This is a genomic window from Parageobacillus caldoxylosilyticus NBRC 107762 (assembly GCF_000632715.1).
Lineage (GTDB): Bacteria > Bacillota > Bacilli > Bacillales > Anoxybacillaceae > Saccharococcus > Saccharococcus caldoxylosilyticus.
In genome coordinates, this window is record NZ_BAWO01000045.1 from 1 (window position 1) to 53,238 (window position 53,238).

The 53,238-nt window shown below is 44.5% G+C and carries 50 protein-coding genes, 2 pseudogenes and 1 riboswitch; of the genes and pseudogenes, 13 read left to right on the plus strand and 39 right to left on the minus strand.

Annotated features, from left to right (window positions below; all coding sequences use genetic code 11):
* Nucleotides 1-398 precede the first annotated feature (398 nt).
* Complete coding sequence (locus GCA01S_RS11940) at nt 399-680, minus strand: hypothetical protein (protein ID WP_042410235.1); 282 nt, start codon at nt 678-680, stop codon at nt 399-401.
* 248 nt (nt 681-928) lie between these two features.
* Here GCA01S_RS11940 and GCA01S_RS11945 point away from each other — a divergent pair, with 248 nt between their 5' ends.
* Nucleotides 929-1,519 (plus strand): Y-family DNA polymerase, encoded by a 591-nt coding sequence (locus tag GCA01S_RS11945; protein WP_245005331.1) that lies wholly within the window; start codon nt 929-931, stop codon nt 1,517-1,519.
* A 140-nt stretch (nt 1,520-1,659) separates the two neighbouring features.
* On the opposite strand, the gene GCA01S_RS11950 is transcribed toward GCA01S_RS11945, so the two are convergent.
* The 6 genes from GCA01S_RS11950 to GCA01S_RS11975 form a co-directional block, all read right to left on the minus strand.
* Nucleotides 1,660-1,893 (minus strand): hypothetical protein, encoded by a 234-nt coding sequence (locus tag GCA01S_RS11950; protein ID WP_017436163.1) that lies wholly within the window; start codon nt 1,891-1,893, stop codon nt 1,660-1,662.
* 94 nt (nt 1,894-1,987) lie between these two features.
* Nucleotides 1,988-2,221, minus strand: coding sequence for a hypothetical protein (locus GCA01S_RS11955; protein ID WP_042410238.1), 234 nt, complete (start codon nt 2,219-2,221; stop codon nt 1,988-1,990).
* 196 nt (nt 2,222-2,417) lie between these two features.
* The gene (gene hydA / locus GCA01S_RS11960) at nt 2,418-3,836 is read right to left on the minus strand and encodes a dihydropyrimidinase (protein WP_042410241.1); all 1,419 of its coding nucleotides are present in this window, start codon (nt 3,834-3,836) and stop codon (nt 2,418-2,420) included.
* 27 nt (nt 3,837-3,863) lie between these two features.
* Nucleotides 3,864-5,147 (minus strand): NAD-dependent dihydropyrimidine dehydrogenase subunit PreA, encoded by a 1,284-nt coding sequence (gene preA, locus GCA01S_RS11965; RefSeq protein ID WP_042410243.1) that lies wholly within the window; start codon nt 5,145-5,147, stop codon nt 3,864-3,866.
* A gap of 32 nt (nt 5,148-5,179) precedes the next feature.
* Nucleotides 5,180-6,535 carry an NAD(P)-dependent oxidoreductase gene (locus GCA01S_RS11970; RefSeq protein ID WP_042410245.1) on the minus strand — a complete coding sequence of 452 codons (1,356 nt, stop codon included), beginning with the start codon at nt 6,533-6,535 and terminating at the stop codon, nt 5,180-5,182.
* A gap of 66 nt (nt 6,536-6,601) precedes the next feature.
* Nucleotides 6,602-7,492, minus strand: a complete 891-nt coding sequence (locus GCA01S_RS11975) for a nitrilase-related carbon-nitrogen hydrolase (RefSeq protein ID WP_017436158.1) — start codon at nt 7,490-7,492, stop codon at nt 6,602-6,604.
* A 631-nt stretch (nt 7,493-8,123) separates the two neighbouring features.
* On the opposite strand from GCA01S_RS11975, the gene gabP reads away from it, so the two are divergent.
* Nucleotides 8,124-9,521, plus strand: a complete 1,398-nt coding sequence (gene gabP / locus GCA01S_RS11980; RefSeq protein ID WP_042410247.1) for a GABA permease — start codon at nt 8,124-8,126, stop codon at nt 9,519-9,521.
* Nucleotides 9,522-9,746: 225 nt separating this feature from the next.
* Nucleotides 9,747-9,881: pseudogene (locus GCA01S_RS11985) on the plus strand (IS3 family transposase); the annotation flags it as partial.
* Nucleotides 9,882-10,016: 135 nt separating this feature from the next.
* Here the strand turns inward: GCA01S_RS11985 and GCA01S_RS11990 are convergent.
* The 11 genes from GCA01S_RS11990 to GCA01S_RS12040 form a co-directional block, all read right to left on the minus strand.
* Entirely contained in the window at nt 10,017-11,933 is a 1,917-nt protein-coding gene (locus tag GCA01S_RS11990) for a DUF2075 domain-containing protein (RefSeq protein WP_042410255.1), read from the minus strand.
* Between the two features lie 18 nt (nt 11,934-11,951).
* On the minus strand, nt 11,952-12,281 hold the full coding sequence (locus tag GCA01S_RS11995; protein WP_042410258.1) for a nucleotide pyrophosphohydrolase: 330 nt from the start codon (nt 12,279-12,281) through the stop codon (nt 11,952-11,954).
* A 537-nt stretch (nt 12,282-12,818) separates the two neighbouring features.
* Entirely contained in the window at nt 12,819-14,012 is a 1,194-nt protein-coding gene (locus GCA01S_RS12000; protein WP_042410260.1) for a phosphopentomutase, read from the minus strand.
* Between the two features lie 4 nt (nt 14,013-14,016).
* On the minus strand, nt 14,017-15,180 hold the full coding sequence (locus GCA01S_RS12005) for a YhfX family PLP-dependent enzyme (protein ID WP_042410263.1): 1,164 nt from the start codon (nt 15,178-15,180) through the stop codon (nt 14,017-14,019).
* The gene (locus tag GCA01S_RS12010; RefSeq protein WP_042410265.1) at nt 15,171-16,301 is read right to left on the minus strand and encodes an aminotransferase class V-fold PLP-dependent enzyme; all 1,131 of its coding nucleotides are present in this window, start codon (nt 16,299-16,301) and stop codon (nt 15,171-15,173) included. The genes GCA01S_RS12005 and GCA01S_RS12010 overlap by 10 nt, the downstream gene beginning before the upstream one ends.
* Nucleotides 16,302-16,304: 3 nt before the next feature.
* On the minus strand, nt 16,305-17,225 hold the full coding sequence (locus GCA01S_RS12015) for a phosphotriesterase family protein (protein ID WP_042410267.1): 921 nt from the start codon (nt 17,223-17,225) through the stop codon (nt 16,305-16,307).
* Nucleotides 17,226-17,240: 15 nt separating this feature from the next.
* Nucleotides 17,241-18,539, minus strand: a complete 1,299-nt coding sequence (locus GCA01S_RS12020) for a YhfT family protein (protein ID WP_042410270.1) — start codon at nt 18,537-18,539, stop codon at nt 17,241-17,243.
* A 17-nt stretch (nt 18,540-18,556) separates the two neighbouring features.
* On the minus strand, nt 18,557-18,916 hold the full coding sequence (locus GCA01S_RS12025) for a DUF2620 domain-containing protein (protein WP_375781809.1): 360 nt from the start codon (nt 18,914-18,916) through the stop codon (nt 18,557-18,559).
* A gap of 24 nt (nt 18,917-18,940) precedes the next feature.
* Nucleotides 18,941-19,288: a PRD domain-containing protein gene (locus tag GCA01S_RS12030; protein WP_042410274.1), complete on the minus strand. Its 348-nt coding sequence runs from the start codon at nt 19,286-19,288 to the stop codon at nt 18,941-18,943.
* Nucleotides 19,289-19,341: 53 nt separating this feature from the next.
* Complete coding sequence (yhfZ, locus tag GCA01S_RS12035; RefSeq protein ID WP_042410277.1) at nt 19,342-20,262, minus strand: GntR family transcriptional regulator YhfZ; 921 nt, start codon at nt 20,260-20,262, stop codon at nt 19,342-19,344.
* Between the two features lie 488 nt (nt 20,263-20,750).
* Nucleotides 20,751-21,977, minus strand: a complete 1,227-nt coding sequence (locus tag GCA01S_RS12040) for a YeeE/YedE family protein (protein WP_042410280.1) — start codon at nt 21,975-21,977, stop codon at nt 20,751-20,753.
* A 179-nt stretch (nt 21,978-22,156) separates the two neighbouring features.
* Here GCA01S_RS12040 and mscL point away from each other — a divergent pair, with 179 nt between their 5' ends.
* Complete coding sequence (gene mscL / locus GCA01S_RS12045) at nt 22,157-22,552, plus strand: large conductance mechanosensitive channel protein MscL (protein WP_017436170.1); 396 nt, start codon at nt 22,157-22,159, stop codon at nt 22,550-22,552.
* Nucleotides 22,553-22,606: 54 nt separating this feature from the next.
* Here mscL and GCA01S_RS12050 read toward each other — a convergent pair whose 3' ends face one another.
* From GCA01S_RS12050 to GCA01S_RS12080, 6 genes are all read right to left on the minus strand, one after another.
* Nucleotides 22,607-23,935, minus strand: coding sequence for a YjiH family protein (locus tag GCA01S_RS12050; RefSeq protein WP_042410283.1), 1,329 nt, complete (start codon nt 23,933-23,935; stop codon nt 22,607-22,609).
* Between the two features lie 92 nt (nt 23,936-24,027).
* Entirely contained in the window at nt 24,028-25,302 is a 1,275-nt protein-coding gene (gene hutI / locus GCA01S_RS12055; RefSeq protein WP_042410285.1) for an imidazolonepropionase, read from the minus strand.
* Nucleotides 25,303-25,320: 18 nt separating this feature from the next.
* A complete protein-coding gene (gene hutU / locus GCA01S_RS12060) occupies nt 25,321-26,979 on the minus strand; it encodes a urocanate hydratase (protein ID WP_042410289.1) in 1,659 nt (552 codons plus the stop codon).
* 261 nt (nt 26,980-27,240) lie between these two features.
* Nucleotides 27,241-28,719 (minus strand): helix-turn-helix domain-containing protein, encoded by a 1,479-nt coding sequence (locus GCA01S_RS12065; protein ID WP_042410340.1) that lies wholly within the window; start codon nt 28,717-28,719, stop codon nt 27,241-27,243.
* Between the two features lie 5 nt (nt 28,720-28,724).
* Nucleotides 28,725-29,702 (minus strand): formimidoylglutamase, encoded by a 978-nt coding sequence (hutG, locus tag GCA01S_RS12070; protein ID WP_042410292.1) that lies wholly within the window; start codon nt 29,700-29,702, stop codon nt 28,725-28,727.
* Between the two features lie 475 nt (nt 29,703-30,177).
* Complete coding sequence (locus tag GCA01S_RS12080; RefSeq protein ID WP_042410294.1) at nt 30,178-30,642, minus strand: hypothetical protein; 465 nt, start codon at nt 30,640-30,642, stop codon at nt 30,178-30,180.
* A 235-nt stretch (nt 30,643-30,877) separates the two neighbouring features.
* Between GCA01S_RS12080 and GCA01S_RS12085 the strand changes: the two genes are divergently transcribed.
* Complete coding sequence (locus GCA01S_RS12085; RefSeq protein WP_042410297.1) at nt 30,878-31,294, plus strand: PaaI family thioesterase; 417 nt, start codon at nt 30,878-30,880, stop codon at nt 31,292-31,294.
* Nucleotides 31,295-31,338: 44 nt separating this feature from the next.
* On the opposite strand, the gene GCA01S_RS12090 is transcribed toward GCA01S_RS12085, so the two are convergent.
* Nucleotides 31,339-31,821, minus strand: a complete 483-nt coding sequence (locus tag GCA01S_RS12090) for a PaaI family thioesterase (protein WP_042410299.1) — start codon at nt 31,819-31,821, stop codon at nt 31,339-31,341.
* 114 nt (nt 31,822-31,935) lie between these two features.
* Between GCA01S_RS12090 and GCA01S_RS12095 the strand changes: the two genes are divergently transcribed.
* A complete protein-coding gene (locus GCA01S_RS12095; protein WP_042410301.1) occupies nt 31,936-32,979 on the plus strand; it encodes an AbrB family transcriptional regulator in 1,044 nt (347 codons plus the stop codon).
* Nucleotides 32,980-33,020: 41 nt separating this feature from the next.
* Here GCA01S_RS12095 and GCA01S_RS12100 read toward each other — a convergent pair whose 3' ends face one another.
* The 7 genes from GCA01S_RS12100 to GCA01S_RS12130 form a co-directional block, all read right to left on the minus strand.
* Complete coding sequence (locus GCA01S_RS12100) at nt 33,021-33,404, minus strand: VOC family protein (protein ID WP_042410303.1); 384 nt, start codon at nt 33,402-33,404, stop codon at nt 33,021-33,023.
* 28 nt (nt 33,405-33,432) lie between these two features.
* Nucleotides 33,433-33,765, minus strand: coding sequence for a hypothetical protein (locus GCA01S_RS12105; RefSeq protein ID WP_042410306.1), 333 nt, complete (start codon nt 33,763-33,765; stop codon nt 33,433-33,435).
* 77 nt (nt 33,766-33,842) lie between these two features.
* A riboswitch (SAM riboswitch) is annotated at nt 33,843-33,947 on the minus strand.
* Nucleotides 33,948-34,057: 110 nt separating this feature from the next.
* Nucleotides 34,058-35,845: an oligopeptide ABC transporter substrate-binding protein gene (gene opp4A, locus GCA01S_RS12110; protein WP_042410307.1), complete on the minus strand. Its 1,788-nt coding sequence runs from the start codon at nt 35,843-35,845 to the stop codon at nt 34,058-34,060.
* 13 nt (nt 35,846-35,858) lie between these two features.
* Complete coding sequence (locus tag GCA01S_RS12115) at nt 35,859-36,767, minus strand: ABC transporter permease (RefSeq protein WP_042410309.1); 909 nt, start codon at nt 36,765-36,767, stop codon at nt 35,859-35,861.
* 20 nt (nt 36,768-36,787) lie between these two features.
* A complete protein-coding gene (opp4B, locus tag GCA01S_RS12120; protein ID WP_042410312.1) occupies nt 36,788-37,756 on the minus strand; it encodes an oligopeptide ABC transporter permease in 969 nt (322 codons plus the stop codon).
* A gap of 18 nt (nt 37,757-37,774) precedes the next feature.
* Nucleotides 37,775-38,701: an ABC transporter ATP-binding protein gene (locus GCA01S_RS12125; RefSeq protein WP_042410315.1), complete on the minus strand. Its 927-nt coding sequence runs from the start codon at nt 38,699-38,701 to the stop codon at nt 37,775-37,777.
* Nucleotides 38,688-39,710: an ABC transporter ATP-binding protein gene (locus GCA01S_RS12130; RefSeq protein WP_042410318.1), complete on the minus strand. Its 1,023-nt coding sequence runs from the start codon at nt 39,708-39,710 to the stop codon at nt 38,688-38,690. The genes GCA01S_RS12125 and GCA01S_RS12130 overlap by 14 nt, the downstream gene beginning before the upstream one ends.
* 335 nt (nt 39,711-40,045) lie before the next feature.
* On the opposite strand from GCA01S_RS12130, the gene GCA01S_RS12135 reads away from it, so the two are divergent.
* The gene (locus GCA01S_RS12135) at nt 40,046-42,613 is read left to right on the plus strand and encodes an EAL domain-containing protein (protein ID WP_052510041.1); all 2,568 of its coding nucleotides are present in this window, start codon (nt 40,046-40,048) and stop codon (nt 42,611-42,613) included.
* Nucleotides 42,614-42,875: 262 nt separating this feature from the next.
* On the opposite strand, the gene glpK is transcribed toward GCA01S_RS12135, so the two are convergent.
* The 4 genes from glpK to GCA01S_RS12155 form a co-directional block, all read right to left on the minus strand.
* Nucleotides 42,876-44,366 (minus strand): glycerol kinase GlpK, encoded by a 1,491-nt coding sequence (gene glpK, locus GCA01S_RS12140; protein ID WP_042410320.1) that lies wholly within the window; start codon nt 44,364-44,366, stop codon nt 42,876-42,878.
* A 19-nt stretch (nt 44,367-44,385) separates the two neighbouring features.
* Entirely contained in the window at nt 44,386-45,213 is an 828-nt protein-coding gene (locus GCA01S_RS12145) for an MIP/aquaporin family protein (RefSeq protein WP_042410322.1), read from the minus strand.
* Nucleotides 45,214-45,446: 233 nt separating this feature from the next.
* The gene (locus GCA01S_RS12150; protein WP_042410324.1) at nt 45,447-45,857 is read right to left on the minus strand and encodes a sporulation protein; all 411 of its coding nucleotides are present in this window, start codon (nt 45,855-45,857) and stop codon (nt 45,447-45,449) included.
* 214 nt (nt 45,858-46,071) lie between these two features.
* A complete protein-coding gene (locus GCA01S_RS12155; protein ID WP_017436190.1) occupies nt 46,072-46,323 on the minus strand; it encodes a hypothetical protein in 252 nt (83 codons plus the stop codon).
* A 331-nt stretch (nt 46,324-46,654) separates the two neighbouring features.
* Here GCA01S_RS12155 and cspD point away from each other — a divergent pair, with 331 nt between their 5' ends.
* Both cspD and GCA01S_RS12165 read left to right on the plus strand, forming a co-directional pair.
* Nucleotides 46,655-46,855 carry a cold-shock protein CspD gene (cspD, locus tag GCA01S_RS12160; protein ID WP_003251474.1) on the plus strand — a complete coding sequence of 67 codons (201 nt, stop codon included), beginning with the start codon at nt 46,655-46,657 and terminating at the stop codon, nt 46,853-46,855.
* Between the two features lie 139 nt (nt 46,856-46,994).
* Nucleotides 46,995-47,261, plus strand: coding sequence for a DUF2564 family protein (locus GCA01S_RS12165; RefSeq protein ID WP_052510042.1), 267 nt, complete (start codon nt 46,995-46,997; stop codon nt 47,259-47,261).
* A gap of 53 nt (nt 47,262-47,314) precedes the next feature.
* On the opposite strand, the gene GCA01S_RS12170 is transcribed toward GCA01S_RS12165, so the two are convergent.
* Together GCA01S_RS12170 and GCA01S_RS12175 are read right to left on the minus strand one after the other, a co-directional pair.
* Complete coding sequence (locus GCA01S_RS12170) at nt 47,315-47,533, minus strand: zinc-finger domain-containing protein (RefSeq protein WP_017434991.1); 219 nt, start codon at nt 47,531-47,533, stop codon at nt 47,315-47,317.
* Between the two features lie 7 nt (nt 47,534-47,540).
* Entirely contained in the window at nt 47,541-48,206 is a 666-nt protein-coding gene (locus GCA01S_RS12175; RefSeq protein WP_042410326.1) for a ribonuclease H family protein, read from the minus strand.
* A gap of 272 nt (nt 48,207-48,478) precedes the next feature.
* Between GCA01S_RS12175 and GCA01S_RS12180 the strand changes: the two genes are divergently transcribed.
* On the plus strand, nt 48,479-49,408 hold the full coding sequence (locus tag GCA01S_RS12180; RefSeq protein ID WP_042410330.1) for a DMT family transporter: 930 nt from the start codon (nt 48,479-48,481) through the stop codon (nt 49,406-49,408).
* Nucleotides 49,409-49,507: 99 nt separating this feature from the next.
* A complete protein-coding gene (gene sspL / locus GCA01S_RS12185; RefSeq protein ID WP_017434994.1) occupies nt 49,508-49,645 on the plus strand; it encodes a small, acid-soluble spore protein L in 138 nt (45 codons plus the stop codon).
* Nucleotides 49,646-49,687: 42 nt separating this feature from the next.
* On the opposite strand, the gene acnA is transcribed toward sspL, so the two are convergent.
* Entirely contained in the window at nt 49,688-52,408 is a 2,721-nt protein-coding gene (gene acnA, locus GCA01S_RS12190; protein ID WP_042410332.1) for an aconitate hydratase AcnA, read from the minus strand.
* Nucleotides 52,409-52,627: 219 nt separating this feature from the next.
* Between acnA and sspO the strand changes: the two genes are divergently transcribed.
* Nucleotides 52,628-52,777: a small acid-soluble spore protein O gene (gene sspO / locus GCA01S_RS12195; protein WP_017434996.1), complete on the plus strand. Its 150-nt coding sequence runs from the start codon at nt 52,628-52,630 to the stop codon at nt 52,775-52,777.
* A 246-nt stretch (nt 52,778-53,023) separates the two neighbouring features.
* A pseudogene (locus tag GCA01S_RS12200) lies at nt 53,024-53,238 on the plus strand (IS200/IS605 family accessory protein TnpB-related protein); the annotation flags it as partial.

The following is a 53,238-nucleotide window of genomic DNA, read 5'->3' on the forward strand; positions in this document are numbered from 1 at the left end:
AAGTTTAAGAAACAGTTATAAAAATAATCCTATTTTTATGGAGGATTCAAATGGGTAGATATATTATTGGTTTTGTAATGATTATTTCTGGAATTTTACTCTTAATTATTACTAAGGATAAGGACTTTAAAGAAGTTGAAGATTCATTGGTAATTGCTTATTCATTTCTGATATTTGGATTTATATATATCGTTTATAAAGTAATTCGCAGGCGATAAATTCAATCTTCAACAAGAAATAAAGCAAAGGATTAATAAACTTTCCCTCTTTCTTTTGGTGAAATATCAACACTATTGTTTAACAGAGCCAATGAAATAAAAAAACCGATTTCCCAGTCAGGGAATCGGCTTCGAAAACTCTTATTTCAACTAACTCACCTAATAGTTTAAGAATATTTTTTATGGTTCACTAAGCCCCATTGCCAATAGCAAAAGAAAAGCAACGGCCAAAACTGCTCCATTTCCTATCAAGCTGATAATTAGCAGAAAGAAACGTTTAGTCATCAAACACGAGAACGCCGCGAATAAAATACCAATAATTGATAAGATACCATAAATTGTGATCACGAAATAAATATCAGCATTTGGACCTCTTTCGGTATAGAAAATAATGATACTTATGATTACAGGCAACAAAGACGCGACACCTAATATATTTCCTACTTTTTTCTTGTCTAACACTACAAAACACCCCCTCTGTTGATAATAACTTTTTGAATTATAGCCATCCGTTAATTCAACAAGAAATCACCTTCACTTTCCAACATTATACATTATGTAAAGACCGGTACAATCTGTTTTTTTGTTTAACCCCCTCTTCCTTCTGACTCTTCTTCGTTTCCTAGTTTCCTCTTGACTTCTTTCACAAAATATAAGAACATATATTCGTAAATCAAACATATGTTCTTATAAAGGAGGTCTTTGCGTCGATGTGCTTCGATATTTCCTGGCTGCCAAAACATAAAATGTTGTGCATCGATGTTCAAATTACAGAACTGTTTTCCACCTTTGTCCCTTTTGAAGCGATTCTCACGTACAGCGTTGATGAGAGCTGGATAACCCTAGACGGTACGGAAAAGCTGCATGGATCCCCCATGGAAGCGGTCCAAAAAATACGCAGCGCGATCTGGAATCAATTCGGTCTGCCATCTTGCATTGGCATCGGCCCGAATCGTTTCATCAGCAAAGTCGTACTGGATGTATACGCCAAAAAGCAAGGCATCGCGGAATGTACACCAAACAAGTTATGGCTGGTTCCGTTACGGGAAGTCTGGGGCATTGGCAGCCGAATGGAGAAACATCTGAACAATATGGGAATGTATACGCTTGGAGGCGTGGCAAACAGTTCCCTGGATCGTTTACGGAAGCGTTTTGGCGTAATAGGAGAACAGCTTTACTATCCCGCTTTGGGAATTGACTTAAGTTCTCCTTTTATCGACGCAAGGAACTTCCTTCAAAAAAGTTTATCAAGACCTAAAATTATAAAAAGTTATGAACCTCTTCCGCCTACACTCCGTTAAGAGGTGGGAGACTTCTCGGTAAATATGTTAAAAAAATAAAGGAGAACACATTTTAGTCATGTATTAATATGTGTCCTCCTTTATTTTTAGAGATTTTTTATGATTTAGATCTTGATAAGACGAACTCACTCCCTTTTTAATTATTCATTAACCGGAATATATACTTGAATTTCTTTTATCATTTGTTGAAATTGTTCCTCATCTTGGAAATAGTCACTGCGCCAATTATCCATAATCCATTTCACAAGCTCTTGTGGAGTATCAAAAAATTCCCCGCTCGTATCCGCTTTTCGGATCGTGTATCGGCCGTTGTCTTCATCGATGGTCACTTCACACGGAAAAGCACCATCTTTCGCTTTTAAATAAAATTCCACAGCAATTCTTCCTTCCTGTTTTTGCTGGTATTTTTTAATTATTCATAAATTTATGCTCATACCTTGGGGCAATTGCTCTTATTTATCGATAAAACTACTTTGCTTGTTTCATTTGACGGATTAATAGGGATGAAAAATACTTGCGGGCATCCGCATTTTGAATATGCAATATTTGTGTCGTGTCCTTTTTTTCTGAAGAGTCTGGCATTTTTAATTCGAATTCGACGAAAGCCCCGCTTAAATTTTCTCTCACATTTTTGATATAGTATCCTTGTTGAATCAAATAGTCAATTTTATCCCTTTCTGCCAAAAATTCTTGATAGGACATCTGATTACCACCCCCTAATAAAAATGAACCGTTTTCTTCCAAACATTTGCTTGCCTTTTTTCTCCTAAATATTGTGAATAAGATTCCAAACGATAGTGATTTTTGAAGATCTACTATCGCTTAGAACGGGATAAGGCTAAGCTAAAAAAATTGGAGTGATATATGCTACATTTTTGTAGCCGTTTTAGGAGGAAAGTTAAATGGTTAATTCCTCGCTCTGTTTGGAAATAGTCGAGGTTCCGTATTTTGCACGTTTTAAATATTGTCCGTACCCTGGTTTCCCGACAAATTGTTTATCACGAACGACAAATTCGCCTCTACATAAAACCGATACCGGTTCACCCGTTACTTTCATTCCTTCGAATGCATTGTAATCAACGGCCATATGGTGTGTTTCGGCCGAAATCACCCGTTCGATATTCGGGTCAAAAATGACTAAATCCGCGTCTGAGCCTACCGCAATGGTTCCTTTTTTCGGGAATAACCCGAACAATTTGGCAATTCTTGTCGACACAATGTCGACAAATTGATTTAACGTGATTCTTCCTTTCTTTACTCCTTCACTGAAGAGAATGCTAACCCGATCCTCAATGATCGGTCCGCCATTTGGAATTTTTGTGAAATCTCCTCTGCCAAGTTCTTTTTGGCCTTTAAAGTCAAACGAACATTGGTCAGATCCCAGCGTTTGCAGCTGGCCGTTTTTCAATGCGTTCCACAATACCTCTTGATGCCATTTTTCACGAAGCGGAGGAGACCAAACATATTTCGCGCCTTCAAAATTAGGCTTTTCTAAATAAGATTGGTCGAGAACAAGATATTGCGGACACGTTTCTCCCCATACATCCAATCCTTTATTGCGCGCCTCAGCAATTTTTTCAACCGCTTGCGCACATGTCACGTGAACGACGTAAAGCTGTGAACCGGCAAGCTCGGTTAATTGACATGCGCGCCCTGTCGCTTCTCCTTCCAATTCTGGAGGTCTTGTTAATGCATGGTAAATCGGATCCGTATTCCCATCTACAAGCGCTTTCTTCGTTAAATAATCAATCACATCACCATTTTCCGCATGCACCATCACGAGCGCTCCAAGTTCTTTGGCGGCCGCCAGCGTACGGTATAACGTTCCATCATCTGCCTGAAATACGTTTTTATACGCCATAAACACTTTAAATGATGTAATTCCTTCTTCTTCAATGACTTTCGGCAGCTCTTCCAATACTTCATCCGTAATTTCACTAATCATTAAATGAAAGCCGTAATCAATAACCGCTTTTCCCCTCGCTTTGTTATGCCAAGTTTCAATCGCTTTTTTCAGTGGTTCCCCCTTATTCGTTAAACAAAAGTCGATGATGGTCGTTGTCCCGCCAAATGCCGCCGCAATCGTCCCGGATTCGAAATCATCCTTTGTCACCGTGCCCCCAAACGGCATATCTAAATGCGTATGTGGATCAATGCCGCCTGGAAATACGTAACAGCCTTTTGCATCAATCACTTCGGCGCCTTTTTCCTCTAAATTTCGGCCAATCATCGCAATTTTCCCGTCTTTAATCAGCAAGTCCGCTTCATACGTATCCGTTGCGGTAACAATCGTTCCGTTTTTTATAATTTTTGTCATTTCTACGTCCTCCTTTGATTGAAAAGATTATTTTACGTCAACATTACAGCTGTTAAGTCCGCTAATGGCTGCTTGTCGCTCATTCCATGTCATCGGTGGATGTTCGCTTGGTATTTCGACCATGTCAATCGCGCCATCCACCGGACAGACGATCGAACATAAATTGCATCCTACGCAATCTTCTTCGCGCACTTTTAAATACTCTTTTCCATTTTCATCCGTTAAACGATCGATGCATTGATGAGAAGCATCTTCACACGAGATATAACATTTATTACAATTAATGCAAACATCGGTATTAATGCGGGCAACCACTTTATAATTAAGGTCGAGGCCCCCCCAATTGGAGTATTTATGAACCGACTTCCCAACAATATCCATAACGGAAGCAATTCCTTTTTCATCCAAGTAATGGTTCAGTCCTTCAATCATATCTTCAATAATACGGAAGCCGTGATGCATGACAGCCGTACATACTTGCACCCCGGTTGCCCCCATCAGCATAAATTCCACTGCGTCCTTCCAACTGGATATGCCGCCTATGCCGGAAATCGGCACATGAATACGCGGATGCCGGGCGCATTCTGCAACCATGTTCAAAGCGATTGGTTTCACCGCCGGGCCGCAATAGCCTCCATGCGCTCCCTTCCCCGATACATGCGGAATGGTATTCCACGTGTCCAGGTCAACTCCCATTAAGCTATTGATGGTATTGATCATGCTGATGGCATCGGCTCCGCCCTGAACAGCCGCTTCAGCTGTCGCCGTGATATCTGTAATATTAGGAGTCAGCTTAACGATGACAGGCGTCTGCGCCACCTCTTTCACCCAATATGTTTGCTTTTCCACGAGCTCAGGCACTTGCCCGGAAGCCGACCCCATTCCCCGTTCGGCCATTCCGTGCGGGCAGCCAAAATTCAGTTCAAGCCCGTCTACGCCCACATCTTCCACTCTTTTCACAATTTCATGCCATTTTTCCCTTTTTGGTTCGACCATAAGGGATGCCACCACGGCTCGATCTGGAAAACGCTTTTTGGTTTCATAGATTTCTTTTAAATTCACTTCAAGGGGACGGTCCGTAATCAACTCGATATTGTTAAAGCCCATCACACGCTGTCCATTAAAGCTTACAGCCGCAAACCGGGATGATACGTTTAAAATCGGTTCACCGAGCGTTTTCCAAACCGCTCCGCCCCAACCAGCCTCAAACGCTCTTTGCACTTGATAACCGGAGTTGGTTGGAGGCGCAGAAGCGAGCCAAAATGGATTGGGAGACTTTATTCCCGCTAAATTAATGCTTAAATCCGCCATTTTCTTGCCCTCCTCCGTTAAAAATGACAATATCAGGCAGTTTCACTTACTGCTTTTGTTAAATATTGATGTATCGCGTAGGCTGCCTCTTTTCCTTGCTGCGCAGCAGTGACAACCATCGCTTCGCCTTGTCCTTTCGCAAAAATGACATCACCACAGGCAAAAACTTTTTGATTGGATGTTTGATAGTTTTCCGGATTGACTTTTACCACACCATCATCATGCTCTAATCCAAATTCCTGAATGAGATCAAGGTGCCGCGTCTGGCCGATTGCTTTAATAACTACATCGACTCGCATCGTAAACTCGGATCCTTCAATGGGAACAGGACGACGGCGTCCATCTGCATCCGGTTCTCCTAACTTCATACGAACACATTCGATATGGGTCACTTTTCCGTTTTCATCACCAATAATCCGCTTCGGTGCAGTTAACCAGCGAAACTCGACGCCGTCTTGCTTCGCAAACTCGTATTCAAAATCGTACGCGGTCATTTCCTCTTTTGTACGGCGATATAAAATTTTTACATTTTCCGCTCCTAAACGCACCGAACAAGTTGCGCCGTCAATCGCAGTGTTTCCAGCACCGATAACAACCACTCTTTTCCCCACTAGCTTGTCAGTCAATGGGTTTGTTTTCGTTTCTTTAATAAATTCAATGGCATCATACACTCCGTCCAAGTCTTCTCCTTCAATCCCTAACATTGGAACTTTCCCCATACCGACAGCCAACACGACTGCATCGTAATCGTCTAAAAGCTCCTTAGCGGAAATATCTTTTCCTACCTTCGTATTGGTGCGAATTTGTACCCCTAAACCTTTGACTTGATTCACTTCCCAAAACGATATTTTTTGCGGAAGCCGGAAGGAAACGATGCCGTACGTATTCAGTCCCCCTGCTTCTTTTTCCGCTTCAAAAATGGTGACCGTATATCCCATTCGGGCCAATTCTCTAGCGGCAGATAATCCAGCAGGACCGCCGCCGACAACAGCCACTGTTTTTCCGTTTTTCTTTCCAGCCTCAAACAATACTTCTTCATTCCGAATGGCCCAGTCTGTCGCATATCGTTGCAGCTTTCCAATCATGATAGGCTTGGTGGAATGATTCAGAACACAGGCACCTTCGCACAATTCCTCCGTCGGGCATACCCTTGCACAGCTGGCACCGACAGGATTGGACAACATAATGGTTTTTGCCGATCCTTTTAAGTTTCCCGACGCAATTTTCTTGATAAAAGCCGGAATATCAATCCCTGTAGGACAAGCTTTTATACAGGGCGCATCATAACAATATAAACATCGGTTGGCTTCTTCTATCGCTTCTCGATCGGTTAACCCCGGTTCTACTTCTTGGAAGTTCTTTTCCAAATCAGAGAGAGATAGGTTCATCGCGAACAACCTCCTTTTTCATTTTAAAAAAGGGAATAGAGTAAAACCCTAATCCCTTTTTACGCTTTATGGCAGTAACGCTGTCATTTCGTTGTAAGTTTCCGGACGGCGGTCTCTATAAAACTGCCACGTATCGCGAACTTCACGAATCATCTTTTTGTCCATCACACCGATGACGACCTCATCTTTGTCACGGCTTCCCATCGCAACAAAGTTGCCTCTTGGATCGACTAAATAAGACTGACCATAAAATTCTCCCATGTTCCATGGGGCTTCATATCCGACCCGGTTGATGGCAGCGACATAATATCCGTTTGCCACTGCATGGGCAGGTTGCTCCAGCTTCCATAAGTATTCGGAAAGACCAGCTACCGTCGCCGAAGGGTTAAAAACAATTTCAGCACCTTTTAATCCTAAAATTCTTGCCCCTTCTGGGAAGTGGCGGTCATAACAAATGTAAACGCCTACTTTGGCAAATGCCGTATCAAATACCGGGTATCCTAAATTCCCTGGTTTGAAATAAAATTTTTCCCAAAATCCGCATCCTTCATTGCCTACGCCAACATGCGGAATATGCTGTTTTCGATATTTTCCTAAGTATGTGCCGTCTGCATCAATGACAGCGGCTGTATTATAATAAGTGGCGATTCCCTCTCTTTCATAAATCGGCAGAATAATGACCACACCTAATTGTTTTGCCAGCTCTTGAAATCTTTTTGTCGTTGGTCCATTCGGAATTTCTTCCGCAGCATCATACCATTTTGTATTTTGCTCCGCACAAAAATATGGACCGTAGAAAACTTCTTGCAAACAGATGATTTGCGCTCCCCGGTCTTTTGCCTCTTGCACCAATTTTATATGTTTTTCAATCGCCTTTTCTTTATGGACTTCCACCGGCTCATCCCCATGGACATCATGTGATGCTTGAATAAGACCGATTGTTACTTGATCAGCCACCTCTCCATCCCTCGCTTTTCTATATTTTCAAACCTACTAAAAGCAAGCATTTTCCATAGTATAAAACACCAAAAAGACAACACCTCCCTATCCTGATTGATATAAGACTAAAGAATCCGAACTTTAAGAATATTTTATCTATAGTAAATAAGCTTTTCATTATACACTTTGTTAAATAAGTAGATAGGTTTGTTTTTCATTATGTAAAAATGTACTATGAACATAATTGACATTACCGCATTCGTTTGCGATCAATATGTAGAGTCTTGAGAGAAGGAAATAAAAGACAAGGGAACACGTTATCCTATTTAAATAACTCTGTTGATTTTGAATAAATCTAACAGTTGTTTTGTAATATACTATTTCAAGGTAATAACAAAGCTATGCAAATTTTGATTTGTCGTGAAGTTGATGAAACTATCAAGATACACAGGCTCATACAAAGCACGGCTATTCCAGTTCTAGAACAAAAAGCATTGAGTATTTTACAAATCGTCAAATGGATAGCCTGTTTTTGTTTACACTTTGTCTAATGATATGTAACCACTTTCTAACATAAACTAAGTATAAAAACATTTATCTAATTATTCAGATAATTGTTAACAAATCATTTTCCAAGGAGGGGATTTTTTTGGCCAAACAAGACACAGGTCTACAAAAAGGGTTAAAGGAACGCCACATGACAATGATCGCAATAGCTGGGGTTATAGGGGCCGGACTTTTTGTGGGAAGCGGCGCAGTCATTCATTCCACAGGCCCTGGGGCCATTGTTTCCTATGCATTAGCCGGCTGCTTAGTAGTTCTTGTGATGAGAATGTTAGGAGAAATGGCTGCAGCTAATCCTACTAGCGGCTCTTTTTCGGCATATGCACACGATGCCATTGGGCCTTGGGCCGGATTTACCATCGGATGGTTATATTGGTTCTTCTGGGTAATCGTTATTGCTATCGAAGCAAATGCCGGTGCTGCTATCATTCAATATTGGTTTAATAGTATTCCAATATGGCTGTTAAGTTTAATTCTCACCATATTGTTAACGCTTACAAATATTTGGTCGGTTAAATCATATGGGGAATTTGAATACTGGTTTGCGTTAATTAAAGTAGCGAGCATCATTTTGTTTTTAATGATCGGGGGCGCTTTCATATTTGGACTTTATCCAAACAGCAGCCCAATTGTGTTGAAAAATCTAATCGGAAATGGCGGATTTATGCCGCATGGCATCAGTTCCATCCTTTTAGGAATTGTCGTTGTTATTTTTTCCTTTGTTGGAACAGAAATCGTTACGATTGCCGCCGGAGAATCCCCTGAACCGCAGAAAGCAGTAACTAGAGCGATTAAGTCCGTCCTATGGAGAATCCTAGTTTTTTATATTGGCTCGATCGCTGTAGTAGTAACTTTATTGCCTTGGAACTCAGCAAACGTTTTAAAAAGCCCCTTTGTTGCGGTGCTAGAGCACGTTGGTATACCAGCCGCCGCACAAATCATGAATTTTATTGTATTAACAGCCGTTTTATCTTGTCTAAATTCAGGGCTATATACCACCTCAAGAATGCTTTATTCCTTAGCGGAAAAAGGAGAAGCGCCAAGACGATTCCTCAAACTAAACAAAAACGGTGTACCCGCTCAAGCCGTTATTGCCAGCACATTCTTTGGGTACATAGCGGTGATCATGAATTACATTTCCCCAGATAAAGTGTTTTTATTTCTCGTTAACTCCTCAGGCGCTATTGCCCTGCTTGTATATTTAGTTATTGCGGTTTCACAATTGCGTATGCGAAAAAAACTTGAACAAAGCAATCCTGAAGCATTAAAGATAAAAATGTGGTTATTCCCGTATCTAACTTATTTGACTATCTTGGCTTTATTAGTAATCCTTATCTCCATGTTATTTATCAAAACGATGGTTTCCCAATTACTGTTGACACTCTTAATCACGGCCGTAGTGATGATTTCTTATTTCGCATTTGCCAAAAAACGCTTAAAAAGCGGCTATAACAAACAAATAGCACCGCTAGCGAAAGACTAATATAGCACTGACTAAGCCATTCACCTGATGAGAAGAGCATAGTAATATCGAAAAGAATCCGTAATCTATATTATTAGGACCGTTTATTTCCTTAAAAATCACTATTTCACCATTTTCCCAAGGCAATATATCCTCTACAAGCAGGCAGCGAAAAAAGAGGACATTTGATATGATGTCCTCAACAGTCTGCTTGGGAGGGGTTTTGTATGGCGAAGAAAGAACAAACTAGTGCGCCCAAAAACGATCGAACAGGCATATCAGGCGATGGAAGAGTATATTCGTTTTTATAATCACAGCCGTTTCCAAGAAAAGCGGAACGGCCTTTCCCCGGTTGAATATCGGGAAAAGGCCGCAGCTTAATATACTCTTTTTTCATTATCTACTTTGACAGGGTTATGTGTAATTCGGCTTCTATATAATGAAAGGATTGGACGTTAAGCCTATGTAGTATAAGAGTTTTGCTTTTTTCACAGCAAGCGAGCGCAAAGGAAAATCTCAATATTCCATTCTTTCTTCCGCCACTTGGCTGGCATCTGTAGTAGATTGATACTGAATTCTGCTTTTGAAAAATCTCTCCGTATCTTTATCCATAAAATACACGTAACATCCCTTCATTCCACGTGTAAGAAGAACGCGATACGTATTTTTTACTAAGTCAATAAACTTTTCCTTTGATCTTTTAACAACAGTGTCATAGGAGTTTTCTTTATGCGCTTCCCAGCGTTGCTCATCTAGGTTATAGGTTAAATCTTTTCCAAAAATCACACCGACATAATCAAATTCAAATCCTTGCGCCGTATAAACACAACCAATCTGATTCATCCCGTTAGGATCGTGTGCCCATAATGTAGCTTTTGGTATACCTGGCGCAAGTCTTGTCGCATCTGGTTTAGCATTCCATGGACGTTGAAAATCACCTATAACTACATCATTGTGCAAGGTTCCGTCTGCCTTCGGCTCAGACCACGGCCAGCAAAATCCCGCAGTCAGGCGCGCTGAATATCCTTGCTTCGCCTTTTCGCGAATAGCTCTTTCTAATTCAAATGGTGAATCAAAAATTTTAAATTCAAATGGGTCATTTATATCCCATAGAACATTCGCAGTTTGACGAATGCCTAGCGTATTATTGATCCAATTGATAAACCCTTCTGATCCATTGCAGCGAAATTGCGCATCTAGCTCTTCAATATACACTTGACATCCATTATCTAGCGCATATTTGGCAATATATGCGGTCGAACCGATTTCATCTGGGCGAACCACTTGGTTATCATCAATAAAAAATACAGACACTTTTGCCGCATTGATAATCTCAGCGATTTGCGGGATATTCGAACGATTTTCTTTTTTCGTAAACCGGCTGTTGCTCGTCTTGCGAATGCGGTGCGCTTCATCACAAATAAGCACATCAACTTCATTGTACTGGGCTTTTGTATAACTATTAAAATATTTAAATTGCACTGATCCTCGTCTTCCGATAATGGACCTTAACGTTTCCGTAAACGCCCGCGACCCAGTTGCATAATGCGTGTTGTAACCAGCCAATGATAAATCCGCAAGCAAATTCAACGCGATAACGGATTTGCCTGTGCCTGGCCCTCCTTTGACAATAACCACATGTTTCCGTTTATCATGGAAGCCTTCCCTTGCAAACGCAAACACTTTATCGTAAACAACCCGTTGATTGTCGAGCAGCACATATTCTTTCTTGCCTTTAATCGTATTTCCAACGTGTTCCATGAGTTTTTTGCTTGGACGATATTTGCTATTTTCTATTTTTCTTAAAATATCGATGCCATTGCCCTTGGATAATTTTGATTTTAAAAAATGAGTTAGCTTATCTACATCGTCTGCTGTAAAGATGGGAAAATCTCTTAACAATTGCTGAAACTTCGGTGCAAAAATCACGTCATTTTCATCGTAATGATAGTTATGTAAATATGCGCATGACGATAAGTGGACGCAATCATCTTCATAAAATGCTGTATGGGTATCTTGCAAATACATCTGATAAAAACCAACTTGCGCCGATGGATGGAGCACATCCCGTTTGGAACCTCCAACCCATGTTACAACCTCATTTTCACCATTCGATTCTTCGCATCGGTCCCATTGCTTTAATTCAATAATAACTGCATTTTCTTCCTCTTTTTCATTCTTACCTGTTACCATACAATCTAACCGTTTGGAAGTAGAAGGCAGTTGATACTCTAACAAAACCCCGTGGTCTTTTAATCCGGCATTCATAAAAACAAGCGACAATGCACGCAAAGAGTTTTTCCAAGAATTAATTTCCGATGGAGAAGGATAATAATGGAAATGGTGAAAAAAACTTTGACGCAATTTTTCAGCAATTTGATTTTGTATTGTATCTTGTACAAATTGCTCTGAAGTTCCAGAATATAACCGCATTTTTCTCCCTCTCTACCCTCACAGTTCAGTATATTTCTTTTTTGACCCAAACGATTTCTCAATTGGATACTTTTGTTCATTTTTCTTTATTTTATCAACAACAGCTTTTTCCATATCAATCCCTAATTCATGTGAAAGCAGAAGTGCATAAATGACTACATCGGCAATTTCGTCTTTTATATTTTCCAAGTTTGTTTTTACAGCTTCTTCGCTGCTTTTCCATTGGAAATTTTCCAGCAGCTCTCCTGCTTCTAGAGATAATGAAATCGCCAAGTCTTTTGGGGTATGAAACTGTTTCCAATTACGTGCATCGCGAAATTCAATGATTTTTTGCTGCAAATGTTTCATGATTATTACCTCCGTTAGTGCTATTTTTCTTTAAATGTCATCGCTATCTATCAATCTTACAATTCCTTAAACACCACGACGGCTGTCTGAGCAAAGTGTCAATCGGAAGTGTTTTGCGTTCGGCTTCTCTGGTGATGACTAGCTACCTTCCTTCAAGCTTTATGACAATGTCTTTGCTGCGGTACGCCTTAATTTTAGACGCTTTATCAAAGCATCACACAACGCCATTGGAAATTCTCCTTTACAAGCTGTTTCTGCTAATATGATAAACTAGTATTTTTTACCTTATATTTTACAAAAATAAAGACGAAACGTCTAATAATTCTTGAAAAAGTGTGATGCAAAAAGCCTATTGGATACATCCATACACAAAAAAACACCATCCCAGCAGCACAACAAACATGCATGGGATGGCGGATGCAATCTTGATAACAAGCTCTTAAACTTCAAACTTGCACATCTTCCACCTTCAATGGTTCCCACTTTCTCCATGTAACAGGTGAATTCTAATAAAAACTAAAGTGATCACATCCTATGCTATTCCATGATTATATCCCGCAAGAAACTCACCCCGTATTCAGGGGGATCAATGTTCATATATTGTGCCATGGTTGCGGCAATATCCGCCATCGTATTGCGGATGCCAATCGATACAGGTTTTACTTTTGGACCGACTACTAGAATTGGTGTTTGCTCACGAGTATGATTAGAGTGCCCAATAGTAGGGTCATTCCCGTGATCGGCAGTGATGATGAGAAGATCATCATCCTTCAGTTCACTAATAAAAGTTGACAAAAAACCGTCTACTTCTTCTAATACTTCCTTATACCAGACACAATCTTGCTTATGCCCTGCCAAATCCGTTTCTTGTACATTGACAAGAAAGACGGAATCTTCCTTGCTTTCCCTGAATAAGGCGCGATATGTTTCAAGGACGCTTCGCGTGTTGACAACTGGATCTTTAAATCCAGTTGCTTGAATCACATCCGCTGTTTTTCCAATTCGGTAAACCGGTATCTGATTCAACTCCGCAATATGGGCAAACTGTCTGTCGTAATTGATGCCATATCCTAAATGGAGCACCTGATAGCCGTCGCCGTATACATTTGCCTTCGGGCTGTCCACTCCCCACTGTCCCGGGGATTTTTCTTTTACCGCGTTAAGGATCGTTTCAATGTTTGTCTTTTTATTTCCAAACGCAATAACTCTACTTGTATCTACGCATTTTCTAATAATATTGGCGATTTTGCTCAATTCATCAAAGGAAACTAGATTTAAGTCGCCGACTACATTAATAATATTGCCTTTTTCCGCTTCCAGGTTATCTCCAATGACGACCGCACCATTTACTAAGAGAATCGAGGATTTTTTTATGGGATGTTCGACATGATATTCATGGCTTTCTAGGGCGGTTTTTATATTTGCTCCCACATCTTTCATTAGTCGTTTTTTCGGAATTCCCGGCTTGCTTCCCATTAGTTCCTGATGCCCCATAAATGTATCCGCGCCATAATGGGCCAAATTGCTTTTACCATACGCTGCCTTCGGCTCGCCGATATTGTCAACGATTTTTCCCAATCCTAATTCATACAAAGTAGGAATGTGCAAATCGACGGCCTCTCGAAGATGTTTATACGTGTTGGCCCCGACGTCCTCTGGCTTCACCTCTGTACAATCATCCATGAAACCAATTCCAAATCCGTCCAATACTAATAAAGTAACCCGTTTCAAATTGCTACTGCCCCCTTCTTTGGAAATAAACGAGCTCAGGAGCTTTTTGGCGAGCGCCACGGATATAAGCGACATGAGACCTTGTTATAAAAATTTGTGTGCGAAACGCGTAAATAACCGTATCACCGACTTTCATCTCTTCTTTTCGCTTCAGACAGCCATAATAGTCAATATTCGTCGCCGACCAGCGATCAATTTCTGCCTTTTGTTGGATAATTCTCTCTTCAGTTCCCCCAAACAACGCGTATTTCATATTTGAACGGGCATAGAAACCTCCCCCGATCGTATATGCAAATTCATCGTCCATGTGCGAGATTTCCGATACATATACAATGCTAGGAACCTCAGGCAAGTCCGGTTTATAGGCGTGAAGCGGTGTAGTTCCCGTCATTGCATGCCCTGGCTCGCCGTGAGTAACACCTGCTTCTTTTAATTTAGGGATGGTATAGCAGCTCGTCGCACCAGGCGCGTTGACCTGCGTTACTTTTATCCCTTTTCTTTCCAAAATATTTCTTGCTTTTTGCAGTGTTTCTATATTGGGAGTAAAAGAAAAGTCTTGTTGTTCCTGATGGAAACGGAAAATCGGAAAACTTGTGACCCCCACAACATTAATTCCTTTTAGAGTCAATATGTCATCCAATTGTCCTTCTAAATCGTCTAAAAGAAATCCACCAAATTGCCCTGGAAAAATCACATCGTTTGGCCGAATCACCCGCAATAGAACATCTTGTTTTTTTCCTAATTTTTCAGCCGCGTCCGATAATTGTTTCGCTCTTTCATACGAAAAAAGAGTCACTACTTCCGGACGGAGAAAGGTTAGCACGTAATGCCACTGAGACTTGCTCGGCTGGACAAGATGCCCGATATTGCCAATGGAGCACCCTTCTTTTTTTAATTCGATTGCCTCATCAATATCGACGGCAACCGCCCGCTCGATTCCGTTGTTCTGAATGATTTGCCCGACAAACCCGCTTCTGCCGATTTGCTTTGTCATATAGTAAAGTTTTAGATCATGATCTTTTGCTGTTTGGCTAATCCGTTGTACATTTCTTTCCAAAGAGTCTAGATCAATCACATAGGTATTCGCAGGTATTTTTCCATCCTGATGTAATTTGGCCGCAGCCCGAATCAGTTCTTCATTTCGTTGCAACATCATATTTAAAAACATGTGCCATCAGTCCTTGAAGCCTCTTGCAATGCATTTTTTAAAATCCTAATCACCGTGCTGGCAGAGGCTTTCATAGGGTTGATTCGAAGCCCATAATCCCTTAATTCCGGACGGCTTTCTAAAAAACTGCCAGAAACGCGGTAAATCATCGGTATTAATTCATATCGCGATTCCGCGCCGACAGGATAGGTCGCTGCGCCAAATTTGGCGGCGGTCTGAATAATTTTCTGCGCAATAGGCTCTTTTAGTTCGACAATGACATTTTTGGACTGTGAGTTGGTAATATATGCCTCTTTGATGCCGTCAATTTCCCCTCTATTTAAACGGTCGCATAATTCATCCACTTGCTCATTTTGAATGGCAAACATAACCGGAGCGAAAACCATGCTTCGAATCAGTTCATGCGCCTCGAATCCTTGTACTTGACCGCCGCCCGAATAATTACGTTCATGGATTTTCTCGATAATATGTTTTCTGCCCAAAATGATGCCGATCCCTTCCGGACCAAGGAGTTTGAAACCGGAAAACGCCGAGAAATCTGCTCCATATTCCACTCCGATTCCTTTCATTTTCATGGCGCAATAATTATCATCTACAACGACCGGCAAATCCGGTCTGCGTTCCTTTACCACAGCAATTAGTTCTTTTAAATCATACGTGTCCACCGGCTGCTGGCGCGCGTGCTGTACATAAAATACTTTGGCTTCTGCAGCCTGCTCGAGTGCTTTCAACACTGCATTTTTGTCATTAAAATTAACTTCATGTTTCCTCAATCCCATAATGCGGAAAGTTTCTTTCGTTGTTTCGTACATTGGTGCATCATGTACAATACATATATCCCCGGGACGCACTAACATGCTCAGTACGGTACGAATCGCTCCAGTTCCACTTCCCCGTACTAGCGCACATGCTTCGGCGTGGAATGTTCTTGCTAGAACCTTCTCCATTCTAGCCGTCATGAGGGGACGATGATACTCTGGATGAAGCCCAACATCGCCTAATTGAAAAAACTCGTTATTGGAAAACTCCTTTGTGATTTCGTCAATTAACCGAAACTGCAGCAACTTTGCTTCTTCCAATGTCATATTTTGTAATACAGATTGTTCATATTTTTTTGCCATAAATTAACCTTCTTTCCGTATGCTAAATGCTTTTTGCGGATTTTTCACAAGCAACTTTTCAATCGTTGTCTCTAGTACCCCCATTTCCCTTAAAGCAGGAATAAATTTTCGCAATACCACGCTATATCCCTGTCCGCCGCGAGAAAGTAAATGTGATTGACGCGTTACATCGCTAGAAAGCAAGATTTGATCTTCATATCCTCTTTCAAGAAAATATAGCAACGATTTCATTCGGCTCATGTCACTGCGATAATTCTCTTTTCCTATCGTATCTAGCGCGATGTATACGCCTGACGATAAAACTTCCAATACGACTTCGTCATCTTCATTCAAGTCTTGATGCCCGATGACCACCTGATGTAAAGGCAAATTCTCGCGGATAAATAATTCGACCTGCTCCAGCGCGAGTGTGCCTAGCGTAGTATGTGTCGATAAAGGCAGTTTGGTTGTTTTGGCAGCTTCAATTGCTCCATAAAACAGTTCCAGCTCAACCGGTTTAAACTCATTGAAACTGCTTCCTATCTCACCAATAACTCCCGGTTTTATATTCGTCCCATCAATGCCATTCTCGATTTCATCTATCATCCACTTCGCGAATTCATCGCGATCCCAATTTATCTTTTCTTGAGGAATGAAAGGATCTTTATAGCAACCAGTACTAGCGATAATGTGTAAATCAAGCAATTTACTGATTTCTACTAGCTTTTTTACATTACGTCCCATTCCATCGTTTGTCATTTCAACAATCGCTTTGCCGCCGTATTGAAGAAAAACTTTTAAATCTTCTACTACAAGATCCAGATTTTGTAGACACGTATCGGTATTTTTTTTAACACGACTTAAATCGATGTAAAGATGTTCGTGACAAGCACAAACACCTAGTTCCTCCGGCTGAATTCTCCCAAGGACAGTCTGAATGTACATTCGTCATGCATCCCCTTACTGTGTTGGCGGTGTATAAAGTCCTAACAGGGCGAATAGGTTTCCGATAATCCCCACCGCGATGGCGCCAATAGGCCCTACAGCCATTCGAACGATTGGCCGCCCCGCAACTTCATTTAAGAGATAGAATCCTACAATAGCGAAAAATCCAAAGCCAGGCACAATGGTGTTGGCTGCGTTTGCACCACCCACGAGCAAAGCAACTTCTAGTACTCTCGTCATCGCTGTACGGATGTTCTCACCGGAGGCTCGTATGCCAGGAAAACGGTCAAGAACAGCAGCTAATTTGGTTAATAAGAAAATTTCTGCTAAAATAATGATGGCACCGAGAATCGCTGCAACAACTGGATTTGGAGAAAAAATACCCGCAGCAAACACAAACGTAAATCCCACTGGTCCGTAGACACCGGTGGCAATAGCTGTACTGGCAATCAATGGAACAAATCCGAATGCTTTTGCTAACGAGGCAATTCCACCTTCGGAAATTTTTCCGTCGGAAAGCAGATTTAATGAAATTGGGTCACCAGCAATTAATAAAAGGTTAGTCGCGGCGGCAATAAGGCCCCCACTAATCATTAACACCCAAGCGTGTTTTTTAATTCTTGTGACACGATCCGTAAATAGTGTTGCTAATGTGGAAAGATTCTTTTCCGTTGATTTTTCACGCATCGCATAAACCAATAAAAATATCATTCCGACAATGAGAGCAATTCCCTCAGGGCTAAGGGTGATAGGCGAACCACCAATTTTAATAATCTTTTCTGTATTCATAAAAACAATGATTTGACGGGATAGCGCTGCGACTAGAAAAGCAATAATTCCTTTTTTCATTCCAAATTGCAAAACAATTGCAATTGCCGGGAATACCATAAAAGAAACAACAACTGGTTCTCCTACCTTGTTAAACCCATCAACAAAGTTAAGCGGCAGAAGCTTGAACGCATCTACTACTGCTTTTAGACCGTAGTAAATGCCTGCGCCATACAGCGCTCCAAGTATCCCGGCAATCGGTGTAGTGAATTTACCACGTTTGAAAATTAACCCAATAATATCCGTTCCAAGCAAAATACTGTGAATTAAAATAATGCTTCCGGCAATCGAGATCGGAATGCCAAAGCCGATGACCAATCCGAAACTCATGGCAAAAGCAGTTACACCGAGCTCTCTCCGGCTCATTCGGCCTTCTAGATTTTTTGGCACAATTGGGCGCAACCCATCATTAAATACAGCAATCCCCATATTCGCCATGACCGCTGCTAACGCACCAATACACATCATTAAAATAACTTCTAACATTTTATTTCCCCCTTAACTTACCTCTTTAACAGTGCTTCTATTAAATATTGCACTGCTTTTTCTTTGTGATCTCCTGTGAAACCGAAAGCTTTTGCACCTTGTGCAACCGCTTCCTCCACTTTGTCTTTTGTCGGAGGCTGCCCCGGCATAGAGATAGTTGCACATCGCTGTTTTCCCAACAATGCAATAGCCATTGCCAACGCCCCGCCACCGCCAGTATGGCAAGCGCCAAAATAATAATCTGCTTCTCCTGACTTTATTGCCATTACTGCTTCTAAATCGGATTTGATCATTGTCTGAACCTGCCCACCACTAAACTTCTTTACTAATGCTTCAATTTCCGCTTTTTCTACTTGCCCGCCAATGACAATCCTTATCATATAAACGCCATCCTTTCCTCATTAAGGTTTTGATAAAACGTTAACAAAGTGCATATATAAAAATTTCCTTTCTTCTTCTGGAAAATTTCCATTCATCCACTTTTCAATCATAGCTACCTTCTCTACTGCTGCAGGGAAATGGGAAGATAAATAAACTTCATTCATGATGATATCTGGAGGTGAATAAACGGTTTCATTTCTCTCTATTCTTGTGACAGCCATTGCGAGGTGAGTAATTAACATGGAATATCTGCTTGCATTCTCTTCATCCACAAATTGTTCTATTACTTTACTACAAATGGCTTTTGCATTTTCTGTAATCACGTTTGACTTTTCTAGTATTTCCAGGCGTTCCAATAGAGTGTCCATTCTCACACCTCAATGTACAATTTTTTGTATATTGATAATAAGAAAGAAACAAGTTAGTATTTAGGCATAACATCCCCCCTTTCAACTCCTCTTTGAATTTCGACTATTTTTTCTTTCGAAAGATGCTTTAAGATGTACTCCACTTTTCTATTGCTTTTCCGAATCACACAAACGGCTTCGCTCATCTCCTTTTCATATTGAATAGCTTTTTTAGAAGTTAATGGCTCGACGTGATAGAGCGTCGTATCAATTTCATCCATATTCCATATCGTTGCATCAATTGTATCCGCTTTCAAATGTTGCAATAGATGCATATAGTTCATCTCAACGTATTCAACATTTTTTCCTTCTGTTTCTGCGTAGGTTAAGAATTTTTGATCATTTGAAAAGGTATCGATGCCGATTTTAAACCCGTTTTCAATTCGTTTCTTCGTTGGATCAGAGAAAATTACAGCATGCTTTGAAACATAGGTCTGTTTGCCAAAGGAAAGAGCAATCATAAGACCATCATCGTTTTTCATTTCTTCCAATGCTGAAAACCTTGAAACTATTGCAAAATCATATCTCCCTTCTTTTACCCCTTCGAGACGAGGCTTTGCTCCTCTCATAAAAGCAATATTAAAGGCGAGATTTAAACGGCTGAATTCAGAAGCCAGCCCTGATGCAAGCCCTTCATATTTTTTGGAATATGGCAAAGGCATTACGGCCAATACTCGGTCAACCCCTGAAAATTTCAAAAGATTTGATACACATTTCTCTCTCAAAAACGTTCCAAGGTGCCCCCGCGACTCTAATCGAATACTCTGCGTTTCTTCTAGAATCTTTAATGCAGATTGAACCGTTCCCCTGCCGACTTGAAACTTTTCGGCTAAGTCGCTTATTCTTGGTATTCGCTCATCTGGTTCGTAAAATAGTAATTCCTCTGCAACTTGTTTTAAAGTAAGCCCGCTTTTTGAATAAAAATTCTCCATCATATCATATACACCACGTTTAACAAGATACAATATTCTGTATATTGTTATTATAAATAATAATAAAATTAACCGCAATATTATTTAGTCAAAAAACTATGCCAATACAGATAAAAAGCGCATAATGAAATAAATTTCATAAATACAAAAAAGTCCACCCCCCTGTAGATCCAGCAAAACCTCCAAGGTGTGGATATACATTAAGCAACGACTTTTACCATTTTCCAAATAATACACTTTTTATCACCACCACAAACCTGCATATGACACGTAAACCATCGTTACTCAGTTGCATGATGACATGACATCCTTTATATCTTGTTTCATCATAAACAGATGGGTTATATCTAGACAAGCCTGTATATTCGCTTCATCTAGCAACGATTCCTACTCCGCAAAATGGATCGCAAAATCTCCATCCATGCATGAAAATAACTTCTCTGACTAACAGAAAAAGGGAAAGCACTATCGCTTTCCCTTTTTCGCTTTCTTCAATTCTTATACGCACAATACGGACGCAGTTTGACGCCGATAAGGCTGCCAAGGAAGGCGAATACGAACCAAATCCAGCCGTGGACGCTGAAGGAGGCGATGCCGCTGAAGTACGCGCCGATGTTGCAGCCAAAGGCAAGGCGGGCGCCGTACCCCATCATCAGGCCGCCGATGAGGGCGCCGATCGTCATGCGCGACGGGCGTCTCCACTGGATCGGTTTAGCGTAGCGGCCGGCAAACGCTGCCGCCAGCAAGGCTCCGAACATTAAGCTGATGTCCATGACCGTTGTCGTATCTTGATACAATGGGCTTTTCAGCGCATTTAGCTTCGCCGGATCCTGCCAATATGCCCACTCGGTTGGATCAACGCCAAACAACTGCACGAATTTCGCTCCCCAAAGCGCGAAAGCGGAAGTGATGCCCCACGGTTTGCCGTTGACCATTAATACTAGAGCATTCATAACGGCAAGCAAGAGCGCGCCGACAAGAAGCGACCATGGACCTTTATAAATCACTTTCCAGCCGTTTTTATTTTCGATTTTCGTCGAAATCAGTTTGCCGTGGCGGCGTTTTTCGATGACGGTCACGATGTAATAAACGAGCGCCAACAGCGCGAGCTGAAGCAGAAAACCGCCGAACGCGCCAAACTGGTGGATCAGCGAAATCGGCGCCAGATGCGGCGTGTTCATCCAAAAATCAAAATGGGTCGTCGCAATGACCGAACCGGCGATAAACCCGATTAAGGTGACAATGCCGTTCGTATCACCTCCGCCGATATGGTACAGCGTACCCGATGCGCAGCCATCGCCAAGCTGCATGCCAATGCCGAAAATAAACGCGCCGACGATGACGGAAATCCCGACATCATGCACATTGCCCGCCACGGCATGGCCGAAGATGGTTCCTTTCAACAATAGCGGCAAGAAGAAAATGCTTGCCACTAGCATCAGGATCATTTGCGCGCGAATGCCTTCGCCTTGGCGGTATAAAATAAATTTGCGCCATGCAGACGTAAAGCCAAAGTGCGCTTGGTACAAGACAAACCCCCCGAACGCTCCTAACACGTAAAGGAGCGCTTGCTGCCAGGAAACACGGCTATATAAAAACAACGCGCCTCCGATTAACACGATGGATGCAATGGCGATGATCCACGACGTTGGATTTTTCGGAGCGTTTGCTGCTTGCTTGACACTGACGTCCGTTTGTTTTTTCACCGCAATATCCAAGTTGTCTTCCCCCTTTACTAAAATTAAGCACATTATATAATACTATAAATCTGATTGATTTTCTATGTTTTTGCTTCACCGTTTAATGTTAAGTTATACCAGCCGCATGGAGCTGGCATTTTTGAACCCCCCTATGTTATATTTTTTTGTACCAATATTGTAAAAACAGGGTGAGAATTATGTGGAAAGAATTTAAAGAATTTGCCATGCGCGGAAATGTCGTCGACTTGGCTGTCGGGGTCATTATCGGCGGAGCATTCGGCAAAATCGTTTCTTCACTCGTCAATGACATCCTGATGCCGCTGATCGGCTTATTGCTTGGCGGCATTGATTTTAGCGGGCTGTCATGGAAATTCGGCAAGGCCGTCGTGAAATACGGCATGTTTATCCAAACGGTCGTTGATTTTTTCATTATCTCCTTTTCGGTCTTCGTTTTCGTCAAAGTGTTGAATAAGCTGTACCGGCTCAATAAAAAGGAAGAAGAAGTCAAAGATACAGCGCCGACTTTAACGAAGGAAGAAGAGCTGTTGATGGAAATCCGCGATTTGTTGAAACAACAGCGGGAAATGCAATAGGCGAATAAAACGAAAGAGCCTGCCCGAGATGAATGGACAGGCTCTTTTTTATCTTCATAGCAGCACATACGCTATCGGCGTGGTGATGATAAGCGTCAAAATCGTCCGCTCGGCCCAAATGACTAATAGCTTTGGAATGCTGATCGGGATTTCCGTTGCCAAAATGCAAGGAATAACAGCGGAAAAGAACAAAATGGCGGAAATCGAAACGACCGCGATGATGAATTTAGTGACAAGAGGTGCTTCCGTTACAAGCAAGGCAGGCAAAAACATTTCCGCAATCTCGATCGCTGATGCTTTGGCAGCAAGCAATGGCTCCGGAATTTGCAGTAGCAGGGTAAACGGATAGAAAAGATAGCCAAACCAGTCAAACAGAGGCGTATATTCGGCAAGAAGCAGCCCAATCAGCCCGACCGACATAATCGACGGCAAAATGCTCATCGTCATGATAAAACCATCTCTTAAGTTTTCCCATACATTCTCCCAAAGCCCTTTCGAGTGCTGCACCGCTTTCATCGCTTCCGCCCATGCTTCTTTCATGTAGTTTCCCGTAACTTTTTCCTCAGGGTCACCTTTGCCATCATAATAATCATCGCTCATTTTGCTTAGCGGCCATAACCGGACGGTAATAGCCGTAACCACAAAAGTTACAAAAAACGTCACCCAAAAATACGTATTCCAGATGTTCATCAGCCCCAATGTTTTCGCCACAACGACCATGAACGTCACCGATACGGTCGAAAAACCCGTGGCAATTATGGCCGCTTCTTTAATCGTGTATTTTCCTTCTCTAAATACTTTGTTGGTAATGAGCAGCCCAATCGAATAACTTCCGACGAACGACGCGACAGCATCAACCGCCGAGCGTCCCGGCGTTTTCCAAATTGGCCGCATCACCGGCTGCATCCACACTCCGACAAATTCCAAAAGCCCGTATCCGACTAAAAGGGCGAGGAAAACGGAACCGATCGGCACTAACAGACCAACGGAGATGACGAGTTTATCGTACAAAAACGGTCCCATGTCCGGTTTGAACAGCCACGACGGCCCGGTTTTAAACATTAACATTACCGCTACCATTAGTCCTAATAGTTTTAACAAGGAAAAAACGATCGCAACCACATCTTTGTTCCACGTTTTAGTGTAAAACGGATATACAGCGCCTAAAGCAATCACGATGAGCGCGTAATACGGTACAAGCGCCGGAAACTGCATACGTATCCATGAGACGATATGGTCGAGCATAATCGAGGACGTCTTCCCGATTTGCACGGGAACGAAAAACATGAAAATGCCAATCGCGCTGTAAACAAAAAACTTCCAAGCCTGACCAGTGGAAGTTTGTACCGGCAGCGAAGACTGTTTGCTTGTATTTACTTTCATTTTCCCCACCACCTCGCTTTCATTTGTTTAAAAATTCAGTTTTTTATGGTTAAAAAGCACGCGCGCCAACACGTGCTTTTGATTGCCAACGCCTAGTAGCAAAGCCTCCCGCTTTTCACCACCACCCGTCCGTTTTTAATCACCGTATCAGTATGGTTCATGCCGTAATGGTAGATGAGCTGCATATAATTCGGGACGTCGAAAAGGACCAAATCGGCTTTTTTCTCGGCTTCAATGCTTCCGATTTCGCGGCCGCGGTTGATCGCGTGAGCAGCGTTGATCGTGACGGCTGCCAGCGCTTCGGCAGGGGTCATGCCCATCTGCAGGCAGCCGAGGTTCATGATCAGCGGGAGCGATACGGTTGGCGAGGAGCCGGGATTGCAGTCGGTGGAAAGCGCGACCGCCGCGCCGGCGTCGATGATCTTGCGGGCGTTGGCGGCCTTGGTCATCAGGAAAAACGCCGTGCCCGGCAGCAACACCGCAATTACCCCTTTTTCTGCCATGCGGCGAATGCCTTCGTCCGAAGCGCGCAGGAGATGGTCGGCGGAAACCGCCCCGACTTCCGCGGCCAGTTCCGCACCGCCGTACGGTTCGATTTCATCGGCGTGAATTTTCGGCATCAGCCCGTACGCCTTTCCCGCTTCCAAAATGGTTCTTGCTTGTTCCGGAGTGAACACGCCTCGTTCGCAAAAGACGTCATTGAATTCGGCAAGTCCGAGCTCGCTCACTTTTGGAATCATCTCTTCGACGATGACACGGACAAAACCGTCGGGATTGTCTTTCCACTCGGCGGGCACGGCATGCGCTCCCATAAACGTGCGCACGACATCGACGGGATGGTTTTCATCGAGCTTTTTCGCCACCGTCAGCTGTTTGACTTCGTGTTCAAGACTCAAACCATAGCCGCTTTTCGCCTCCACCGTCGTGACGCCGTGAAGCAAAAACTGATCGAGCCGCCGCTTGCTTTCTTCGTACAATCTTTCTTCTGATGCTTCCCGCGTCGCTTTGGTTGTCGCGTGAATGCCGCCGCCGGCGTTCATAATTTCCATGTACGTCGCCCCGCTAAGACGCATCGCGAATTCGCTTTCGCGGCTTCCCGCGTATACGAAATGCGTGTGCGGATCAACAAGCCCCGGCGTCACTGTTTTCCCTGTCGCATCGATGATCTCCGCTTCCGCGATCCGCTCTTGAAATCGTCGCGAAAGCTCCTCATCCGTTCCGACAGCGGCAATTTTTCCGCCTTCTACCCAGACGCTGCCGTTTTCAATGATAGAAAGTTCGTTCATTTTCTCCTTCACGAGCGGGGCCGTGGAGCTGCCGGCCAACGTCACGAGCTGGTTGGCGTTGCGGATAAACAACGGGCGCATGCACCTTCCTCCTTTCGTTTATTTCAGCATCGGCATATGGATGCCTTTTTCCTTCGCCGTTTGGATGGCGAGTTCATAGCCGGCATCGGCATGGCGGACAACGCCAAGGCCCGGGTCGGTCGTTAGGACGCGTTCGAGCCGTTTTTCCGCTTCTTTCGTGCCATCGGCGACAATGACCATTCCCGCATGAATCGAATAGCCCATGCCAACGCCGCCGCCATGGTGCACCGATACCCAGCTTGCACCGCCGACCGCGTTAAGAAGCGCGTTTAAAATCGGCCAGTCGGCGATCGCGTCGCTGCCGTCTTTCATTCCTTCCGTTTCGCGGTTTGGCGAGGCGACGGAACCGGAATCCAAATGATCGCGGCCGATGACGATCGGTGCTTTCAGCTCGCCTTTCGCCACCATGTCGTTAATGATTTTGCCAAATTTCGCCCGTTCGCCGTAGCCGAGCCAGCAGATGCGCGCCGGCAGCCCTTGAAACTGGATTTTCTCCCGCGCCATGCGGATCCAGTTGCACAAATGTTGGTTGTCGCTGAATTCGCGCAAAATGACTTCATCGGTTTTGTAAATGTCTTCCGGATCCCCTGACAGCGCCACCCAGCGGAACGGCCCTTTCCCTTCGCAAAAGAGCGGACGGATGTAGGCAGGCACAAAGCCCGGGAACGAAAATGCATCCTCTACCCCTTCATCTTTGGCCACTTGACGGATATTGTTGCCGTAATCGAATGTCACCGCGCCTTGTTTCTGCATGGCGAGCATCGCTTTGACATGTTCGGCGATCGATTGTCTGGCGCGGCGGATATACTGCTTCGGATCGCGCCGGCGCAGCTCAGCCGCTTCCTCGAGCGTCACGCCCGCCGGAATGTAGCCGTTAAGCGGATCGTGGGCGGACGTCTGGTCTGTCAACACGTCCGGAATAAAGCCGATTTCGATCATTTTCGGCAGCACTTCCGCCGCGTTGCCAAGCAGGCCGATCGATAGCGCCTTTCCTTCTTCCTTCGCCTTTTTTGCCATCTGGATCGCCGCATCGAGGCTGTCGGTCATCGTGTCTAAATATTTCGTGTCAATGCGGCGCTGGATGCGGGCTCGGTCCACTTCGACGGCAATGCAGACACCGCCGTTTAACGTGACGGCGAGCGGCTGCGCCCCACCCATGCCGCCAAGACCTGCCGTGACGGTAATCTTGCCTTTTAGCGTGCCGCCATAGTGCTGGCGCGCCGCCTCGGCAAACGTTTCGTACGTGCCTTGCACGATGCCTTGGCTGCCGATATAAATCCAGCTTCCTGCCGTCATTTGCCCGTACATGATCAATCCTTTTTTATCGAGCTCATGGAAATGGTCCCACGTCGCCCAAGCAGGCACAAGGTTCGAGTTGGCAATTAACACCCTTGGCGCATCGGCGTGCGTTTTAAACACCGCGACTGGCTTTCCTGACTGAATGAGCAGCGTTTCATCGTTTTCTAAGTTTAATAGCGTTTCGACAATCGCCTCGTAGCACTCCCAGTTGCGCGCCGCTTTGCCGATGCCGCCGTAGACGACCAAATCTTCCGGGCGTTCGGCCACCTCTGGATTTAGGTTGTTGTTTAGCATTCGCAGCGCGGCCTCTTGAATCCAGCCTTTCGCATGCAAAGTCGAGCCGGTGTATGCTTGCACCGGCCGGCGTTTCGTTGCCATCGCGATCCCCTCCGTTTTTTCCTTTTTTAAGCAAGAAAACTGGCAGCTTGCCATCAGAATGACTATAGTCCGACTTAGCCATTCTTCTTTTTATTTATCAAGAATTATAAAATGAAACCGGTTGCAAATATATGCCTCCCGTTTTTAAAATCGTATATAAATTTTTGAATTTTATGCCCAATAGTGAAGCGAAATGGCCATCTTGCATCATTTTCTTTAGATTTTTGTTATTTTTTTCGATTTATAAAAAAGAACCGCTCGTCATTGCGGTTCTTTGCGCTGTTCATCGCGGTATTCGGTTGGCGTCCTCTTCATTTCTTCTTTGAACACACGGGTAAAATAGTGCGAGGTGCGAAAGCCGGTTTGATGGGCAATCTCTTTTATGGACAGCTCCGTCTGGGCAAGCAGGCGCTTTGCCTCTTTTATTCTTGTTTGCGTCAGCAGCTTGCGAAACGAAATTCCTCGTTTTTTCATTAACAAATGACTGTAATACGCCGGGCTTCTTCCGACAGCCGCGGCCACTTTCTCCAGCGTTAAATCGGGATTACGAAAATGTTCTTCTATATAGCGGATTCCTTTTTCGATGACATCGGTACGCGCCTGCTCTTCCGCCTGTTTCGCGCGATCGAGCAGCCTATAGAGAAAAAGAAGCATTTCCTGCACAATGCGGTATAAGACGCGGTTGTATAAAATTTCATGAAAAATACGCATATAGCCGCGTTCCGTTTCACCGCGGTCAAGTTGATACGTTTTCATAAAGCGGCGGATTTGTGCCAATATGCTCGTCAGCCTTGTCCGCACCATTTCCGGGTTAGGAAACGGCGTCGGCATACGCAAAAATTCGCGGTGCATCCATGTTTTGATGGCCTGTTTGTCAAATCGATGCAGCATGTCAACCCATTGCCGCTGCTCTTCCGGCGTTAGAAACGGGTCGAGTTCCTTCCAGTGTTCATATTCAGGAGCGGGGACAATCACCTGACGGTACCCGATAAAAAACGTCGTTTCCAATAAGCGGCGCGCCATTTGATATTGAGTACGCACCGTTTTACCGCCATCAGGCGGCAGCATGACGACTGCCAGCGGCTCTGTGTGCTCCGCCTCCCAGTCGCGCAGCAGTTTCCATGCCACTTCTTTCATATCGCCCGATACATCGGAAAGCAAACAGACGACCATATTCGACAGCGGCAGCACGCGAGATGGATAACGAAACGGGTATTGCGTTAAAAAGGAAACAATGTCCCGCCATTTATTTGGATCTTCTGTTTGCAGGAGCAACAGCGCCACATCTGCCGCTTCCACCTCTTCGGAAAAGAGCGAACGGTACGAATAGCGTTCCGCGTCGTTGGAATGGAGCGGATGAAGGCGTTCTTGACGGACGAAGGAAGACGCCGCTTTTTGAAGGCACTGCTTCAGCTTGGCTGGCTCGAGCGGTTTGACGAGCAAATCGGCGCATTGCCATTCAATCGCCTGTTTCGCTCGGGCAAACGTTGCCTCGGCCGTAACGGCAATCACTTTTTGGCAAAACAGCCGCACGTATTTTGTCATTTTCCCCCAATCGTCATGGGAAACCATGTCCAATTCGATATATAGCAGCTCCGGTGTTTCCTTTTCTAATATCCTCATTGTCTGCTCGACGGTATTGGCGGTGTAAACGCGATGAATGGGCAGCGAATAGGCGGAAACAAGCCAGCGGATTGCCACGCTCTCGTTTTCATCCCGCTCCGCAATCAATAGTTTCATCGGCTTCACCGACCTGTCGCCGCCCGCTGGCGGCGGTGGAAATGAACGAGCGCTTCCATGCAGAAGGCGGCCGCTAACGCAATCGTTTTTCGATTTTCATCGACCAACGGATTCACTTCACAAATATCGAAACTGATCGTTTGCGGCTTGGAAATAATATAACGAAGCAAGGCGCGGACGATTTTTGGATCAAGACCGAACGGCGAAGGCGCGCTCACTCCCGGCGCCGCGCTTGCACTTAACACATCCATGCAAAGCGTCAGCACCAACACATCATAGTTTTTGCTAAAATCATCAATGAACTCATACGCGCATTCTAATTCTTCCAACGTCAATTCTTCCTCGAGCATGTACGTGCATCCGTATCGCTTCGCGGTTTCAAATAACGCCGCTGTGTTGCCTAGCGTCTGAATGCCGAGGCAACAGTATCCCGCGTTTCCATCTTCATCTAATATTTGCCGAAACATTGTTCCCGATGACGGTCCTTGTCTATATGGGCGCATGTCAAAATGAGCGTCGATGTTGATAATGCCAAGCTTCGTTTCCGGGCCGACCGCCTGCCGAACGCCGAGATAATGCCCGTACGCGGTCTCATGTCCGCCGCCGATGACAACCGGCGTGACGCGATGGCGGATAAGCCGCTCTACCGCCTGGCCCAAATGTTTCTGGCAGTTTTCCAACTCTCCCTCTTCACAAACAATTTCGCCCGCATCGTAAAGTGTTGCGTCAGACGGCAGGTGCCACGGCAAGTTTGCCAGCGCTTTTTTCACTTCCACCGGCGCGTGATACGCCCCTTGCCGTCCTTGGTTGCGGCGGACCCCTTCATCGCATTGGAAGCCCAATAAAGCAAAAGCGTTTTCTGCCTGCGCCTGTATTTGCCCCATATCCAGCAGACGAATCTTTTGATGAACGCGAAAACTTTTTTCCTCGCTTTCGCTGTCGATCCGACCCGTCCATCTCTCCTTGTCCGGCTGTTTATACATAAAACGAGAACCTCCCTACTTTATGCTTTGCACAACACCAGCGTCCTCCATTAGTCATCGCGTTGATTTATATCAGGATCTGGTCCTTGTCCCCATCACGTGAAAGCTGTCCCTTCTTCCTCTTTCTCTCTCCCTTCCTTTATTTCCTTCTTGTTTTGCCGCCTATTTTAACTTATGCATAGCGACCCGATCCCATAAAAGCAACTAAATTATTAGAAAAAGGAAAACGAAGAGGGAAAAAAGGAAATCTTCTCATTTTCGCGAATAGGGTAATATGGATCTTACCATTGTGAACCTCCCCGACCAAATCAAAGATTCTAGTCGGGGCATCCATTGTCTTAAATACAGCTGTACTCACGCTAATGGAACACCTTCCGTGTGAAACGCCTGATGTAAGCTAATCAATGAAGACAATGTATGCCGGGTTCTAGCTGCAATAGAAGGAACTTTTGCCTCCCATTGCAACCTTTTCTTTTCAGAAAAGGATTTCTCTTAAGAAATATCGGGCTCCAATATTGTAAGAGGCATTTAGATCCGCGTGATACATCTTGCCGGTTGGGAAAACGGCAAGGTCTTTTTTTCCGTTTCGGACGACTTTTCCGGAACCATCAAACTCGTTTTCCCAATTTTCGAGGTTGGAATAATAACTTTTTACATCTCCGAACGCTTTGGCAAGCGCCGTTCTTCGAAAATAGGAAGGAAATTTATAAAAACGGTCCGTAAAAGGATATTTCGGGAAAGGGTTGGTTTTGGTTCGATGGATGAGCTTTTCGACTGCCGGGATCACTTGTTTGGTGTTGAAATGTTTCAGATGATCAAACTCTTTTTGGATCACATCGGCAATAAACGCCAACGCCTCCCGATAGATGGCTATCGTTGGTTCGAACGTTTTTGCCCCGTGAGAAATAATTTTATTTCTAATCGTTTTGGTTTTTTCCAAGCTAACTTTCCCCATCGAACGAACCTCGACCACGGACATTTGTTCTGTGCAATCATTATAAAATATTTCCTATTTCGTTAAAAAGAGGTCAATCTTAAAAAATTTACTTTTTTTAAAAAAGAATTTCTACTAAAATGTTTTTAAAAAACATCCCTCGACGAACCCTTCCTAAATGCTTTGCACTATAGAAGGGGAATGCGTCGAGGGTTTCGGTTCAAAGAAAGGGGGTGTGGCTATGGCAAAAACCGTCAACTTGCATGAAGTCATTGCGGGAAAAAGCGCACCGCCAGCCTGTGATACGTCGCTTGGCGTTCAATTAGTGGAAACTGGCGAAGGATATGCGAAAGGAAAATGGACGATTGGGGAGCATTTGCTAAACGGCAACGGCGTCATTATGGGGGGATTTGTCAGTGCGGCAGCCGATATTATGATGGCGTATGCGATTACGACGTTGCTTCATGAGGACCAAACATTTGCCTCGATCAATCTACATACGACGTTCCATCGCCCGACTGTTGTCGGCGAAGTGGAAGTCGAAGCGAAAGTGGAAAAATTCGGACGCACCGTTTCCTATCTGACCGCCGTCTTAACGCAAAACGGCAAAGAAGTGGCAAGCTCCGTCTCCTCGGTGATGATCATGCCAAAACGGTAAAAAAAGCAGGATGACCTCCTGCTTTTTGTTTGCGAATGGATGCATTATTTTTGCCCAAACGTCTTCGGCATCACGACCGCCACGACTTCTCCGCGCGCGCAAAGTTCTCCGCCGGCGAATACTTCCGTATCTACTTTCCACTTTTTCGGATGGATTTCTTCGACCGTGCCGATTGCTTTTAACGGAACTCCGTGCGGCGTCGGCTTGACAAACTCCACCTTCAGCGAAGCGGTGACAAAACGCGGCGGAGCCTCGCCGTCACCAGGTTCATGACCGTTTTTGCGATGCAGCGCCAGCGCGGCCGAACCCGTTCCGTGGCAGTCGATCAGCGAGGCGATCAATCCGCCATACACGAAGCCGGGAATGGCGATATGCTCAGGACGCGGCGTATAAATCGTGACCGTTTTCTCCCCTTGCCACCCAGTGCGGAAATGGTGGCCGTGCTCGTTCATCCGCCCGCATCCGTAGCACCAGGCAAATTCCTCTGGGTATTCGTCTTGAATCGCATGTTTTACTTGTTCTTCCATGGTTTCTCCCACCCCTTTCCTTTTTAGTATATCACATGAGCATATCGCTTCCTTTTCCTTTTATTTTCCTTTACAATAGTAATAGTTTTACAGAGAATGGAAGTGATTACAGCAATGAAAGTGCTTGAAACATATATCGTCGCAGGACTGACCGGTTTGCTGTTTTATCATCTCCATTCCCCAATTCCGTGGATGCTCGGGGCCATTACCGGAATGCTTGTTTGGAAAACGGTCATCAAGCGCCAAGTAGCGGCGCCAAAGGCGTTGTCCAATAGCGGATTGATTGTATTAGGCACCTACTTTGGACTATCGTTTACAAAAGAGACGCTGTTAACAATTGCCCCATATATTGTTCCGTTTCTAGCCGTCGCTGTATTGTTGATTGTGATCAATATTATGAACAGCATTGCAGTGACAAAATGGACACATATTGATAAAGTGACAAGCGTGTTTGCATCGGTTCCGGGCGGGTTGTCGGAAATGGTGGCTGCCAGTGAATCGTTAAACGCCAATACTGCTTTAGTGACGATTTTTCAAACGATTCGTTTGTTAACGGTCGTTTTTCTTGTGCCAACGGTCGTTGTCCATTGGTTGAGCGGAGATGCGTCGTCAGGGAGCACAACCGCTCAGGCGGCAGCTGCTTCTTTCGATGGTCATTACGCTTGGTTTTTGTTAAGCATTTTCGGTGCTCTTCTTTTACGAAACATCATTCCGGCGGCATACGTCGTTGGACCGCTTGCCGTAACGGCAGTGATGCATGTGGCCGGGGTGAACTTACCGTCACTGCCTGCATGGTTGATTATTTTGGCGCAAATTAGCGTCGGAATGAACATGGGGGACCGCATTACGTTAGAAGATATTAAGCTTGGCGGAAAATTTAGCTGGGTGTATTTCTTGCTTGCGCTGGTATTAATTGCTCTATCGTTCGGATGTGGCTATGTATTTGCGAAATTAACGGATCTTCCGCTGTCGACTGCGCTGCTGAGCCTCGCCCCAGGCGGACTTGTGGAAATGGTATTAACGGCGCAAACGGTCGGAGGGGATCCCGCAATTGTCAGCTCCTTACAATTTATGCGTCTTCTTCTTGTCATTATCGTCGTACCGAACGTGTTGAAATGGGTATTTCGAAAATTCCCGTATATCGCCGAAACGTCATGAAAAAACCGCTCTGTTCGAAGCTAAAACAGAGCGGTTCATTTTTACTTGGCTGGTTCGTAAAATTCGATCCATTCTCCATCTGGTCCAAGGAAAAACAAATATTTTGCCCCGTTTGGCAGCGTCGTAATTTCTTCCCATACAAGCGAAACTCCGAGGGACTGCAGCCGTTCTTTTTCTTGTTCAATTCCTTCAACGGTAAAGGCGATGTGATGCACTTTTCCTTCCGTCGGCAAATTCGGATTATATCCCTCGATCAATTCGACAATGACCGAGCCATTCAATCCTAAAAACGACAGCTTCATCGAACCGTTTGTATGGGTCATTTCGCTTAGCAATTCCAAACCGACTACCTCTTGATAAAACTTTTTCGATGCTTCGATGTCTTTTACTTGAATGCCGACATGTTCAAATTTTTTTACTGCCATTTTTGTCCTCTCCCTTTCTATCACCTTTTTAAACTTGCGAAAATACGGCCCGCAAATATGGGGTCATATGTACCAATGAAATTCCTTTTGCCGCCAGTTGGCCAAAAATATAGCGGTCAAGCGCATAAGGACCAGCGGCTTTCCATTCTTCCACTTCTGCAAGCGTCAGAAGAAGCGAAAACATCTTCCCTTGCGTGTATCCGTATAGATGGAAAACATTTTGGCTGCAATCAAAATGAATCGCTGCCTGTCGGTCAAACTGCAAAAGCTGTTTTTGGACACAACGGGCGACATGGGAAGCAAACGACGTTGCCGTTAAGTGAGCCGCCATATAGCTGCGAAGCGAATCTTCTTCCCTCACTCGGCATTCCCTACCTCCTTCTTTGTTTTGTACATAAAAACCCCTTTCGCTATGAATGATGCGAAAGGGGTCAGCCGCTCTTATCATCCAAAGCGAAACCGCTTTGCGGGTAGGAGCACCTTGCAAAACGCAGGTTGCTGTGGAGTCATCGAGCCCGGTCTCTCATCCACTCTTGATAAGACTGTATGTAATTTGCCTCTATCTTACCACGGTATCTGAATGATGACAATCATTTTTTGTTTTTTTACAAGGGAAAGAAGGAGAGCAAAGGAATCTCCTTCTTTCCGATTTATTATTGCGCCACTTCCGGCTTTTCCGAAGTGACACCGACGTCTTTCCATTTCCAAATGAATGGGTCGATATCAGCCGAATAGTTTTTCACGCGGTTGTTGACCGCATAAATAATCGAGCGGTATAGCGTCGGAATTACTGGCACCTCTTCATTCATTAATGCTTGCCATTCGTTGTAAATTTTCTTGCGGTATTCTTTATCAAACGCTTGCTCAGAATGTCCTTTTTCAAGCAATTCATCATTTTTCACATTTACCCAGCGTGAAAAATTAAACATGACATTGCGGCCGTACAAGCCGTACGGATCCACATCGGTTCCTGTTCCCCATGCCGCGGCGAACACATCGACTTTCGGGTCATCGTTCTGAACCATGTCATAGAACGAATTGAATTCCGCCAAACGGCCATCAACCAGCTGCACATTCAAGCCGACGTCTTTCCAGCATTGCATGTAAAACTTCGCCAGCGGCTCGGCGATGTCCCCGCCGCTCATTGCAAGGAAATTAATTACAAATTTTTTACCATTTGGATCTTCGCGGAAGCCGTCGCCGTCGACATCTTTATATCCAGCTTCATCCAGCAATTTTTTCGCTTTTTCTGGGTCATATGTGTATCCTTTCGCATTTTTATCATGGTAGCTTGGGAAGGATGGCGGAATGAGCGTCGTTGCCGGGAAGCGCAAACCGTGATAAAGCCTGTCACCGACTTCCTTGTTATTAATTGCATACGCCATCGCTTGGCGAAGCTTTTTGTTTTGGAATTTCGGATTATCCATCACATTTTCTTGCTTTTCCGCATCCCAACGGCCGAGTTTAAAACCAATGTAGCTATAAGATAAATCAATCTTACCGACAAATTGAATGTTTTTCGTCCCTTTCGCGCTGACATATTGATCTGTCGGGAATTCAGCAACGTCAATTTCTCCTTTTTTAAGCGCCTGCAGCACAACTTGCGGGCTAACTACCTTCAAGATAACACCTTTTAAGTTCGGCTTTCCGGCCCAGTAATCGTCGTTGCGAACAAATTCAACCGATTCGCCCGGAACGATCTTTTTCACTTTAAACGGGCCAAAGCCAATTGGATGTTTGCGGATCTTATCCGATTTCGCCAAATCTTTAATCGGCACATCTTTTAAATAATGTTTCGGAAGCGGATATGCCCAAATGCCTGTTAGTACAGATGGATTGGCATGTTTCCATGTAATGGTTAATGTTTTGTCGTCAATGACTTTAATTCCGGAAATTTTGTCCGCTTTTCCGCTATGGTATTCCTCCATGCCGACGATATCTTGCATGAGCGCGTCTCCGTAGCGGACGCCCGTATAATCTTTATGGCCGATGACTAAGTAAGCATATTCTAAATCTTCCGCTTTGACCGGTTCGCCGTCATGCCATTTGACATTATCTTTAATTTTGATCGTCATCGTTTTTTTGTCGTCAGAAAGCTCGTATGTCGCTGCACCGTCATTCGTAATTTCATAGTCTTCGTTAAAATGAAACAATGGTTCGTCGAAAAATTGCAAAATTTTAAAATCTGGATCACCTTCGTAAAACGCGTAGTTCAACGTTCCTTCAAATGGCGTATCAGACACTAATCCGTAATTCAACACACCATCTACGATTTTCCCGTCATTTTTCACGGTCATCGGGAATTTGCTAATGTCTTCCTTTTGCGTCGTCTTTGTGTCCTTGCCGTCTTTATCGTTGCTTGTAGAGCTGCTGCATGCCGTCAATCCTAATAAAAAGACGGCAAACACTACGAAAAACCTCCAATGCCATGTTTTCCTCATTTTTTCTCCCCCTTTATCCTAATCGTTGTCTTGCATCCGCCGCGCGTTTTAACGCTTGGCCGATAAAATTTATGCACAACATCATTACTAAAATAAGCAATGATGCTGGCAGCCAAACCCACCATTTGTTTTGCAAAACGTCGGGATTCATCGCATAGCTGACAAGCGTTCCCAAACTTGGCGTGCTTTCCGGCAAGCCGAAGCCCAGATAGCTTAGTCCGGACTCAATCCCAATATTTCCGGCAAGGTTTAATGTTAAGTTTACGATAATGATCGAACTTAAGTTAGGTAAAATTTGAAAAACAATAATTTTCCAATCCGGCGTGCCAAGCGTTTTCGATGCACTGACGTAGTCCAATTCCCTCTCCGCCAGCGTTTTCGCCCGAATCAACCGCGCCTTTCCTGTCCATAAAAAGGCGCTCATAATAAGAATAAACGTAAAAATATTATATTTAGGCACAATCGCCACAAATACGATCACTAGCATTAAAAATGGCAACACCAGGATAAAATCGATGATGCGCATAATAATATTATCAATCACTCCACCAAAATATCCGGCGATAAGGCCAACGGTAAGCCCTATCAAACCAGTGATCAGCGTAATCGCCAAACCAATGGTAAATGAGTTTCTCGCACCAATAATAAGCTGCCCGAAAATATCCCTGCCCCCATAATCCGTGCCAAGCCAATGCTCTGCTGACGGTGGAGAGTAAATGGATAATAGGTCCACTTTGACAATTTCATCTTGGTCTAATAATACCGAAGCACCATATACAACAATCAAAATCAAGGAAAGAAGAATGAGAGAACCGAGAGCGAGCTTATCCTTCACCAATTCACGCCACATAATCGAGAGGCTTGAAGGACTTTTTTCATTTTGTCCATGGACCAATTGTGGATCGCCTAGTTCTGCTTTCATCATTATGTCCCCCCATTCCATTACTCAATGCGAATCCGCGGATCAACAGCGCTTAAAATAATGTCGGACAAAAGCGTCCCGATTAACGTAGCAAGACCAGAAATCATCACAAGCGCGGTGACGACGCTGTAATCCCGCTGCAAAATCGACTGCAAAAACAACTGCCCTATTCCCGGATAACTAAAAATGGACTCGAGAAAAATCGATCCGCCAATTAATCCGGTAATCTCATATCCTAAGAAAGCGGCAATTGGCAAAAATGAATTTCGCAAAATATGACGCCAATAAATGCTTGATTCTGGCACTCCTTTTGCACGTGCGGTTTTAACAAAGTCCTTCACCTTTGTATCGATAATTTCACTGCGCAAATATTGAATTGTCCCAACCGTGTTGATCAACGCCCCAGACAGGGCAGGAAGCAAAAGATGGTTCAGCTTGCTTAAATAATAGGCAAACGTGCCCTTTTCGACTTGAATATCGACGCTTCCCCCCGTCGGAAACCATCCTAGCTTGAACCCGAAAATAAACAACATAATTAACGCAAAAATAAACAGCGGGGTGGCAAAGCTGACGTAGCTGTATCCAACGATTAATTTATCCGCCCAAGAGTCGGTCCATCTTCCCGAAACAATTCCTAAAGGAATCGCGATCATGTACGTTAATATTAAGATCGCCGCAGACAGCAAAATCGTATTCCACATTCGCCCGGCCAGCAAATCGTTGACAGGCTGCTTATGAATATAGGATATGCCAAGATCCCCTTGCAGCAAATTTTTCATCCAGCGCGCATATTGAACATGTACCGGATCATTGAGCCCGAGCTTTTCTTTCATTTCCTCGAGCGTTTGCGCATCTATTTTTGGATTGCTCGCCAGCTGTCCTGTCAGTGCATCCCCAGGCATCGCCTTTGCCAGCAAAAATACGAGAACACTTAAAATAAATAGTTGCGGAATCATCATCATGATTCGCCGCAATATAAATTTCAGCATCGTGTCGCCTTCCTCTCTTTACGGAATCGCAACGGAATGCGTCTCAGAGATTTTCTTTAACGGGTACACCCTGCCATCATCATCAAAGTAGCGATGGTACGACTGTTTGTATTCCCTTTCGACTTCTTCGCGAAGATGAAACTGCTGTCTTCTTTGTCGCGGGTCCGCGTTTGGAATTGCCGAAAGGAGGCGCTTGGTATAAATATGCTGCGGATTACGAAAAATTTCTTCACACGTTCCTTCTTCGACAAATCTGCCGCGGTACATAATACCGATGCGGTCACACATATGTCGGATAATGCCCAAGTCATGGCTAATAAATAAATATGTAAGCTGAAACTCTTCTTGAATCTCTTTCATAAAATTCAACACTTGCGCCTGCACCGATACATCCAATGCGGACACTGGCTCATCAGCAATAATGAGCTTTGGATTGAGCGTAAGCGCTCGTGCAATGCCAATCCGTTGCCGCTGTCCTCCGGAAAACTCATGTGGATATTTATAAATCGACTCTGGATTCAATCCTACCCTTTCGATAAAATATTGCACTTTCCGTTTTTCTTCTTGCGGCGACAATTTTTCAAAATTGCGGATCGGTTCAGCAACAATATCGAGCACACGTTTGCGCGGATTGAGCGAAGAATACGGGTCTTGAAAGATCATTTGAATGTCTTTTCTGTACGGGTAAAACTGCCGGCGGCTTAGTTTCGTTAAATCGGTGCCTTCCAATACAATTTCACCTGCTGTTGCTTTTATGAGCCCGATAATCGTACGCCCCGTCGTCGTTTTTCCGCATCCTGACTCTCCGACAAGCCCATACGTTTCTCCTTGCCTGAGCTCAAAGCTGATATCATCTACCGCCTTCACATAATCAACGATGCGGCGGAAAAAACCTCCGCGTACTGGATAATACACTTTTAAATGATTTACTTTAAGAAATGCCATAGCCCACGTCCCCTATATGATCATGTGGAAAGTAGAAATGTTGATAACATGTGCAGCGAACCCAATGTCCCGGTTCGACTTCTCGCAAAATCGGATTCGGTTCATGTTTTGACTCGTCAATCCAGCTGATTCGCGATTGGAATCGACAGCCTGTCCGTGGCATCTTTTGCAAGGAAGGAACGATTCCTTGAATGACGTGAAGTTTTTCTTTACGGGTTTGTGCGGACGGAATCGAATGCAATAACGAGCGTGTATACGGATGGAGCGGATGGTGGAATAGCGTTTCCACATCTGCTAGTTCAACAATTTCCCCAGCGTACATGACAGCTACGCGATCGGCCATTTCCGCAACTACTCCTAAATCATGAGTAATTAAAATAATGCCGGTTTTCATTTGTTGCTGCAGTTCTTTTAACAGTCCCATAATTTGTGCTTGGATCGTCACATCCAAGGCAGTTGTCGGCTCATCTGCAATAATAAGCGACGGTTCGCAAGCGATTGCGATCGCAATCACCACCCGCTGTCTCATTCCTCCTGAAAGCTCATGAGGATAACGATGATATGTTTTTTCCGGATTCGGAATGCCGACACGTTTTAACAATTCTAACGTGCGCTGCCGTTTTTCCATCGAAGATAATTTCATATGATAGTCCATGCTCTCTTCAATTTGTCGTCCTATCGTCATTAATGGATTAAGTGCTGTTAACGGGTCCTGGAAAATCATTCCAATATCTTTGCCGCGAATTTTATTCAACTGTGAAGTAGATAACGATAATAAATTCGTTCCTTTAAATATAATGCTTCCTTCTAATTTTGTCTTTTGTGGCGGATGCAATCCCATAACTGCCAGTGCCAGCGCGCTTTTTCCGCACCCCGACTCTCCAACAATCGCCACCACTTCATCTTCATTCACCGTAAGGGAAACATCATCAACCGCAGCATAATATTGATCTTGAATTCGAAACGAAACACGTAAATGGTCTATTTCTAAAATTGGTTTTCCGGTCAATGCATTCTCCCCTTTGTTTTGTATTCTAAAAATTGTTTCTATATACAATTTTGTGATAATATTTTATTACATATTTTTTACAGATTCAATATTTTTTATTGTTTCTTCTTTTTTGTTTTTTTGATTATTTAGCACATAGTTTTGTTTTATAATTATATAGTTACTTGAGGATTTATTGCAAAATAATGGAATATTTCCGTTCATACGTATGATTCGTTTTTTATCCTTTTTCGCCACTATTTCTATTTTTTCGACAAAAGTAGAATGAAACGTGATAATATAGATTATATGATATAGAAAAAACTATCTCGTTCATGATTGGAGAGTTGCTTTATATGTGGAAAGATCAGACGCAAACTCCTTACATTCCGCTTTATTTTTTTATGCCTGCCGTGCAATTTATTTTCGATCCAGACGGTTATATCGTTGATATAAATGATTTTGCCATATCGGCGCTCGGATACAAACGCGACGAGTTAATTGGCGCGTCCCTTTCGATCATCGTTCATCAAGAAGACCAACTCCGCCTGAAACAACAAGTTCAGCTTATCCTTACACATCCAACAGATACGGCCCATACGCTGGAATTGCGAATGGTGACAAAGTCTGGAGACGTATTATTTATGCAAATGAGAATTGGCAAGAGACAATCTGATCACGGAAATATGCTTTTCCTTGCATCATGCTACAACATGGAGGAGGAAACGTACGCAAAACAGCTGTTAGCGAAACAGAAGCATATTTTAGGGCTGGTCGCCGAATATACACCACTTGAGGAAATTTTGACGGAACTCGTCCAATCGGTGGAAGAAATTCGCCCGTATATCGCCTGTTCGATTTTATTGGCCAATGAAGATGATAACCGGCTTTGCCATGGCGCCGCTCCCAGTTTGCCGCACGCGTATGTGGACGCGATCAACGGGCTCGAAATCGGCCCGTGCGCCGGGTCGTGCGGTACGGCTGCTTATCGAAAAGAGCTTGTCATCGTCAACGATATCGAGCATGACCCGTTATGGGAAAATTATCGACATCTCGCCCTGCCTCACGGTCTGCGCGCCTGCTGGTCGATTCCGATTTTTTCTTCCAATGGAAACGTCTTAGGAACATTTGCCATCTATCATGACCAGCCGTGTGAACCGCAAGACGAAGACATTGATCTCATTTATACGTTTTCTTCATTGGCCGGAATCGCGATCGAGCATGAGAAAATGAAACAGGCGCTGCAAGAAAACAGGCAAATATATGAGTCGTTATTTCATTATAATCCAGACGCCGTTTTCTCCTTGTATCTTGATGGCTCTTTTTTTGCAGCCAATGAAGCGTGTTCCGTCATCTCCGGATATAGCCGCGACACACTGCTGGCAATGAAAATCTACGATTTGATTGTCGAAGAAGATGTGCCAAAAGCGATAAAAGCATTCCGTGATACAGTGAAAGGGCATTCATGCCATATCGAACTTCGCATTCGCCACCAGTCAGGGAGCCGGCGTTATGTCAGCGTCACGTCTATTCCTATTTTCGTCAATAAAAAAATTATCGGCGTTTCTTGCATTGCGAAAGATGTGACAGAACGGACCGAACAAAATGAACAAATTCGGTATATGGCATATTACGACTCGTTGACAGGCCTTCCAAACCGGCGTCGGCTGCAAGAGCTTGTTGGTGATGTGCTTCTCAAAGCGAAAGAAAGGAAAAATCTCGGTGCGATTTTATATATGGATTTAGACGGGTTTAAATATATTAACGATTCGCTCGGGCATCGTACCGGCGATCAAGTGTTGAAAAAAGTAGCAGAGCGATTGCAGGAAAAGGTGAATCAGCGCGGCACCGTCGCTTATATGAGCGGCGACGAATTTATCATTTTATTATCCCCCATCGCTAGAAATGAAGAGGCGGTGCGGACCGCAGAAGAAATATTGGCAGCCTTTACGGAGCCGTTTCGCGTTGGCCCGCGTGAACTATTTCTTACCTGCAGCATCGGCATCGCTTTTTTCCCAGATCAAAACGCTGATGTAGATACGATCATTAGCTATGCGGATATAGCGACAAACGAAGCGAAGCGAAAAGGAAAAAACGGCTACTATATTTACGATGAGTCGCTTTTGCGGCAGCGGCTGCCCAACATCTTTTTGCTTAACGACCTGCATTATGCGGTGAAGCGGAAAATGAAGCAATTGCACGTTGTATATCAGCCGATTGTCGATATACAACAAAAAAAGCTCTCCGCGATGGAAACGCTCATCCGCTGGCGTCATCCAAACAAAGGAATGATTGCGCCAAACAAATTTATTCCGCTCGCTGAGGAAACTGGGCTGATTGTCCCCATCGGCGAATGGACGGTAAGACAGGCATGCAGACAGCACGAACGCTGGCGGAAGCAAGGGCTGCCGCCGATTCGCATTGCGGTAAACGTTTCCGTAAAAGAGTTGCACGATCAACGTTTCGCCGTCCGCATTGAAGAAATTCTGGCAGAAACGAATATGGATCCAGCATGGCTTGAGCTCGAAATTACAGAAAACATTGCTATTTACAACGAAGTGACGATTTTAAATAATTTGCGCCGCCTCAAAGAAATCGGGGTTCGCCTTGCCATCGACGATTTCGGCACCGGATATTCTTCGCTTGCTTATTTAAAACAGCTTGCGATTGATACGGTGAAAATTGATCGTTCGTTTATCGCCGACTGTCCCCACTCCTATTACGGAAGCGTGATTACGAACACGATTATTTCGCTCGCACATCATCTTGGCATGAATGTAGTGGCCGAAGGGGTCGAGCGGACCGAGCAGCTTTCCTATTTGTGCGAGAAAGGCTGCCAAGAAGCGCAGGGGTATTTGTTCCGCCCGCCGGTGCCCGCCGCGGAGGCGACCAATCTGCTTCGCAACGGAATGGTCCATATATGAAAAACGCTTATTATATGAAGAAGAGGGGATCCCAAAAGTAATTGGGATCCCCCTCTTCCGAATATAGGCGGTATTAGTATATCCAGGTACAAAACATCTTACAACGATGTCTTCGTCTACGGGATATTCATGATGCCAACAAATAATGCAGTCTATTTCTTCGAAAATTTTATTTGATTATAATACAAATATGCAGGGAAGAAAGGAAAAACAAAAAAGGGCAACTGCAAAAGATTGATTCCATAGTCTTTAGCATCCTCTCTTATTTAAACGCCATCGCCGCTTTGACTGCTTTTTTCCAGCCCGCATACAATGCTTCTTGTTTCTCTTTTGCCATTTGCGGTTCAAATTGACGTTCTAATTGCCATTGAGATGCAATTTCTTCCCGATCTTTCCAATAGCCGACGGCAAGCCCGGCCAAATAGGCGGCGCCAAGCGCTGTCGTTTCGTTAATGACTGGTCGCTCTACCGGCACGCCGAGCATATCGCTTTGGAACTGCATAAGAAAGTTGTTTTTTACCGCTCCGCCGTCGACGCGCAGTGTTTTCAAGGCAATGCCGGAATCCGCTTCCATCGCCGCCAGCACGTCTTTCGTCTGGTAAGCGAGCGATTCCAATGTCGCGCGAATAAAATGTTCTTTTGTCGTGCCGCGCGTCAACCCAAATACCGCGCCGCGGACATTGCTATCCCAATACGGGGTGCCAAGGCCGACAAATGCCGGTACAACATAAACGCCATCCGTCGAATCGACTTTCTCCGCATACGTTTCACTGTCTGCCGCCTGCTTAATCATGCGGAGCCCATCGCGCAGCCACTGAATCGCTGAGCCGGCGACGAAAATGCTGCCTTCAAGCGCATATTCGACTTTTCCGTCAATTCCCCAGGCAATTGTGGTTAACAAGCCGTGCTGCGATTGCACCGCTTTTCCGCCTGTATTCATCAACATAAAGCATCCGGTGCCGTACGTGTTTTTCGCCATTCCTTCGGCAAAGCACGCCTGCCCGAACAGCGCCGCCTGCTGGTCGCCCGCCGCCCCGGCAATCGGCACTTCGACGCCGAAGAAATGATATGAAACCGTTTTGGCATACACTTCGGAAGATGGACGCACTTCTGGAAGCATCGACTTTGGAATGCCTAAAATCGTTAAAATTTCTTCATCCCATTGCAACGTGTGAATGTTAAATAACAATGTGCGCGACGCGTTGGAGTAGTCGGTGACGTGGGCGCGGCCGCCGGAAAGCTTCCAAATGAGCCACGTGTCGATCGTACCGAACAATAAATCGCCTTTTTCTGCTTTCTCCCGCGCCCCTTCCACATTGTCTAAAATCCATTTTACTTTTGTTCCGGAAAAATAAGGGTCAATTAATAAACCAGTTTTCTTGCGGAATAAGTCATCATATCCTTGCTGTTTGAGCTGTTCGCAAATGCCGGCCGTCTGCCGCGATTGCCAAACAATGGCATTATAAATCGGCAGCCCCGTATGTTTATCCCATACGACGGTCGTTTCTCGCTGGTTCGTAATGCCGATCGCTGCTACTTGTTCCGGCTTAACTTCCGCCTCAGAAAGGACGCTGGCAATGACGGCTAACACCGAGCCCCAAATTTCATTGGCGTTGTGCTCGACCCAGCCCGGCTTTGGGAAATATTGTGTGAATTCCTTTTGCGCAATATGGACGATTTCTCCTTTTTGATTAAACAATATTGCACGTGAGCTTGTTGTTCCTTGGTCTAGCGACAAAATGTATTGTTCCATCACCAATTCCTCCCCCTGATTACATGAAAGCATTTTTTGGTTTATCATAGCTGCTTGGCGCTTTTCCTTGGCTAATGAATGTAAATGCGAGTACTGCTGCAATAGCAATAAGCACATACCAAAATGCTGCTGTCATTTTTCCTAGAAAGATAGCTTTGTAAAATAAACCGCCAAACGAACCGCCAAGAATCGGTCCAACCACCGGAACCCATGCGTAAGACCAATTGGATGATCCTTTTCCTGGTATCGGAAGCAAAAAATGGGCGATACGCGGTCCTAAATCACGCGCCGGGTTAATGGCATATCCTGTCGTTCCTCCAAGTGAAAGACCAATGGCGACAATAAGAAACCCGACGATAAATGGATTTAGCCCATCAGCAAATTTATTGGCGCCGATTGCTAAAATGCCAAGCACTAGTACAAAAGTGCCAATCATTTCGCTTATTAAGTTCGCAAAATAGCTTGGAACAGCTGGACTTGTCGCAAATACGCCAAGTTTTACGCCAGGATCGTCTGTTTCTTTCCAATGAGGCAAATAATGAAGATAAACAATGGCAGCGCCAATCATTGCACCGAGCATTTGTGCAACAATGTATTTTGGCACATCTGCCCATGGAAAATCGCCGTTAAACGCTAATGCAAGCGTTAGCGCCGGATTTAAATGCGCGCCGCTAAATTGACCAACCGCATAGGCTGCAATTGCAACCCCAAGTCCCCATCCCATTGTAATAACGATCCAACCAGAGTTTTGCGCAAATGACTTTTTTAAGTTTACCCCTGCGCAAACCCCGCCGCCAAAAATAATAAGCAGCGCAGTTCCAACAAGTTCAGCAACAAAGGATGTCATTTGGTTTCCCCCTTGTCTTTTGTTTTTTGTAACTGCCTATCATTCCCATCCCTCCGGAGGAAAACACCAGCTTTTTTGAAAGCAGCTACATTTTTTGGAAACGGATAAGACAAAAACCCACACACTTCCCCTATAAAACGAGGAATATGCGTGGGTCTCCGATTTCTCCGCCACAAACTATTAACTTACTTATAAGATTAATCAGTTTTGTAAGCGTTGTCAATAAATTTGGATTATTTTTCTTTTATTTTTGGCAAAATTTGAATATAGTCGAAATCGAGCGTATCGACCGCATCTTCAATATCAAGGCGGGTGATAAACCGATAAGACAATCCCGGCTGTGAAGGCGGAAGCGAATCAGGAATGTGATACGAAAACGGGATCTCCTTTCTCTGCCCCGGTTCGATGATAAACGTTTTCGCCACCGGTATCGTCGCAATGACAGCGTCCACTTCCTTGCCGTTATGCAACGTTTTTTGCACCAGCTCCACATCGAGCCTTGTAATCTTTTGTTCCACTGTTCCGCCGTAAATATGCAGCACCCCGTCAATGTATTCCCCAGGCTGCAGCACCGTTTTATTTAAAATCAAATCGACATACGCCGATCCGACTCCTATTCTTGACATCATTTTGCGCAATAGCATCTGTCACACCTCTTGTCCATTTCTCTTTTTCTTTCTCCATATATTACGAAGCAAAGGGAAAGTTTGTTTCGTCTATTTGCCCATAAAAAATAAACAGACTTGTGCCTCATACAGCAAAAGTCTGTTCTAAGAGCGAACAGGCAAAACAAGCTGTCATTACATTATTGATACCGCTTACAAAGAGAATATAACATGATCTTTTGTTTGTCAACCGTTATTCGTACACATTTTCGTTTTCAATAATATAATCAATACGAATAACTGGAATGTCGTTTCTTTCCACCTCGGCGACGATGAGGCCGATGCGGTCATTGTAAATGCAAAACGTTTCTTGTCCTTTACGGAACGCCGTCTCCCCATAAGAAAGCACCATGTTGTAAATTTTATTGTCAGAAAAATAACGCCTACTGACTCGATTTCCTAAACGAACAATCACATCCTTCCCCGCGATTTTTCCGCGGTACATCCGATCCATCCCCCTTTTCATTCCTACTATTCCAATGTATGGCACTTTTCTTTCATCCATTCTTACTTTTTTTCTTTTATCAAATGAATTTTGACAATGCCACAAAAAATCCCTGCTTTTTTTCCTTTTATAACTTTTTTCGGAAATTTCCTTTCTTTTTCTTGACGATGCCTTCCCATTAGTGTATAGTAAAGTCATCACATAACAGAATATATTTCAGGCAGTCAGCATGATTATACACCTTAGATTGCTGTGGGGTATATTTTGTTATTTGATAAAAAATCTTGAAGTTAGCCTGACCGGCTAAAGGTATTAGGAGGAATTCAGTATTATGCAACGTGGTAAAGTAAAATGGTTTAACAATGAAAAAGGTTACGGTTTTATTGAAGTGGAAGGCGGTTCTGACGTATTCGTACACTTCACAGCGATCCAAGGTGAAGGGTTCAAAACGTTGGAAGAAGGTCAAGAAGTTTCTTTTGAAATCGTTCAAGGAAACCGTGGACCTCAAGCTGCTAACGTTGTCAAATTATAAGGCGTTCGTTAATATAAACGAAAGAACGTACGTAATCGAAACCAGTGAGTGCTGAAAGACCGGCGTGGCGCCGGTCTTTTTTGTGTGCGCGCATATTTTCTCTTCTTTCGCGAACACTATCCGCTAGGAGGTGTTGCAAGTGGAACGGGATATCGATATTCATACCGGCTATAATGATATAAAACAGGTCGAAATGTTTGTCGAAACGGCCGAAAAAATGGTCGGACAAGCAACGATGAGCTTGGACAAGGAGATGCTCGAAGGGGCAAAACAAGCGGTTGAAAATGCCTACGCCCAGCTTTCTCGCGCCCGCGCGCAAGCGACTGGCGTGGATGAAGAGTTTTTCAAACAATGTGAACAGAAACTAGAAAGAGCAGAGCACCAATTAAATGAAGCGCTGCGTTAAGCTGCCGGCCATGCGAAAAAAAGGGCTTCCGTTTTGTGAAGTCCTTTTTTGTGCTATTTTGTTGAACGCGAAGAAACAGCTAAAAGCATTGCACCATACTGCCGCATTTTCTCGCCAACCGTGCATTGGTTGATGCAAAACGATTGCGCATATGTTTTTCCGTATTCTTTGCGAAAGGTGCTTTTTAAAAAACAGCCTTCACAATACGTTTGCTGCAATTCCGTAATTTTGTCTAATATTTCTTTTCGCTTGTTTAGCTTTTTCTCTCTCATTTTCTGTCTACCCTTTCTCCGTAAGTTCCATCATGCTTGTGATCATCTGCCCAGCGAGCGCCTGGCGGGCAAGCTGATCGGCTTCTTTATTTTGCTTTCGCGAAATCGGTTCATAAATCGGTTCAATCCCCAATTCGCTCATCTTTTCTTCGATGCGGTCGAGCCATGCGTTATAATCGTCTTCAAAACACGGCCAATCGCCGGACAGCTGCTTCAAAACAACGTGCGAATCCCCGCGGAAAGTGACTGGCAAATGATGAACGCCAAGCTCCTCAAGCATTTGCATTAAAAACCAAAATGCGGCGTATTCCGCTTCATTGTTGGACTTTAACTCATCAAGCTGGAGGTTGGCGCGCAAACGATATTGCTCATTGTTTTGCTTATAGTAAACGACGACACCGGCCCCACCTTTTGCGGTCGCATGATCAAAGCCGCCGTCAAAGTAAGCAATCACATCATGTGGTTCACTTTCCATTTCTTTTAAAAGCTTGTTTAACTCTTTTTTCGACCATATCCCACCATGATGGTCGATAAAATGAATTGCTTTCGCCCGTCCGGTTTTTTCGAAATCTTCAGCTAATGCCAGCGCCTCTTCCGCGCGGATAAAATCGGAAGTCAGCACCACTTCGCGTTTTTTTGGCGCTATATATGTCCACTGGATCCTAACGTCCAAACCATCGTCACCCTTCCATCGTCCATTCCGTACCGTATTTCCTATTTTTATTATACAATGATAGTCAAGAAAACATGTAAAGCAATCAATTCCCTTCTCATTACCTATTATTATGCAACATTTGCTTCGATATCAACATTCGATTTCATTGCACATATTTTTTCAAAAAATTGTGTTCTTTTTCATCGATTTATGATACACTATCGCTCGACTATGTTTATTTTTTGAAAAATGTGCATCCGTTAAGAAGAAAACAGAACGGGGGAATGGGGTTGAAAAAACGCTGGATCGCTGATATCAGCCTGCTGGCGGTGACATTCGTCTGGGGAGCGACGTTTGTCGTCGTGCAAAATGCGATTTCATTTCTTGAACCGCTTTCGTTTAATGCCGTCCGCTTCAGCTTAGCGGGAGTATTTTTGCTGCTATGGCTGGCAATTTTTCATCGTTCTCTTTTTCGGCATTATACGTGGCCGCTCATTCGCTCCGGCATATGGATGGGGCTGTGGCTGTTTAGCGGCTACGCTTTTCAGACGATCGGCCTGCTGTATACGACCTCGTCGAAAGCCGGATTCATTACCGGGCTCAGCGTCGTGCTTGTGCCGCTATTTTCGTTTCTCTTTCTCAAACAAAGACCGTCGCTTAACGCGGGAATCGGGGCGGTCATCGCCGCTGTCGGCCTTTATCTGTTGACGATTGGCGACGGGAAAATGGTGCCAAATCGCGGCGATGTATTCGTATTTTTTTGCGCTGTTTCATTTGCGATGCACATTATTGTCACCGGAAAGTATTCGTCCCGCTATTCAACGCTGTTATTAACGATGACGCAAATTTTTGCGGTAGCCGTCATGTGCGCCATATTTGCGTTTTTGTTTGAAGACGCGACACAAATGTGGAATATCGCGGTGCTGCGGAAACAAGAAGTATGGAGCGCGCTGCTCATTACATCTTTGTTTGCCACCACCGCCGCCTTTTTAATTCAGACAAACTTTCAGAAATATACGACAGCCGCCCGCGTCGCCCTCATTTTTGCGATGGAGCCCGTTTTTGCCGCCCTGACCGCCTACATTTGGGCGGGAGAGCGGCTTACCGCTTCCGGAGTCATTGGCTGCATTGGTATTTTGGGCGGCATGATTCTTGCTGAACTTCCGCTGACGTGGATCCTTGGAAAATGGTGGCGGACAAAACGGCATTTTACTTCATGAACCTCTCCAGAAGCAGTGTTATGGTGGCCGCTTCGTTCAGCCGTTTTTTCTCATATTTTTTCACGTAAGGGTGATACTATGCCCGTGGAGGTGAGGGTGATGGCAAAAAACGGCGGCAAAAACCGTGGAACAAAGGCGCCCGGCGTCAACCCGCAAGGCTTTGGCCAAGATGCAGCATTTACTCCAGACCCGAAAAGCAAGCTAGAAGATGCGGCAAAACGGTCGAACACAAAATAAAAGCAGGCTTCCAATCGCGGAAGCCTGCTTTTGTTATGCTGTTTACTGTTTCACTTTCGCCAATTTTTCACGCAATACCATTGGCAAAATTCCGCCGTGGCGGTAATAATCGATTTCCACTTCGCTGTCAAAGCGGACGATGACTTCAAATTCTTTTTTCTCGCCCGTATCTGGATTTGTCGCCGTCACTTTGACAAGGTCGCGCGGTTTGACGCTTTCATCAATATGCACTTCGAATACTTCTTTGCCGGTTAAGCCGAGCGTTTCCGCGTTTTCCCCTTCTTTAAATTGCAGCGGCAGCACGCCCATGAGCACCAGGTTGGAGCGATGGATGCGCTCAAAGCTTTCCGCAATGACCGTTTTAATGCCAAGCAAGAACGTTCCTTTTGCTGCCCAGTCGCGGGAGCTTCCCATTCCGTAATCTTTGCCGGCAATAACCACAAGCCCTGTGCCGTCTTGTTTGTATTTCATGCATGCATCGTAAATCGACATGACTTCGCCTGTCGGCCAGTAAGTCGTATAGCCGCCTTCTGTGCCAGGAGCAATTTGGTTGCGGATGCGGATGTTTGCAAATGTACCGCGCATCATCACTTCATGGTTGCCGCGGCGAGATCCGTAAGAGTTGAAATCTTTCGGCTCGACGCCTTTCGAGATGAGATATTGACCAGCAGGTGTATTTTTGCCGATCGCTCCGGCTGGCGAAATATGGTCGGTTGTGACGGAGTCGCCGAATTTGCCGACGACGCGCAAGCCTTTGAGCGGTTCCACTTTGCGCACATCTGGCGACAAGCCTTCAAAGAACGGCGGATTTTGAATGTATGTCGAGTTTTCATCCCATTGATAAAGCGGTTCATCCGTCGTTTCGATCGCATTCCAGCGAGGGTTGCCGTCGAACACGCGCTCATATTCTTTACGGAACAATTCTGGATCGACCGCTTGTTTGACGACTGCTTTGACTTCTTCCATCGATGGCCAAATATCGCTGAAGTATACGTCATTGCCATCTTTATCTTTGCCGATTGGTTCGTTTAGCAAGTCGATGTCGACCGTACCTGCGAGCGCATAAGTGACAACAAGCGGCGGCGACGCCAAATAGTTTCCTTTCACTAACGGATGGATCCGGCCTTCGAAGTTGCGGTTGCCGGAAAGGACGCTTGTCACGAGCAAGTCGTTTTCGGCAATCGCTTTTTCCAGCTCTGGCGCGAGCGGTCCGGAGTTGCCGATACATGTCGTACAACCGTAGCCGACAATGTTAAAGCCGAGTTGCTCGAGATATGGAAGCAATCCCGAATCACGCAAATAGCCGGTTACGACTTTCGAACCTGGTGCGAGCGATGTTTTTACATATTTCGGAACTTGCAATCCTTTTTCCACCGCTTTTTTCGCCACTAAGCCAGCAGCAACAAGCACGTATGGATTCGAAGTGTTCGTACAGCTTGTAATCGCGGCAATGACAACGGCTCCTGTTTTCATTTTCACTTCTTCGCCGTTTAACGTTACCGTAATTTCTTTGTCGAGGTCCGCTTCCGTCAATCCAAAGCCTTGGTTGCCTTGCGGCGCTTTTACTGCATCGCGGAACGCTTGTTTCATTTTCGAAAGCGGAATCAAATCTTGCGGACGTTTTGGTCCGGACAAATTGGTTTCGATTTCGGACAAGTTAATTTCGACAACATCCGTAAACACTGGCTCTGGCGCATCCGGAGTGTAGAATAAGCCGTTTGCTTTGCAGTAAGCTTCGACTACCTGGACATGATGTTCATCGCGGCCGGTTAGGCGCAAATAGTCAAGCGCTTCTGCGTCGACCGGGAAGAAACCGCATGTCGCACCGTATTCTGGAGCCATGTTTGCAATCGTTGCACGGTCTGCAAGCGGCAATGTCGCTACGCCTGGGCCAAAGAATTCAACAAATTTGCCGACCACACCTTTTTTGCGAAGCACCTGCGTCACTTTTAGGGCAAGATCTGTCGCTGTGGAACCGTCCGGCAATTTTCCTGTTAAACGGACACCGATGACTTCCGGTACCGGGAAGTAAGAAGGTTGTCCAAGCATGCCGGCTTCCGCTTCAATTCCGCCGACCCCCCAGCCAAGAACGCCAAGACCGTTAATCATCGTCGTATGGGAGTCCGTGCCGACCAGCGTATCTGGAAACGCTTCATATTCGCCGTTTTCTCCTTCTACGGTATGAACGACGTTAGCGAGATACTCTAAGTTGACCTGGTGGACAATCCCCGTTGCCGGCGGAACAGCACGATAGTTGTTAAACGCTTTCTGCGCCCATTTTAAAAACTTATAGCGCTCAGCGTTGCGCGCAAACTCTAAGTTCATGTTGTACTCTAACGCATCGTCCGTTCCAGCGCGATCTACTTGCACAGAGTGGTCAATGACAAGGTCGACTGGAATTTCCGGGTTGATTTCATATGGGTCGCCGCCTAAATCCGCCATCGCTTTGCGCATCGATGCCAAGTCCACGACGGCTGGCACACCAGTGAAGTCTTGCAAAATAACGCGCGACGGCTTAAACGGAACATCAATGTCTTTCATTTCCGGCGTTCCCCATTTGGCAAGGTTTTCGACGTGCTCTTTTGTGATCACACGTCCATCTACCTGCCGAAGCACCGATTCTAATAACACTTTGATTGAGTACGGCAAACGGGAAATGTTGCCGATCCCTGCTTCTTCAAGCGCTTGCAAACGGTAATAGTTATATTTTTTACCGTTTACTTCAAATGAAGAGCGGGCGTTAAAAACGTCTTGTTTCGCCATATGTATTACCCCCTCACTTCAATACTATACTATTTTTTCGACGCAAAGTCGAAAAAATAGAACAAATTCTCCCAACACCCGTAAAATTGGTACGTTTTTATCTTATTATAAGGACGATAAGTTGTAAATAGAATTTCGAAGGTTTTGTCATATTATCCCTTTTTCCAGAGGAGCATAAAGTTATCTTTCAGTCGCAAACTAGTACCGGAGGTGAAGAGGATGGGCAAACGAAAAGCCAATCACGTCATTCCGGGCATGAACGCGGCAAGCGCGCAAGGAATGGGAGCCGGCTATAACGAAGAATTTTCGAACGAACCATTGACAGAAGCGCAGCGCCAAAACAATAAGAAAAGAAAAAAGAACCAATAACCTTGCGCTTGTTCGTCATCCCGCCCTGCCGCAAGCGGGTGCAAACAAAAGGGAATGTCGGATGGTGACATTCCCTTTATCTTTTTTTTGCCAATTCATCCCCCCACCTCTAAGCGAAGCATAGGTGGGGGATGAATCGGCATTTTTTATTTTCTCAGTAATCTGAATAGTTAAAAAACGTCTTTCTTCTGTCATAAAATATAAATAAATATACCGAACTTATGTTTCGATAGAGGTGGAGAAAAGATGAAAAAAGCGTATTTTTCGAGAAGATTGTATAAATTCGAAATAGATATTCTTCATGTTACAGAAACATCTTATGCATTAGAGTTATTCAATCAAGCGAAACGTTTCGCCTTTCAAACGCTGGTCCGAGAAAAACGATGGGAACGAAAATTGTATCCAAGTCTGCATATCGCTGTGAAGAAAAAGTACGGACTGAACGATTATTTCGCCAACAG

Coding starts and splice junctions, on each gene's coding strand:
- GCA01S_RS11945 (WP_245005331.1), top strand. CDS start 929: ATGTGCTTCGATATTTCCTGGCTGCCAAAACATAAAATGTTGTGCATC.
- GCA01S_RS11955 (WP_042410238.1), bottom strand. CDS start 2,221: ATGTCCTATCAAGAATTTTTGGCAGAAAGGGATAAAATTGACTATTTG.
- hydA (WP_042410241.1), bottom strand. CDS start 3,836: ATGACAAAAATTATAAAAAACGGAACGATTGTTACCGCAACGGATACG.
- preA (WP_042410243.1), bottom strand. CDS start 5,147: ATGGCGGATTTAAGCATTAATTTAGCGGGAATAAAGTCTCCCAATCCA.
- GCA01S_RS11970 (WP_042410245.1), bottom strand. CDS start 6,535: ATGAACCTATCTCTCTCTGATTTGGAAAAGAACTTCCAAGAAGTAGAA.
- GCA01S_RS11990 (WP_042410255.1), bottom strand. CDS start 11,933: ATGCGGTTATATTCTGGAACTTCAGAGCAATTTGTACAAGATACAATA.
- GCA01S_RS11995 (WP_042410258.1), bottom strand. CDS start 12,281: ATGAAACATTTGCAGCAAAAAATCATTGAATTTCGCGATGCACGTAAT.
- GCA01S_RS12005 (WP_042410263.1), bottom strand. CDS start 15,180: ATGTTTTTAAATATGATGTTGCAACGAAATGAAGAACTGATTCGGGCT.
- GCA01S_RS12010 (WP_042410265.1), bottom strand. CDS start 16,301: ATGGCAAAAAAATATGAACAATCTGTATTACAAAATATGACATTGGAA.
- GCA01S_RS12015 (WP_042410267.1), bottom strand. CDS start 17,225: ATGTACATTCAGACTGTCCTTGGGAGAATTCAGCCGGAGGAACTAGGT.
- GCA01S_RS12020 (WP_042410270.1), bottom strand. CDS start 18,539: ATGTTAGAAGTTATTTTAATGATGTGTATTGGTGCGTTAGCAGCGGTC.
- GCA01S_RS12030 (WP_042410274.1), bottom strand. CDS start 19,288: ATGGACACTCTATTGGAACGCCTGGAAATACTAGAAAAGTCAAACGTG.
- yhfZ (WP_042410277.1), bottom strand. CDS start 20,262: ATGATGGAGAATTTTTATTCAAAAAGCGGGCTTACTTTAAAACAAGTT.
- mscL (WP_017436170.1), top strand. CDS start 22,157: ATGTGGAAAGAATTTAAAGAATTTGCCATGCGCGGAAATGTCGTCGAC.
- GCA01S_RS12050 (WP_042410283.1), bottom strand. CDS start 23,935: ATGAAAGTAAATACAAGCAAACAGTCTTCGCTGCCGGTACAAACTTCC.
- hutI (WP_042410285.1), bottom strand. CDS start 25,302: ATGCGCCCGTTGTTTATCCGCAACGCCAACCAGCTCGTGACGTTGGCC.
- hutU (WP_042410289.1), bottom strand. CDS start 26,979: ATGGCAACGAAACGCCGGCCGGTGCAAGCATACACCGGCTCGACTTTG.
- GCA01S_RS12065 (WP_042410340.1), bottom strand. CDS start 28,719: ATGAAACTATTGATTGCGGAGCGGGATGAAAACGAGAGCGTGGCAATC.
- hutG (WP_042410292.1), bottom strand. CDS start 29,702: ATGTATAAACAGCCGGACAAGGAGAGATGGACGGGTCGGATCGACAGC.
- GCA01S_RS12085 (WP_042410297.1), top strand. CDS start 30,878: ATGGCAAAAACCGTCAACTTGCATGAAGTCATTGCGGGAAAAAGCGCA.
- GCA01S_RS12090 (WP_042410299.1), bottom strand. CDS start 31,821: ATGGAAGAACAAGTAAAACATGCGATTCAAGACGAATACCCAGAGGAA.
- GCA01S_RS12095 (WP_042410301.1), top strand. CDS start 31,936: ATGAAAGTGCTTGAAACATATATCGTCGCAGGACTGACCGGTTTGCTG.
- GCA01S_RS12100 (WP_042410303.1), bottom strand. CDS start 33,404: ATGGCAGTAAAAAAATTTGAACATGTCGGCATTCAAGTAAAAGACATC.
- opp4A (WP_042410307.1), bottom strand. CDS start 35,845: ATGAGGAAAACATGGCATTGGAGGTTTTTCGTAGTGTTTGCCGTCTTT.
- GCA01S_RS12115 (WP_042410309.1), bottom strand. CDS start 36,767: ATGAAAGCAGAACTAGGCGATCCACAATTGGTCCATGGACAAAATGAA.
- opp4B (WP_042410312.1), bottom strand. CDS start 37,756: ATGCTGAAATTTATATTGCGGCGAATCATGATGATGATTCCGCAACTA.
- GCA01S_RS12125 (WP_042410315.1), bottom strand. CDS start 38,701: ATGGCATTTCTTAAAGTAAATCATTTAAAAGTGTATTATCCAGTACGC.
- GCA01S_RS12135 (WP_052510041.1), top strand. CDS start 40,046: ATGTGGAAAGATCAGACGCAAACTCCTTACATTCCGCTTTATTTTTTT.
- glpK (WP_042410320.1), bottom strand. CDS start 44,366: ATGGAACAATACATTTTGTCGCTAGACCAAGGAACAACAAGCTCACGT.
- GCA01S_RS12145 (WP_042410322.1), bottom strand. CDS start 45,213: ATGACATCCTTTGTTGCTGAACTTGTTGGAACTGCGCTGCTTATTATT.
- GCA01S_RS12150 (WP_042410324.1), bottom strand. CDS start 45,857: ATGCTATTGCGCAAAATGATGTCAAGAATAGGAGTCGGATCGGCGTAT.
- GCA01S_RS12155 (WP_017436190.1), bottom strand. CDS start 46,323: ATGTACCGCGGAAAAATCGCGGGGAAGGATGTGATTGTTCGTTTAGGA.
- cspD (WP_003251474.1), top strand. CDS start 46,655: ATGCAACGTGGTAAAGTAAAATGGTTTAACAATGAAAAAGGTTACGGT.
- GCA01S_RS12170 (WP_017434991.1), bottom strand. CDS start 47,533: ATGAGAGAGAAAAAGCTAAACAAGCGAAAAGAAATATTAGACAAAATT.
- sspL (WP_017434994.1), top strand. CDS start 49,508: ATGGCAAAAAACGGCGGCAAAAACCGTGGAACAAAGGCGCCCGGCGTC.
- acnA (WP_042410332.1), bottom strand. CDS start 52,408: ATGGCGAAACAAGACGTTTTTAACGCCCGCTCTTCATTTGAAGTAAAC.
- sspO (WP_017434996.1), top strand. CDS start 52,628: ATGGGCAAACGAAAAGCCAATCACGTCATTCCGGGCATGAACGCGGCA.